General features: G+C 50.6%; 51 protein-coding genes and 2 pseudogenes. 14 read left to right on the top strand and 39 right to left on the bottom strand.

The window, feature by feature from the left end; all coding sequences use genetic code 11:
• Nucleotides 1–150 precede the first annotated feature (150 nt).
• The 6 genes from DES37_RS25830 to DES37_RS02975 all read right to left on the bottom strand — a co-directional run bounded on the left by DES37_RS25830 (nt 151) and on the right by DES37_RS02975 (nt 5,039).
• Entirely contained in the window at nt 151–327 is a 177-nt protein-coding gene (locus tag DES37_RS25830; RefSeq protein ID WP_245929961.1) for a YnfU family zinc-binding protein, read from the bottom strand.
• A 179-nt stretch (nt 328–506) separates the two neighbouring features.
• Nucleotides 507–1,499: an ABC transporter ATP-binding protein gene (locus tag DES37_RS02995; protein WP_110024790.1), complete on the bottom strand. Its 993-nt coding sequence runs from the start codon at nt 1,497–1,499 to the stop codon at nt 507–509.
• Between the two features lie 7 nt (nt 1,500–1,506).
• Nucleotides 1,507–2,286, bottom strand: a complete 780-nt coding sequence (locus tag DES37_RS02990; RefSeq protein ID WP_036114863.1) for an ABC transporter permease — start codon at nt 2,284–2,286, stop codon at nt 1,507–1,509.
• A 17-nt stretch (nt 2,287–2,303) separates the two neighbouring features.
• Nucleotides 2,304–3,143, bottom strand: coding sequence for an ABC transporter permease (locus DES37_RS02985; protein ID WP_036115306.1), 840 nt, complete (start codon nt 3,141–3,143; stop codon nt 2,304–2,306).
• 2 nt (nt 3,144–3,145) lie between these two features.
• Complete coding sequence (locus DES37_RS02980) at nt 3,146–3,964, bottom strand: alkaline phosphatase family protein (protein ID WP_110024789.1); 819 nt, start codon at nt 3,962–3,964, stop codon at nt 3,146–3,148.
• Nucleotides 3,965–3,977: 13 nt separating this feature from the next.
• Nucleotides 3,978–5,039 carry an ABC transporter substrate-binding protein gene (locus DES37_RS02975; RefSeq protein WP_110024788.1) on the bottom strand — a complete coding sequence of 354 codons (1,062 nt, stop codon included), beginning with the start codon at nt 5,037–5,039 and terminating at the stop codon, nt 3,978–3,980.
• Between the two features lie 236 nt (nt 5,040–5,275).
• On the opposite strand from DES37_RS02975, the gene DES37_RS02970 reads away from it, so the two are divergent.
• The gene (locus tag DES37_RS02970) at nt 5,276–6,031 is read left to right on the top strand and encodes a UTRA domain-containing protein (protein ID WP_051691517.1); all 756 of its coding nucleotides are present in this window, start codon (nt 5,276–5,278) and stop codon (nt 6,029–6,031) included.
• Nucleotides 6,032–6,111: 80 nt separating this feature from the next.
• Here the strand turns inward: DES37_RS02970 and DES37_RS02965 are convergent, their stop codons facing one another.
• The 5 genes from DES37_RS02965 to rbsK all read right to left on the bottom strand — a co-directional run bounded on the left by DES37_RS02965 (nt 6,112) and on the right by rbsK (nt 11,582).
• On the bottom strand, nt 6,112–6,372 hold the full coding sequence (locus DES37_RS02965; protein ID WP_036114854.1) for a hypothetical protein: 261 nt from the start codon (nt 6,370–6,372) through the stop codon (nt 6,112–6,114).
• Nucleotides 6,373–6,643: 271 nt separating this feature from the next.
• Nucleotides 6,644–7,576 (bottom strand): omptin family outer membrane protease, encoded by a 933-nt coding sequence (locus tag DES37_RS02960; RefSeq protein ID WP_110024787.1) that lies wholly within the window; start codon nt 7,574–7,576, stop codon nt 6,644–6,646.
• A gap of 434 nt (nt 7,577–8,010) precedes the next feature.
• Nucleotides 8,011–9,324, bottom strand: a complete 1,314-nt coding sequence (locus DES37_RS02955; protein WP_110024786.1) for an MFS transporter — start codon at nt 9,322–9,324, stop codon at nt 8,011–8,013.
• Between the two features lie 65 nt (nt 9,325–9,389).
• Nucleotides 9,390–10,313 carry a dihydrodipicolinate synthase family protein gene (locus DES37_RS02950; RefSeq protein ID WP_110024785.1) on the bottom strand — a complete coding sequence of 308 codons (924 nt, stop codon included), beginning with the start codon at nt 10,311–10,313 and terminating at the stop codon, nt 9,390–9,392.
• Nucleotides 10,314–10,370: 57 nt separating this feature from the next.
• Nucleotides 10,371–11,582 carry a ribokinase gene (gene rbsK / locus DES37_RS02945; RefSeq protein WP_036114841.1) on the bottom strand — a complete coding sequence of 404 codons (1,212 nt, stop codon included), beginning with the start codon at nt 11,580–11,582 and terminating at the stop codon, nt 10,371–10,373.
• A gap of 726 nt (nt 11,583–12,308) precedes the next feature.
• On the opposite strand from rbsK, the gene DES37_RS02940 reads away from it, so the two are divergent.
• Nucleotides 12,309–14,021 (top strand): sensor domain-containing diguanylate cyclase, encoded by a 1,713-nt coding sequence (locus DES37_RS02940; RefSeq protein ID WP_170123718.1) that lies wholly within the window; start codon nt 12,309–12,311, stop codon nt 14,019–14,021.
• A gap of 46 nt (nt 14,022–14,067) precedes the next feature.
• Here the strand turns inward: DES37_RS02940 and DES37_RS02935 are convergent.
• From DES37_RS02935 to apbC, 8 genes and pseudogenes are all read right to left on the bottom strand, one after another.
• A pseudogene (locus DES37_RS02935) lies at nt 14,068–14,547 on the bottom strand (aldo/keto reductase); the annotation flags it as partial.
• Nucleotides 14,498–15,163, bottom strand: a pseudogene (locus DES37_RS02930) (IS1 family transposase); the annotation flags it as partial. The pseudogenes DES37_RS02930 and DES37_RS02935, both read right to left, overlap by 50 nt.
• A 17-nt stretch (nt 15,164–15,180) precedes the next feature.
• Nucleotides 15,181–15,381 (bottom strand): hypothetical protein, encoded by a 201-nt coding sequence (locus DES37_RS02925; protein ID WP_110024783.1) that lies wholly within the window; start codon nt 15,379–15,381, stop codon nt 15,181–15,183.
• A gap of 453 nt (nt 15,382–15,834) precedes the next feature.
• A complete protein-coding gene (locus DES37_RS02920) occupies nt 15,835–17,712 on the bottom strand; it encodes a methyl-accepting chemotaxis protein (protein WP_245929990.1) in 1,878 nt (625 codons plus the stop codon).
• A gap of 880 nt (nt 17,713–18,592) precedes the next feature.
• Nucleotides 18,593–20,395 carry a carbon starvation CstA family protein gene (locus tag DES37_RS02915; RefSeq protein WP_110024782.1) on the bottom strand — a complete coding sequence of 601 codons (1,803 nt, stop codon included), beginning with the start codon at nt 20,393–20,395 and terminating at the stop codon, nt 18,593–18,595.
• Between the two features lie 176 nt (nt 20,396–20,571).
• Complete coding sequence (btsR, locus tag DES37_RS02910; RefSeq protein ID WP_036114826.1) at nt 20,572–21,297, bottom strand: two-component system response regulator BtsR; 726 nt, start codon at nt 21,295–21,297, stop codon at nt 20,572–20,574.
• Nucleotides 21,294–22,979: a sensor histidine kinase gene (locus DES37_RS02905; protein ID WP_110024781.1), complete on the bottom strand. Its 1,686-nt coding sequence runs from the start codon at nt 22,977–22,979 to the stop codon at nt 21,294–21,296. Before DES37_RS02905 ends, btsR begins: the two co-directional genes overlap by 4 nt.
• 185 nt (nt 22,980–23,164) lie before the next feature.
• Nucleotides 23,165–24,274 (bottom strand): iron-sulfur cluster carrier protein ApbC, encoded by a 1,110-nt coding sequence (gene apbC, locus DES37_RS02900; protein WP_036114821.1) that lies wholly within the window; start codon nt 24,272–24,274, stop codon nt 23,165–23,167.
• 275 nt (nt 24,275–24,549) lie between these two features.
• Here apbC and metG point away from each other — a divergent pair, with 275 nt between their 5' ends.
• Nucleotides 24,550–26,577: a methionine--tRNA ligase gene (metG, locus tag DES37_RS02895; protein ID WP_110024780.1), complete on the top strand. Its 2,028-nt coding sequence runs from the start codon at nt 24,550–24,552 to the stop codon at nt 26,575–26,577.
• 193 nt (nt 26,578–26,770) lie between these two features.
• On the top strand, nt 26,771–26,878 hold the full coding sequence (locus DES37_RS02890) for a protein YohO (protein ID WP_036114808.1): 108 nt from the start codon (nt 26,771–26,773) through the stop codon (nt 26,876–26,878).
• On the opposite strand, the gene DES37_RS02885 is transcribed toward DES37_RS02890, so the two are convergent.
• The 5 genes from DES37_RS02885 to bglX form a co-directional block, all read right to left on the bottom strand.
• Nucleotides 26,859–27,593 (bottom strand): ABC transporter permease, encoded by a 735-nt coding sequence (locus DES37_RS02885; protein WP_110024779.1) that lies wholly within the window; start codon nt 27,591–27,593, stop codon nt 26,859–26,861. The genes DES37_RS02890 and DES37_RS02885 overlap by 20 nt on opposite strands.
• Complete coding sequence (locus DES37_RS02880) at nt 27,590–28,531, bottom strand: ABC transporter ATP-binding protein (RefSeq protein ID WP_110024778.1); 942 nt, start codon at nt 28,529–28,531, stop codon at nt 27,590–27,592. Before DES37_RS02880 ends, DES37_RS02885 begins: the two co-directional genes overlap by 4 nt.
• A complete protein-coding gene (locus tag DES37_RS02875; protein ID WP_281271471.1) occupies nt 28,524–29,702 on the bottom strand; it encodes an ABC transporter permease in 1,179 nt (392 codons plus the stop codon). Before DES37_RS02875 ends, DES37_RS02880 begins: the two co-directional genes overlap by 8 nt.
• A complete protein-coding gene (osmF, locus tag DES37_RS02870) occupies nt 29,692–30,612 on the bottom strand; it encodes a glycine betaine ABC transporter substrate-binding protein OsmF (protein WP_110024777.1) in 921 nt (306 codons plus the stop codon). The genes DES37_RS02875 and osmF overlap by 11 nt, the downstream gene beginning before the upstream one ends.
• 154 nt (nt 30,613–30,766) lie before the next feature.
• A complete protein-coding gene (bglX, locus tag DES37_RS02865; protein ID WP_110024776.1) occupies nt 30,767–33,064 on the bottom strand; it encodes a beta-glucosidase BglX in 2,298 nt (765 codons plus the stop codon).
• 196 nt (nt 33,065–33,260) lie between these two features.
• On the opposite strand from bglX, the gene dld reads away from it, so the two are divergent.
• On the top strand, nt 33,261–34,997 hold the full coding sequence (dld, locus tag DES37_RS02860; RefSeq protein WP_110024775.1) for a D-lactate dehydrogenase: 1,737 nt from the start codon (nt 33,261–33,263) through the stop codon (nt 34,995–34,997).
• A gap of 40 nt (nt 34,998–35,037) precedes the next feature.
• Here the strand turns inward: dld and pbpG are convergent, their stop codons facing one another.
• Entirely contained in the window at nt 35,038–36,135 is a 1,098-nt protein-coding gene (gene pbpG, locus DES37_RS02855; RefSeq protein WP_255358368.1) for a D-alanyl-D-alanine endopeptidase, read from the bottom strand.
• A 296-nt stretch (nt 36,136–36,431) separates the two neighbouring features.
• Nucleotides 36,432–37,022: a Yip1 family protein gene (locus tag DES37_RS02845; RefSeq protein WP_036114788.1), complete on the bottom strand. Its 591-nt coding sequence runs from the start codon at nt 37,020–37,022 to the stop codon at nt 36,432–36,434.
• Nucleotides 37,023–37,223: 201 nt separating this feature from the next.
• On the opposite strand from DES37_RS02845, the gene DES37_RS02840 reads away from it, so the two are divergent.
• Entirely contained in the window at nt 37,224–37,802 is a 579-nt protein-coding gene (locus tag DES37_RS02840; RefSeq protein ID WP_036114786.1) for a DedA family protein, read from the top strand.
• 87 nt (nt 37,803–37,889) lie between these two features.
• Complete coding sequence (locus tag DES37_RS02835; protein WP_110024773.1) at nt 37,890–38,828, top strand: LysR family transcriptional regulator; 939 nt, start codon at nt 37,890–37,892, stop codon at nt 38,826–38,828.
• A gap of 13 nt (nt 38,829–38,841) precedes the next feature.
• On the opposite strand, the gene dusC is transcribed toward DES37_RS02835, so the two are convergent.
• A complete protein-coding gene (gene dusC, locus DES37_RS02830) occupies nt 38,842–39,774 on the bottom strand; it encodes a tRNA dihydrouridine(16) synthase DusC (protein ID WP_110024772.1) in 933 nt (310 codons plus the stop codon).
• Between the two features lie 535 nt (nt 39,775–40,309).
• On the opposite strand from dusC, the gene DES37_RS02825 reads away from it, so the two are divergent.
• Nucleotides 40,310–41,200, top strand: a complete 891-nt coding sequence (locus DES37_RS02825; protein ID WP_170123716.1) for a VirK/YbjX family protein — start codon at nt 40,310–40,312, stop codon at nt 41,198–41,200.
• 143 nt (nt 41,201–41,343) lie between these two features.
• Here DES37_RS02825 and DES37_RS02820 read toward each other — a convergent pair whose 3' ends face one another.
• Together DES37_RS02820 and DES37_RS02815 are read right to left on the bottom strand one after the other, a co-directional pair.
• Nucleotides 41,344–41,697 carry a hypothetical protein gene (locus tag DES37_RS02820; RefSeq protein ID WP_110024770.1) on the bottom strand — a complete coding sequence of 118 codons (354 nt, stop codon included), beginning with the start codon at nt 41,695–41,697 and terminating at the stop codon, nt 41,344–41,346.
• A gap of 224 nt (nt 41,698–41,921) precedes the next feature.
• Nucleotides 41,922–42,104, bottom strand: a complete 183-nt coding sequence (locus DES37_RS02815; protein WP_110024769.1) for a hypothetical protein — start codon at nt 42,102–42,104, stop codon at nt 41,922–41,924.
• Between the two features lie 135 nt (nt 42,105–42,239).
• Here DES37_RS02815 and DES37_RS02810 point away from each other — a divergent pair, with 135 nt between their 5' ends.
• The 4 genes from DES37_RS02810 to sanA all read left to right on the top strand — a co-directional run bounded on the left by DES37_RS02810 (nt 42,240) and on the right by sanA (nt 45,208).
• Nucleotides 42,240–42,641 carry a CidA/LrgA family protein gene (locus DES37_RS02810; RefSeq protein WP_036114761.1) on the top strand — a complete coding sequence of 134 codons (402 nt, stop codon included), beginning with the start codon at nt 42,240–42,242 and terminating at the stop codon, nt 42,639–42,641.
• Entirely contained in the window at nt 42,638–43,330 is a 693-nt protein-coding gene (locus DES37_RS02805) for a CidB/LrgB family autolysis modulator (protein ID WP_110024768.1), read from the top strand. Before DES37_RS02810 ends, DES37_RS02805 begins: the two co-directional genes overlap by 4 nt.
• Nucleotides 43,331–43,461: 131 nt before the next feature.
• Nucleotides 43,462–44,346, top strand: a complete 885-nt coding sequence (gene cdd / locus DES37_RS02800; RefSeq protein WP_110024767.1) for a cytidine deaminase — start codon at nt 43,462–43,464, stop codon at nt 44,344–44,346.
• A gap of 115 nt (nt 44,347–44,461) precedes the next feature.
• Nucleotides 44,462–45,208, top strand: a complete 747-nt coding sequence (gene sanA, locus DES37_RS02795; protein ID WP_110025043.1) for an outer membrane permeability protein SanA — start codon at nt 44,462–44,464, stop codon at nt 45,206–45,208.
• A gap of 114 nt (nt 45,209–45,322) precedes the next feature.
• On the opposite strand, the gene mglC is transcribed toward sanA, so the two are convergent.
• The 8 genes from mglC to DES37_RS02755 form a co-directional block, all read right to left on the bottom strand.
• Nucleotides 45,323–46,333, bottom strand: coding sequence for a galactose/methyl galactoside ABC transporter permease MglC (gene mglC / locus DES37_RS02790; protein ID WP_110024766.1), 1,011 nt, complete (start codon nt 46,331–46,333; stop codon nt 45,323–45,325).
• A 15-nt stretch (nt 46,334–46,348) separates the two neighbouring features.
• Nucleotides 46,349–47,869, bottom strand: coding sequence for a galactose/methyl galactoside ABC transporter ATP-binding protein MglA (gene mglA, locus DES37_RS02785; RefSeq protein ID WP_110024765.1), 1,521 nt, complete (start codon nt 47,867–47,869; stop codon nt 46,349–46,351).
• Between the two features lie 205 nt (nt 47,870–48,074).
• A complete protein-coding gene (mglB, locus tag DES37_RS02780) occupies nt 48,075–49,070 on the bottom strand; it encodes a galactose/glucose ABC transporter substrate-binding protein MglB (protein ID WP_036114744.1) in 996 nt (331 codons plus the stop codon).
• Nucleotides 49,071–49,378: 308 nt separating this feature from the next.
• The gene (gene galS, locus DES37_RS02775; protein ID WP_036114741.1) at nt 49,379–50,380 is read right to left on the bottom strand and encodes an HTH-type transcriptional regulator GalS; all 1,002 of its coding nucleotides are present in this window, start codon (nt 50,378–50,380) and stop codon (nt 49,379–49,381) included.
• 155 nt (nt 50,381–50,535) lie between these two features.
• On the bottom strand, nt 50,536–51,693 hold the full coding sequence (yeiB, locus tag DES37_RS02770) for a DUF418 domain-containing protein YeiB (protein ID WP_036114739.1): 1,158 nt from the start codon (nt 51,691–51,693) through the stop codon (nt 50,536–50,538).
• Nucleotides 51,694–51,716: 23 nt separating this feature from the next.
• Nucleotides 51,717–52,385 (bottom strand): GTP cyclohydrolase I FolE, encoded by a 669-nt coding sequence (folE, locus tag DES37_RS02765; RefSeq protein WP_110024764.1) that lies wholly within the window; start codon nt 52,383–52,385, stop codon nt 51,717–51,719.
• A 279-nt stretch (nt 52,386–52,664) separates the two neighbouring features.
• Complete coding sequence (locus DES37_RS02760) at nt 52,665–53,015, bottom strand: hypothetical protein (protein ID WP_110024763.1); 351 nt, start codon at nt 53,013–53,015, stop codon at nt 52,665–52,667.
• Between the two features lie 38 nt (nt 53,016–53,053).
• Nucleotides 53,054–53,458, bottom strand: a complete 405-nt coding sequence (locus tag DES37_RS02755; RefSeq protein WP_110024762.1) for an RcnB family protein — start codon at nt 53,456–53,458, stop codon at nt 53,054–53,056.
• Nucleotides 53,459–53,770: 312 nt separating this feature from the next.
• On the opposite strand from DES37_RS02755, the gene DES37_RS02750 reads away from it, so the two are divergent.
• Together DES37_RS02750 and DES37_RS02745 are read left to right on the top strand one after the other, a co-directional pair.
• Complete coding sequence (locus DES37_RS02750) at nt 53,771–54,646, top strand: glucosaminidase domain-containing protein (RefSeq protein ID WP_110024761.1); 876 nt, start codon at nt 53,771–53,773, stop codon at nt 54,644–54,646.
• Between the two features lie 17 nt (nt 54,647–54,663).
• Nucleotides 54,664–55,038 (top strand): hypothetical protein, encoded by a 375-nt coding sequence (locus DES37_RS02745; RefSeq protein WP_110024760.1) that lies wholly within the window; start codon nt 54,664–54,666, stop codon nt 55,036–55,038.
• A gap of 59 nt (nt 55,039–55,097) precedes the next feature.
• Here the strand turns inward: DES37_RS02745 and DES37_RS02740 are convergent, their stop codons facing one another.
• Both DES37_RS02740 and DES37_RS02735 read right to left on the bottom strand, forming a co-directional pair.
• On the bottom strand, nt 55,098–55,886 hold the full coding sequence (locus DES37_RS02740; protein ID WP_110024759.1) for an ABC transporter ATP-binding protein: 789 nt from the start codon (nt 55,884–55,886) through the stop codon (nt 55,098–55,100).
• Nucleotides 55,883–56,950: a FecCD family ABC transporter permease gene (locus DES37_RS02735; RefSeq protein WP_425451684.1), complete on the bottom strand. Its 1,068-nt coding sequence runs from the start codon at nt 56,948–56,950 to the stop codon at nt 55,883–55,885. Before DES37_RS02735 ends, DES37_RS02740 begins: the two co-directional genes overlap by 4 nt.
• Between the last annotated feature and the right edge of the window lie 721 nt (nt 56,951–57,671).

Raw genomic sequence — 57,671 nt, 5'->3', positions numbered from 1 at the left:
TGCCAGTGTTATCGTCCTTTCTGCTCATTTCTTCACCACTAAATCGTTTCAGGGGCAAAAGGGTGACTCCCTTCTCATTACTGTTTCACTGCTGCTTCACCGGTATTATTTTTTTATGACGGAGCGCAACAACCGGCCGCCCAGGCTTTATCAACCGCCAATTCGTGGGCATTGAGAAGGCAAAAACTCCAGGCCACAATGCGGGCATTTCAACGGGGTATTTTTACGAAGTTTGGCTGCGCGCTGGTTGGCAATATGGGCGCATTTGGGGCATTTTACGGGGACTGGTCGTTCACCAAAATGGCGCAGACCCTGAGTATATGACATATGCGAACACCTCCGGGGTATTGAACGGCTAAGCAATAGCAACCCGTTTGTTCTGCTTATTTTTCCAACAAAGAATAAACCCACAAAAAATGAATGGCAATAACCAGCTAATGGCTGAACGGACTGTTTGCCTGTGCGCAGATGTATGAGACGTATGCGCACAGGCATTTATTACTTAATCATGCCACATCCCGTAATGTGCTGAGATCCAGTGTGATGGCAACTTGCTGCCCGTCTGACAGTAAGTCAGCCACACTGCGGTTCAGTACATCAACGCGTAATTCAACACCCTGCGCCACCACCCGGTAGCGCACCACGTTACCCAGTAAACTGCGGTCAAGAATAGTGGCAGGAATGCCCTGTCCTGGGGCACAAATGGTGATGGATTCCGGGCGTAACGCACACTGCCCGTGGTGTTCAATACCGCTCAAACGCGCCATATCCTGAGCACTGAGTACGTTGTAGTTGCCAATAAAATTCGCGGCGAATAAATCGGCAGGCTCGGTGTACAGGGTTTCGGCACTGCCATTCTGAATAATATTGCCCTGGTTCATCAGGATAATCCGGTCTGACAGTGTCAGCGCTTCTTCCTGGTCGTGGGTGACAAACAGAGTGGTCAGGCGCAACTCCTGCTGGATACGCCGGATTTGTTCACGCAAATGGCGGCGGATGCGCGCGTCCAGCGCCGAAAGCGGTTCATCCAGCAACAATAAACGTGGGCGGGTAACCAGCGAACGGGCCAGGGCTACACGCTGGCACTGCCCACCAGACAACTGGTGTGGGAAGCGGTGGCTGTATGCAGATAACTCAACCAGCTCCAGCACTTCGTTCGTGCGTTGTTCAATTTCACTGGCCGGGATTTTTTGCATTCTCAGGCCAAACGCCACATTCTTTTTCACCGTCATGTTCGGGAACAGCGCATAGCTCTGGAACACCATCCCAATGGCGCGTTTTTGCGGCGGAAGCGGCACAATATTTTGCCCGGCAACTTCCACCGAGCCACTGTCCGGGTCAGTCAGCCCGGCAATACAGCGCAACAATGTGGATTTACCGCAACCACTGGGGCCAAGTAAGGTAACAAACTCACCTTCATCCGCACTGAAATCAATATTTTCAAATACCCGGGTTGGGCCATAGTGTTTATTGAGTTGTGAAACTTTTAAATAAGACATAACGCCCTCACTTACGGTTCAGTGCACTGGCAAGCCAGGTAATCAACAGCACGACACAGAAATAGGAAATCACCAGCGCACTGGTAAAGTGACCGCTGCCGTTACGCATGTTGTAGAGATAGACCTGCAGCGTTTCGTAGCGTGTGCCCACCAGAATGTTGGCAAACACAAACTCACCTATCAGGAAAGAAAACGAGAGCAATACGGCAACCATTGCCCCTTTACGCAGGTTAGGCAGCACCACCAGAAACGCCGCCTGGAATGTGCTGGCACCCAGCAGGTTTGCGGCACTCACCAGTTCTTTGATATTCACCGCCTGCATATTGTTGCTGATAGCCCGCCAGATAAACGGCAGGGTTATCGTGAAATAGCAGGCGACAAGTATCCAGGGTGTACCGGTAAGCACCAGCGGGCCTGATGCATAGAGCTGCAATAACCCCACAGAAGAAACAACCGGTGGGATGGCAAAAGGCAGCAAAATCAGTACGTTCATGATGCTGCCCAGGAACGGGAAGTACCAGGCAATCACAAACATGACGGGCAGCACCAGCACAAAAGAAAACACCAGCGCACCAAAACAGATGAGTAGCGAACGCCCCAGCGCAGCCAGAAAACGTGGGTCATGCCACAACTGCGAAAACCACTCAATAGTCAGGCCATCGGGCAGAATAGTGGCGCCCCATTCAGTTGCCAGCGCGTACAGCAGCGTTGCCAGTAAAGGGACAACAAGAATCAGTAATAACAAACCAATCACTACACGGTGGTAAACATATTCACTTTTCGACATGGGTACCGCTCCTTGATTCAGCGCGCATTAAGGTAACTGCGGCGCTGGATCCACTGCTGGATAACCGTGATCGCCGACATCAGCACAACCAGTAACATCGCCAGTGCACTCCCCATATTGGGATCAAGGGAAATGTCCCCGGACACCAGCGCGGCAATACGCACCGGTACAACGTTGAAGTTGCCAGAAGTCAGTGCGTAGATAGTGGCATAAGCACCCAAAGCGTTTGCCAGCAAGATAACAAACGTGCCAATCAGCGCGGGAGACAGTACAGGCAGCCCAATATGCAGCCAGTAGCGTATCCGGCTGGCACCCAGCAGAGCACTGGCTTCTTCCCAATCTTTTTTCAGGCCGTCGAACGCCGGAAACAGCAGTAATAGCCCAAGTGGAATTTGGAACCAGGTGTACACCAGAATCATGCCGTCAATGGAATAGAGCCGGAAATCGCCCAGCAACCCATATTTGCGTAGCAGCAGTGTGATACAACCGTTCAGGCCCAGTAAAATAATGAAGGCGAACGCCAGAGGCACACCGGCAAAATTACTGGTCATATTGGTGAATGACATAATAATGCGCTGCAACTTGCCATTACCGATTTGGTGCAGGGAGTAGCCACCAATCAGCGCAATAATCAGACCATAACAACTTGATAAAATGGATATTTTCAAGGAGCTGGTAATAGCCTGCTGGTAAAACGGCGAGGTAAGAATGTCCTGGTAATTGCCCAGCCCCCACGCCTCCATGCTGTCGCTCCAGAAACTGTTCACCACAATCCAGATAAGGGGCGCAATCTGGAACGCGAGGTAAAACAGCGTAAATGGCAACAGGCACAGTAACGCAAGCCATTTTCCTCTCATCATTAGTGCCACTCCTGCTTCGGTACCAGCAACGCACGGCAAACCGGTTTATCGTGCTCCACCCCCAGTAATTCACAAACAGTGCCGCACAAAGTGCTTTGGGGAATGGTTAAATCAGGAAGTTTTGAGAACCCGTCACCAAATACAAACAAAGGCACACAGGTTTCTTCTTCCAGAATCCCGCCATGGCTGCGGTCATCATTCATCCCGTGGTCAGCAGTGACCAAAACCTGGTAGCCTTCAGCAAGCCAGACAGGCATCCAGTGGGATAAATAACCGTCTGCAAAACGGGCTTTGTTACGGTATTGCGGCGATGAAAGGCCAAATTTGTGCCCGGCGTCATCAATGTTCATTGGGTGAATCAACAGAAAATCCGGGTCATGGCTCAGGCGCAGGCTCTCTGCATCTTCAAACAAGTGTGAATCTGGGTAGGTGTCATCAGAATAAAAATGGCCATACTGCACAGGGAGTGTTGGGTCCTGCACATGGCGGTCGCGCGCCGGGTCGAAGGGTGTACGGTTGTACAACTCACTGACCCAGTGGTAAGCCGCGGCCGCAGTGGTTAACCCTGCAGCACGCGCGTAATGAAAGATACTCTGTTCACGGCTCAGCCGACTCACCCCATTATGAATGATGCCACTTCTCACCGGCGGAACGCCGGTGAGAATGCACTCATAAAGTGGGCGGGATAACGACGGCAGTTCACAGGTCAGCGAATAAACCTGCCCTTTTCCCTCGGCGCATTCTGCTTGCAGGTAGCCCATCGCATGTGATGCCACCTGGTTGCTCAGGCCATCGAGGATAACCAGAATCGTTTTCATACCGCCCTCAAACTTATTGCTGCATGTTGATCATGACGTTTTCCTGCCACAGACGCGGCAGCATTTTGGCGCTCTTTTCCCAGGCCTGCTGGTCGGCAATCGGGCGGGCATTTTTATATTCGCTGTCTGGCAGCATTTGATCTTTCACGTCTGCCGGGTAAGTCAAATGCTCAGCACGGATCGGGCGGGCAAAACCACGGGCAAGGTTTATCTGCCCCGCGTCAGAGAAGATATATTCGCGGGTCAGTTTGGCTGCATTCGGGTGCTTGCCGTATTTATTGATGATGGTGGTATAACCCGAAGTAACGGAACCATCTGAGGGGATAACCACTTCGAAGCGTTTCGGGTCGATTTGTTTGCGGTAGTTCAGGCCGTTGAAGTCCCACACGACCCCAACCTGGACTTCGCCTTTTTCAATGTTGGCAATGGTTGGATCTGTTACACCCAGGCGCCCTTGTTTTGCCAGCTCAGCAAAAAATGCCAGAGCAGGTTTGAGGTTCTTCTCATCACCACCCAGTGCGTAGTTAGCTGCCAGCACGCCAGACGCGGCCTGAGAAGCAACCCCAACATCACCGATATCCACAACGTACTTACCTTTTTTCAGGTCTGCCCAGCTGTGAGGCGCATCTTTTACTTGTTGTTTATCAATAATAAACGCAATAGTGCCAGTGTATGCCACTGCCCAGTAGCCATCTTTATCTTTCGCCCAGGCCGGTACCTGATCCCAGGTGCTGGGTTTATACGGCAGAGCCAAACCCTGTTTTACCGCGATTGGGCCAAAAGAGATCCCCACATCACCGATATCGGCAGTTGCATTTTCTTTTTCTGCTGCAAACTTGGCTAACTCCTGAGCCGAAGACATGTCCGTATCCATATGCTTCAGGCCATATTTAGACAGCATATCTGCCCAGGTACCTTTCCAGTTTGCCCAACTGTCGGGCATACCCACGCTATTCACTTCGCCTTCACTCTTTGCGGCTTTTTCCAGCGCACTCAAATCTGCCGCATGGACATTGGCTACCTGCAACGCCACGAGCAATGTACTGGCTAACAAAGATACATACATGCGTTTCATAAATGCTATGCTCCAGTGATGTGGTTGTTATTGGACTAGTCCAGCAAAATCGTTGTTGCAAAACACAGGCCAAAGCAGAACAACGAATTAGGAGACTGGAGCTTCTCTCTGATTTATAAACGTTTTATTACAGAAACATGACAGTCTGGCAGCAAGTTGTTTCCAGGCTGGCGTTAATCCGTGGGTCAGGGTATGCACTATTTTGGCTATTTGGCACATTTTTAAGGCTGGGGAAAATGGCGAAGAAAACCGTCGAAGTGATTTGTGAAGCACTGGCAGAACGCATTCAGTGTGGTGAGTTTGACGAAGACCGGCGTTTGCCGTCTGAGCGCACGTTAAGCCAGCAGTTTATGACTACCCGTATCACGCTGCGTGAAGCGCTGCGCCAGTTAGAAGCACAGGGTGTGATTTACCGCGAAGTGCGCCGTGGCTGGTTTATTGCCCCGCCCCGGTTAGTTTACAACCCACTGCACCACTCCCACTTTCGCGAAATGGCTCAGGCACAGGGGCGCCACACCTGTACCGAACTGATTAGTGCGGGCCTGCAACCCGCCAGTAGTGATGTCGCTCACCAGTTAGGTATTGCACCCGGCAGCGAGATAATTTGTATCCGCCGCCTGCGCCATATTGACGGGCGCGCCGTGTTGTATGTCGAAAACTCCCTTAACCCAGGTTATTTTCCGGGGCTATTAGAGAAAGATTTGACCGGCTCATTAACTGATTTATACCAACGTGATTATGGCCTGCACTACGGTGGTGTGCGTTTTACCGTGTTCCCCGGGCCACTTCCGGCTTTTGCGGCGGGGCGACTGCATGTTTCACCGGGCAGCCCGGGCTTGTTTATTGACCGAACTAACCGCGACCAGTACGGGCGCATTATTGACTGTGACCATGAATACTGGCGCTATGATGCATTGTGTATTGATGTGGCTGTCGGGTCTGGTTCCGATACAGACTGGGCACCCTTTCATACCCGCACAACACCAACGTAAGAGTGGCAAAGCTGAATAGTGGGTGGCGTGCAGCCCTCCAGAACGCCCGGTGACGCGCACGCCTGAAGAGCAAAAAAACGCTACAGTTTCCCTTCTTTTATTCGCCGGGCCAGCAGTACCCGCCGTAATTGCAGTTCACGCAATTCGAAAGTGACATCCAGGCTGACCGGTGGATAATCGGCCTCTTCCTGGGGGGCACTGGTTGCGGCTTCTTCCTCGCCACTGGCGTACACGTCTTTTTCAATCAGCCTGAACGCTTCTTTTTTACTGAGCCCCTGTTTTTGCAGGAGCTTCGACAGCATCTTATCAACAGCCGTATATTTTACTTTTCTTCGAAACATACTTTTTCTCTGACACAGGCCTGGTTGCAGATCCTGCCAATCGGTTTAACGCAAATTTTATCGTCTGCGCGCCCGCAAGTTAAGCAGTGATAGCGCTTTGTGACAATCTCTGACAATTAATTAATGGTTGTCATACACCGAATGCTCATTAAAGCAGCGTGATGGTGTTTTTTTGTGCGGGGTTTATTCAGAAACAGCAAGGAAGGCCATAACGGCGAGGGAACCCAGAAAAGAGAAAACACACCGGGCATGGTTACCCGGTGTGCAGGTGTCAGAAGCGGTATTGCAGGCCCACTGTCGCCGTGTAGTTTTTATTTTTCAACCCGGCGGCATCGCCATCAAAATAGTCATGAGTACCGGTATCCCGGTCAATCATTTCTGTACCACCCTTCCCTTCTTCATATTTGTTCCAGGCAAATTCAGCAAATACTTTGGCATTCGGTGTTACGTAGTACCCGACATCCATTGCCACTCCGTAATAATTGCTGTGGCCGCCGTTATCACGGAAAGTCAGGTCACGCATGTAATGCTCGTCGTTATCTTTTGACTTAACCCAGCCACTGAATTTAAACGCGCCATTGACTTCAAAGTTCTGGTAACGGTATTGCCCAACCAGGCCAATATATGGCATGGAGAAACGCTGCTGGTAACCAATTCCTCTTTCACCAGGCGTGAAACTCCCGACATTGGTACCGTTGTCGTAATTATAATCCCCACCAAATGCTGTCCAGCTAAAGCGGGTTTGCTGGTAACCTGCTATCGCCCCTACTTTGTAGGTTTCGCCACGCAGTATCCAGCCTTTAAGGTTCAGGTCAAATTCATTGGCATAATTCAGGTTGGTATTTTCATGGCTGGAATGGTCGGTCCAGCCAGACTGGTTATCATTGAGCCAGTCATAATCGTCCATATGACCAGAGCCAGAGGCCAGTGTGCTCCAGCCACGGGCATTCAGGGTAAGCCAGCTATAAGCATCCCAGGAGATATCGCCTTTGATAATTGCCGCATTTTTTATCTTCCAGTCTAGCTGGCTGACTTTGCGACCACCATCATAAACCAGTTCATGGGACTCACCCCCCAGGTACCCCATGGAAGCCGCCACGGAGACACTTTCCGGTGAGAAGTCTGGCATTCCCGGGTTCATATCCGCCACAGCGACACCAGAGAAAGACACTGCCATTAACGCAACTATTGTTTGTTTTTTCATTTTCATTCCATTTATTGTTATCCCTGAACACTCATAACTGGAGCTATTTTGCGCCAGCAAGAACCATTCAGAATTTTTACGAATAAGCCACTTGCCCGTCGATATTAATCCTGTAGTTTTCAACCAACAACAATCAATATTAGTAGGTGATTTTTATTTTTTACAACTAAGCACAAATTAAATATTAACTGAAGATTTGGCTCTGCAAAATCGGGGTTAAATAACAAGAAAAACCGCATGATTCAGGCTAAAGAATATATTTTCATCACATTGTTAATGCCGCTTTGAGTTTTCCCATATCAATAGTGCAATAAGCCTGTATTTTTTTATGATGTTCATGCAATCACCAGTTTCGTGTACACCAGGCAGGCGTACAAACATAAAAAAGCCCGCCAGTACAAACATACTGGCAGGCAAGGAGGAAAAATGTGGCGTTACTGACCGAGTGGTTTGCGAACAAATACCCCAAAACTGATAGCGCCCAGCATCAGCAAAGCTGCGCCTAACAGAAAGACATTAGTAAATTTACCTGTGGCATCCAGAATAACCCCGGTAACAATCGGAGCCATTGCCGCCCCCAGAAAACCCCCAAAGTTCTGAATAGCACCGAGTGAAGCAACCTGGTCCTTTGGAGCAATATCAGTTGCCAGCGTCCACAGTGCGCCTTGCGGCATCTGGGAACAGAAATACCCCAGCGATAACAAACCAATTGCCAGAGGTGTGCTGCTGACAAACGGAATAGGGCCAACAAAGCAGGCGGCCAGTGCGGCACCTAAAACAATCGGCACTTTACGGGAAGTAATAGGTTTAACCCTGCGGCGTACCAGCCAGTCAGACAGAGTGCCGCCCACCAGCACACCAAGAATACCCGCCAGGAAAGGAATAGAGGCAATCCAGCCGGTTGCTTTCAGGCTGAACCCGAGCGATTTTTCCAGGTAGCCAGGCAACCAGGTCAGGTATACCCAAATGGTAAACATGATTGAAAAGTTACCAATCACCATAAACCAGGTGGTGGGATGACGGAACAGGCTGCCCCAACTGGTGGTTTTCCCGGTATTTTTACTGGCAGTGGTGTGGCCGGCATGAATCAGTGCATCTTCGCGCGCCACCGGGTCACGGTAGAATTTCCACCAGGCAAGCAGTAACGGCAGCCCCATTAATCCAATCCCTACAAACATGCCACGCCAGCCAAAGCTGAGTAACAAAATAGTCAGAATGGGCGGAGCCACTGCGTTGGCGATTTGCGAACCGGTGTTGATAATAGCCGTGGGCAAACCACGCTCTGTTTCGCCAAACCAGCGATGGGTAATTTTAATCCCGGAAGTGAAGAACGGTGATTCAGCCACACCCAGCATCATGCGCAGGCCATAAAAGAAGCTGTAACTATTTACAAATGCCGCCAGCACAGTACAACTGGACCACAGGCACAAGGCCCAGGAAAACATCCGTTTGGGACCAAATTTATCCACCAGCCAGCCAGCTGGTAGATTGGCAAGGGCATAAGGCCAGAGAAACGCGGAGAGCAATAAGCCCATTTCTGTTTGGGAGAAACCAAATTCTGCCGCAATGGTAGTATTGGCAATACTCAGATTCGCCCGGTCAAGGTAGTTCACTATTGCCGCCAGTAACAGCAGCAGGATGATGCCCCAACGCAGCCGGGTTACCACTACCGGCTGGCTGGCTGTGCCCTGGTAACCTTTCACGCCAGGCAGGCTATCCTCAGGCAGGGTCGAGGTAAGTTCTTTCATTGTTATGTCACCTGGTTATCCCTTGTTACAGGGAAGGGTTGTAGGGAAATGCTGCTAAGGTTTGGTTAGCGAGCGGTTTTGGTTTGCCACAGTGCGGTGCCCTGGCGAATCTGGTCGAGAATGACGCCCAGCCCCCAGTATTTTTCCAGCACGTCATCCTTGTTCACCCGGCAGAATTCGCTGGCAAACGTGCCCATTTGCTGGTGATAAATCTTGGCGTTTTTGGGGTAACCCAGGGTTTCTGTCACAGCGGAAAGGGAAAGGAACAAAGAGAGTTCCTGTGCCAGAGCGGGTTGTTCCTTGCCATGTTTCCATAACCAGGCATACAGCTCAGGGTGGAAATTGGTGAAGACACCGCTGAACCCTTTAGAACCCGCCTGAATAGCAGGCCATGCAATGGCAGCATTCGCATTAATGACATGAAGCGGAGTGCCTTGAGCCAGCTTGACACGGCGAATTACAGTGGGCAGGTCGCAACTGACATCTTTGAGCACCACAAAACGGCCACTTTGCGCACAGAAGCTGAACTCTTCATCGCTCAGCAAACGGCGCCAGGGAGCCGGGCATTCATACAAACCCAGCGGTAATTCTTGCGGTAAAGCTTCGAACAGTGCAGCCAGAGTGGCTTTAAAGGTTTCCGTACCTTTGTTTTGCGGATCCAGGTGGTTGGTTACCAGCACCAGTGCATCGATACCGGTTTGCGCCATTGTCTGTAATTCTTCAATTTGCGCACTTAAATCATCGCTGATATGCCCGGAAGCAATTACTGGCACCCTGCCCTGCACTTTTTCCACCACGAAACGGGCAAGCTCCGTGCGCTCTGCCAGCGACAGATATTGCATTTCGCTGGACTGGCATACTGCGAATAACGCATCCACTCCCGACGCGATATACCAGTCAACCAGCCGCTCAAGCCCAGTCCAGTCAATCTGGTTTTCTGCCGTAAACGGGGTCAGCATGACCGGAACAATACCCTCAATGGACTTCATAAATTCTCCTGATCCGCCTGACTGGCGGTGATTGCATTCAAAAAACAACGCGTAATGTCAGCGCAACGCCAGGCGTGATATCACCTGTTGGTACGCGGGCATGTTAGACGCCCCTTCGCGCTCAACAGCCAGGGAGGCAAACGCCGAGGCAAAGGTTGCAGCCTGTGCCAGGGTTTGCCCGTCGGCTATTGCTGCCGCAAGAGCGCCATTAAAAGCATCACCAGCGCCGGTGGTATCCACACTCAGCGCCGGAAAAGCCGGAATATGTTGAAATTGCTGGTTGTCATAAATCAGCGCCCCGCGGCTACCCATGGTGATGATCACCCGCCGGGCTCCACGTGCGACTATTGCCAGAGCAGCGGCACGCGCACTTTCCAGGTCGGTAATTTCCACGCCCGATAACAGCGACGCTTCGGTTTCGTTCGGAGTAATAATGTCGATAAGATCGATGCAGCCCAGAATATCGGGTGAAAATGGCGCCGGATTCATAATCACCTGCACGCCCAATGCTCTGGCAAGCTTCATTGCGTTCAGCGTGGCATCAAAGTTGTTCTCCAGTTGCACCAACAGCACATTACTGCTGGCAAGCTCTGGCGACATGCTGGCAATTTCATCGCTGCTCAGGGTTTTATTGGCACCGGAATAAATGGCAATCATGTTTTCGCCATCATCCTGTGAGACATAGATCAGCGCATTTCCCGTAGGCTCCCGTTCAGACTGGTACAACCGGAAAGAATGGATCCCGGAAGATGCCAGGTGATCAAAGGCAAACTGGCTGAACTGGTCCTTGCCCACTTTGGCGACAAAATGCACCTGAGCGCCCGCCCGGCTTGCTGCCATCGCCTGGTTAGCGCCTTTGCCCCCCGGCCCCAGTGAACTGCGTTGTGCCAGCAAGGATTCACCACCACGCGGAAACCGGTGCACCCACGCCACAATATCCACATTGAACGCGCCCAAAATGCATACTTTCCCCCGCAGTGCGTGGGGGGAAACGTCCGGGTTGCGAACGGGTTCCTGCTCAGAGAGGCGTTTGAGCAACACTTCAAAGTTGTCGCCAGTTTCGCTGATTAACCGTGACTGCAAGTTACGCCGCACAATCATGGCACCGCCATGGCAACGCCGAATTAACCCTTGTTTCACCAGAGCCGCCAAATCACTACGAATGGTTTCTTTAGTGACAGCAAAATGCCCGGACAGCCAGTCCACCGTGACACGTTCATTTTTATCCAAATGCTCAAGAATTTTGTTACGGCGTTCTTCGCGAAACATAATTTTCCTCTCCAGTACACAATTGAGACTAAGAAATACCCTGGCTGTAAAAAGTGATTTTCTTCAAACCTTACAGAGCAAAACGGAAACAAACAAAAATGACCAAAAACCTTGCGTTAAAAAAAACAAAAACACCTGCTATTTTTTCTTAATTCATTTTCTTGCAGTCATTTATTTGACGCCTGTCACACTAAAACCATATAAAAATAATGGATAAAATACATGACCATCTCACAGACAGAGTTCAATTCATTGATTTAAAATCACAAAAAAATTCAGGCTGCTACTTCATTCATAACAGTGCACCGCAGAGGTTGCCAGCCAGCAGTAGCTCGCAATACTGATTACTGGCAACTCACCAGAAAATATTTATTAGTTAACGGCAGGAAAATATAGAAAAACAAAAACAGAAAAAACCAAAGCCAGAAAATATACGCACAACAGCAACCCAATGGTTTTATTTAATACTTAAATCAAATACCAAGGGGAATATACATGTAAAAACCTGAACGAATGCATCTTGCAATGACCATTACAAAACCAACTACTCCCACAGAAGTATTTCCCCGCAAGGAAATATGTCGATAATAAATAGCAATCGCACCCAGAAAAGCCCGGTGTAAAATACAGGTAAGTGGAACAGACCAGCATCAATGGCTGACCTGAGCAGGCATGCTCCCTTGCACCAGAAGGGGAAAACTTTTTTTGCTTCGCCCGGGGGGTCATATGAAGCAGTGGTCCTTTGTGATTTCACAACAACATTCACTCTCCCAAATCTGGGAGGCAAAAGACCTGCAGGCGCTTGCGGCAAGCCAGCACCCCAAACTGGTATTTATCTATACCGGCTCGGGCTTCGACAATTTGTACGCCTTTGTGCAACGCTGGCTGGAAGAGAAACTGGATAACGTTGAAATTATTGGCGTGACCACTGGTGGCCATTTTATGGATAACAGCCCGGGCAGCCAGCAATTAATGGTTAGTATTACGCTGTTTGAACAGAGCTATATTCAGGTTTTACCCGTGAATATGCAGTCTTCCCCCCTGAGCGCGCTCGCCATTAATCAAATTCTGCACCATACACCAAATCTGAGCCTGGTTATGTTGCTGAGCACCCCGGTGGATGACCCGCTACTCGACGTAGTATTAAACCTGCAACTTCCGGAGCAAACTCAACTATTTGGTGGTGTGGCCTCTCCAGTACACCCGACCGGACTATTATGTGGTAGCGACCCGCTACAAAGTGGGTTTGTACTGGTGCTGATTCAGAGCCAGAATTTGCATTGCCGGACATTCAGTTACACCGGCTGGTTACCCATGAGCATGAACCGGCGTATTACTGATGCTCAGGGTTCGTGGATAAAATCTATCGATAACCTGCCCGCGTTCGAGGTGTACCACAACTACACCACAATAGAGAACGACAACCAGTTTGCTCATGACGCACTGGCCTTCCCGGTATTGCTCCCTCGCCCATCGTTGTTGCTTTCACGGGTGCCCGTTGAAGTGAATAACGCCGGGCACATTCGTGTCGCCGGAGATGTGCTTACCGGAGAAGATGTTTCATTTGGTTATGGCGATGCACATCGTAGTCTGGCCTGCATTGATGACTGGTGCACAACACTGGCTGACTTCGCGCCACAAGTGCTGTTTGGTTACTCCTGCACTATTCGCAATATGCTGTTCGCCGATTATGCCTGGCAGGAAACCATGCTGCCGGGCAGCCTGGCACCGATGAGTGGTTTTGTTACCTGGGGGGAGTACAGCTCAGTAAAAGGCAAAGTAACACTGAATAACACATCGCTGTTGATGGTGGCGCTGCGTGAAGGCGATGCCAGCCCAATATATGCCAGGGCCACGCCGGCCCGAATGGCGCGGACACGGCCGTCTTTGATGTCGCGCCTGGTCAATTTTATGCATGTTGCCAGTGAAGAATTCCGGGAGCACAACCAACAACTGAGCACACAGGCCCAGACCGATAAACTCACCGGTTTATATAACCGCTACCGGCTGGACAGTGAATTATTGTCTCTGCTCCACCAGGCGAGCGCTGCACGAAATTTTTCGCTGGTGTTAATGGATATCGACCATTTCAAGCAGGTTAACGATGCTTACGGCCACCAGACAGGGGACAGTATTCTCAGGCAAATAAGTGAGCTGGTATGCAACCAGTTACGCTGGCAGGATATTGCCGGGCGCTGGGGCGGGGAAGAATTTATGTTACTGATTACTGACAGTGATAAAACCCAGCTCACCACGGTGCTGAAACGCCTGCAACAGGCTATTGCTCATGCCAGTATGCCCTTTGGGCTAACCATCACCTGTAGTTTTGGCGCCGCGCAGTGGCAACCAGGCGATGACGAACGAAGCCTGGTCCGGCGGGCTGATATTGCCCTTTATAACGCCAAAGACCAGGGACGTAACAGGTTTGTGATTGACTGATATCAGGCGGATCCCGCGTGGAAAACCTGCGGCACAGGCTGCAAGTTTATCGCGTCCACACCTGTATGGCATCTTTGGTACGTGGCGTATTTTGCGCCATAATCCCCGATAGCGCGTGCGGCTGATAGCACTCTTCCAGGTAGCGCCGGTCCTCACTACTGAGCTGTAAATTCACAGCACTTACAGCCCCATCAATATGGCGTTTTTGAGTTGCCCCCACGACCGGCGAAGTGACATTGCCCAGCGACCATGCAAGTGAAATTTCGGTCATTGATACCTGATACCGCCCGGCAAGTTCAGCCAACGTATTTGCCTTCGCTAACTGCCACGCGTAACAGTTTGAAATACCAATAGCCCGAACTTCTCCTGCGGTGACAGCCAGGTGCAGTGTTTCAAGGACATCTAGAATCGGCGTGTTGTAATCCCAAATGTGGTAGATATAGAGATCCACAGAGTCCATACGGTAATGACTCCAATTAGTAGAACATGTATTTTCCAATGAAGGAGCCGATGACTTTTTCGTGGATCTCGATGGAGCGCGAAAAGCAAATTGTTTTGCGGGCCAGTCGCTTGATGCGGGTACGCAACGTCAGATTATTACGCTCAATACGTTGCGTAAAAATCTTGCCTGTCAGATGCTTCTCCTTCGGGACTTCTCTGGCATAGCTCCCCCAGTCGTCGCTGGTAATCATCCCGATGTTGAAGGGCGTAAACAACGCCAGTAACTCCCTGCATGTCTCATCGTTACGGGGACCGAAGGTATAAGCGAGTCCCCCCCGTTTTGGTATTGTACGCATACCAGAGCCAGTGTTGTACTGCTTTACTGCCAACAAACGCCCACTGCTCATCGAGTTCACAGATAAGCGCTACGTCGGCATAAGCGACCGGATAAGAGGTTATCCGGCGGGGTGAGAGCTTTTTAAAGCACGTATTACGGTGTTGATGCCAATCTTCAGCGTTCTTGCGGTATCGCGGACACCTGAGCCGTTATGTGCCATATCAATGATTTGCTCTTTGACTCCCGGCTTTCTGGCTTCATACTGATAGGTAAGCTGGAATACACGATGACAACACTGGCAACGGAATCACTCACGCCTGGCTGGGCTGAGTCCATGTCGGTAGACGTCATCAGAATCACAGCGATTTCAATGTTAACAAATCATAAATAGCCACCCATCAGACAGAAAACAGCGATGACAAAAACCAGAAATACAGCAAAAAGGAAACAGAAACGGGCGGGCTTATAAGACACAAAATAATTGATTACACACATAAATAAAAAAGAAATGGCAAGAGCGATCCAGCCAATGTACCGTAACAACTCAGCCATACCATCTTGCAATAAAGCGACGCCAGCCATATTTACCTCCTTTGTAAAAAAAGCACCGTATCCGGTGCCCTTACGGTCAGTACCTTAACCTGCGGTGTCTCATCATTCTCTGGGGATTAATGAAATTCTCCCGACGCGGTTTTCACGGAGTGGATGCGTCTTGCAGGCCAGTCGGAACGTATGATTCACTGCCTGCCGGGCCAGGCTATCATCAGACCCTGTTAAAGTCCGTGACAGCCCCGTAGTCTGCGGGGTACCTTTGCATCAAAGCGAGTTTAAAATAGCAGAACTTACTGCCCTGGTGTACCCAAAACCATTATTGCGGTGCAAAACTGTTTATTGTTGACTAATCCTGTGTAATCAGTTTGTTGTTAATTCCCCGGCATACACAGGCAACCAATGCTGGCTGGCAAAGGTGAACACACAGAATCTGTATGTTCACCTGCTAATAACGTGTTGGGTCAACTGACAGGCGGGGTGACACTAACGTGTCAGTTGCTGGAGCGTGGTTAATTGAGCAACGGCTTCCTGCATGGCATCCATCCCTTTCGCCACCACTTTCAGGCGTTCCAGGCTTTGAGCCACATTGTCTTTTTCATGGCTGTTTTGCTCACTCATATGGGCAATCTGGTCTGCCGCGTGAATGCTCTGGTCAGCCATCGTTTGGGTTGCAGCTACCGTTTCCCGGGTGACCAGGCGTATCCGGCCGATAGTTTCCACAGACTCGCCAATACTTTGTGCGGTTGCCGTAGCCTGTTCTTTGGCTTTGTGAGCCAGGCGGCGCACTTCTTCTGCCACTACGGCGAACCCGCGCCCGGCTTCACCCGCGCGTGCGGCTTCTACCGCGGCATTCAGCGCTAACAGATTGGTCTGGTCTGCAATACTGCGGATCCCCCCGGTGATTTTGGTTATTTCCTCAGATATCGATTCCAGTGACTGCAACCCTTCTTCCAGGCGTTTTTGCGCTTGCTGGGTTTCCCCGGCTGAAGTACTCATGGCACGAATACTGTTCTGGGCAACATCCAGTGCATCACTTTGCCGGTGTGTGGCCTCTTCCAGTAAAGGTAACGCCGAAAGTAACGGGCTGAGCTCCTGCTGGTAGTTAATCACCTGGTCGATAACCCGTGATTGCAAGCGGTGCAAAGCTTCCCAGCGCCGTAAGGTACGTTGCGCATAATGGGCAGCATAAGCCGCATACTCCACCGGGAAATGGCGCATCGCATGGTTGTCTTTATCAAAAAACACCAGTGCCGAGAGTGTCTGGTTAATTGGCACCCCAAGAATTTCGCCAAAGCTTGAGAACCCGGCAGCTGGCAGGTTGCCAAAAAAGCGTGCCGCTGGAAGTTGCGCTTTGTTACCCACACGGCGTAACACGCAGTCGTTCAGGATCATGCCGGAAGGTGAGCCATGTTCAGCCACGAATTCCTGCCAGTCACGCTGGGTATGGCTGATAAAATCAGTCGCTTTCAGTAAATAGAGCCGGTCACCGAATTCCAGGTCGCAGAAAAAGTGAATACTCTCCTGGGTTATCTGTGCCACTGAGCGAATAAAAAAGTCATCGCCCACTTTCACACCAAAGGTGTACCCCTCCAGCCCGCTGGCGAGGGAATCCGGCGAACACCCCAGTTGGCTGGCAAGATAAGGCACAATGGGGTGTTCATGCCCGGTGTCGTCAAATACGGAGGTGACAGTACGGGCTACCGGGTCTGCATGGGCAATCAGCCAGCTACTGCGGGTTGGCTCAAAATTCTGGCTCTTAAATGGAGCAAAAGATTTCCCGTCTGCAATGCGGCAAAACACCACTACAGCCTGGCCCTGCAAAACCTGGCCTTTACTGCCAATCCAGGTACCACTGAAATCCAGCTTACCGCCAGCGGAACCGCCAATGGCAAGGCAGGGAAAACGACCGGCTTTATACCAGGCCTGCATTAAGAAGCCTTCAGATGCCGACAGGCCATCGCAATAAACCAGAGCAAAGGTATTTTCTGCAGAAAGCGGAATGTTGACCTGCAACGCACCAAGTTCGCGTGAAATAGCATCAACACGGGTGGCGACTGTATGAGTATCACTGGCATGCAGGTTTACATGGTGTACTTCATGTTCTTTCACCAGCGTTTGTGGCAAAAACAGCCAACTGCCTTCCTGCCCTTCTTCGTCAGCATATAAGCACTGTTTTTGCTGGCACAATGTTCCGGTGGAAGAGAGCACCAGCACACTACGTGCGGGAGTACCAAAACGTTGCCACGCTTCACTCACCTGGCGGAAGTTCGCCTGGGGTGGAACGAACACCATTAATATGCCGCCTTTATCAGGCACACCGGCCTGGCGCAGCGAGGCGGGTAATTTTTGGCAATTGAACACCCCACTTACCGGGTGTGCGCCGGTTAATGCACGGGCAGGAGCTGATACAAAAGAAGATAAAATTCCCATAGCGGCCTCATTGTTTTTAATTGAACCAGGAAACCCGCGTTATCAGGAGGAGAAGTACAATCTGTCACAGGTATTATCGACAAGGCGTAGCCATTATTAAGCAAAATGTTACGCGGATGTTGTCAGTTGTGGTGATGATCGCAGTTTCATGCAACGGCCCGGAGAAAATTTGCCCCAGGGAAAATTAACCCTGCGCAGGTTCGCGTTTTTGGTCCTGGATGCGGGTTTGCCTCGTTTCAGCTATGGGGAGTACCCCGCTATACCCCTGAAGTATAAGCTGTTTTGTAGTGAGATCTGCATCACAACCTTTTATCTCTGGTACGTTATAAATAAAGCCATTCAGGTATGACTTTCTTACCTGCGCATCAGGGGTTTTAAGTGGTTAATTATTTTTAAACGCTGTCTGTCAACTTATTCGTTCGTACAGTGGTTGTAGTGGTCGTCGCTGTTACTACTGTGTTCCATGTGTTGTTGGTTGTAGATGTCGTAGATGTAGATGTAGATGTAGCTAAGGTCGTCGATGTCGTTCTTACTGTCATTGTTCGTTATTCGTTAAGCTGTTGCAGTAAAGCAATAACCGCAGTTGTGAAACAGAAGTACTGAGTTACGTCATGTCATTTCGTTAAAGCTGTCGTTGTACAGATGTAGTGTTATAGATGTCGCGTTAAGCCGTTTCGTTGAAGTTGTATTATCTGTGAAATTGGGTTTTACCCACCTGTAACCAAAAAGGCGCCTGCTTTCGCAGACGCCTTTTTTACACCCCAAATACACCAGGTACGCTTAAATAGTGCGGCTATATAAAGAGTACGGACTAAGCAGCTGTCGCAGACTCCGCATGCTGTGCACCACGCAAACGCCACAACACCACCCAACGTTGTAATGCCGAAACCAGAATTACCGCCCCCAGCACCACCATAATGACAGAGATAACCCCGTTGAACAGGTTGTAGCCTTTTGCTGCCGGGTTGAAATAAACATATTTCACCATCCAGTATGCGGCATAGTTTACTGTGACATACAGATACGCCAGCGGAACCAGGCAGGTAAGGATGTAAATACGTTTTTCAGACAGGCGCAGAATAATCGTCGCACCAATAATCAGGCCAATTGAAGCCATTAACTGGTTAGAAACCCCGAACAACGCCCAGACCGAATTGATATCCCCGGAGTTCAGCAAATACCCCCATAATGCACAGGCAACAATACTGCACCCCACCGCACCGGGTACCCAGGTAGTGCGTTTTAACGGCGGCCAGATATCACCCAGAAAATCCTGTAGCAAATAACGGGCTACGCGGGTTCCGGAATCGACGGCAGTCAGAATAAATACCGCTTCGAACATCACCACAAACTGGAAGAAGTACGATGCCAGGTGGCTGAACCAGGGAACCCGGGTAAAGATATCTGCCATCCCTACCGCCAGTGTCACCGCCCCACCCGTGCGCCCGTACAGATCCAGGCCAATTTCCTGGCTCAGTTTCGGCAGGTTAACTACATCCATACCCAGGCCGGCAAAGGTAGCTGGAGCAGAGTTAATGGCGAAATAATCGGCCGGGTGTAACGCTGTTGCGGCAATCAGTGCCATTACACCGACAACACATTCCGCACACATGGCGCCAAAAGCAACCGGCAAAATATCATTCCATTTATCAATCTGTTTTGGTGTGGTGCCTGAACCAATAAAGGCGTGGAAGCCTGAAATCGCCCCACAGGCAATGGTGATAGAGATAAACGGCCATACCGGGCCTGCCAGCACCGGACCATTACCGCTGATAAACGAGGTTACGGCAGGGAACTGAATTTCCGGGTTAATAAACACTACGCCGATAACCAGCGCACCAAATACACCAATTTTCATAAAACTGGAAAGATAACCGCGCGGTGTCAGTAACATCCACACTGGCAGTGCGGTAGCGAAAAACGCATAGCAGGGTAACACCAGGCTCACCGTCGTTGCTTTCAGGCTCAGCCACTCACCAAATGCGGATTCCTGAATATAAGGCCCGGCCACCACACAGGCAAAAATCACTGCAATCCCAACCCAGGTTGCCGCCCGCATATTACCGGTATAGCGTTCCCATAAGCCAACACCCATCGCCACGGGGATAGTCATAAAGACAGCGAAAGTCCCCCAGGGGTTACGCTCCAGTGCATGAACCACCACCATCGACAAACCCGCCATCGTAATGGTGATGATGAACAACATCGCCAGCCCGGTGCACCAGCCAGCCACCGGCCCCAGTTCAGATTTCGCCACCTCGGATAACGACTTACCCTGGTGTTTCATTGACGCGAATAACACAACTGTATCGTGAACCGCGCCGCCCACAACACAACCTACCAGCAGCCATAAAAAACCGGGGAAATACCCATATTGAGCTGCCAGAACCGGGCCAACCAGTGGGCCAGCGGCAGCGATTGCTGCAAAATGGCTACCAAAGTTCACCCATTTTTTTGTTGGTACGTAATCTTTTCCGTCTTCCAGCAAATGCGACGGTGTGACTTCACTGTTATCCGTATTCAGCACCTTACGGACGAAGAACACGCCGTACAGCCGGTAACAGATAGCGAGAATACACAGCGTGGCAATAACAAAAGTCAATGCATGTGACATAGCCCAACTCCAGAGATAAAGAAGTTCACGGCTATCTTTTCACAAGGAAAGTCTGCAACAGAGGGGTTTACCAGTGAGCGGTTATAAGCGGATTTAAGTGGCGCTATAGCGTACTGAGCGGCGCGGGTGAAGTGTGAATCCGGCATGCCGAACAGCACCACGCCGGGTTCAGAATTTCAGGCCTTCAGGCCAAGCGCCACTTTCAGGTTTTTCAGGTAGCGGCGGCTCACCGGCACGCTTTGCCCGTCGCGCAGCAATAACTCAGCCTGCCCACCTTCATCAAAACGAATCTCTTTCAGGTGCGCCATATTGACCAGGTACTGCCGGTGGCAACGCAACAACGGCGTGCGGGTTTCCAGAGTACGTAACGTCAGTTCCGTAAAGCCTTCATCACCGTGAGCACTGGTCACAAACACGCCACTCAGGCGGCTGCTGACATAACTGACATCTTCAACCGGCAGCAGATAAATACGACTGTGCCCGGTGCAAGGGATATAACGCAGATTCTCACTTACCTGGGGGAGTAACGCCGTATCCTGTTCAGTGCGTTCGTGGCGCAAACGATGCAGGGTTTTTGCCAGGCGGCTGGCTTCAACCGGTTTGAGTAAATAATCAAAAGCATGTTCCTCAAAAGCCTGTACTGCATATTCATCCCAGGCGGTAAGAAACACAATCCACGGGCGTTTTACCGGGTCGAGCATCCCTACCATTTCCAGGCCACTGATGCGTGGCATTTGAATATCCAGAAACACCACATCCGGGTGTTCCCGGTGCACAGCGCCAATTCCTTCCACCGCATTGCTGCATTCACCAATCACCTGGATATCACTTTCCTGCTCCAGCATGGCCCGCAGGTTTTCCCGTGCCAGGGGTTCATCATCCACAATCAGTACGGTAATCATGGCATTTCCTCCAGTGGCAGGCGCAGCGTTACCCGGGTAAAACGTTCTGGCTGGCATTCCACCTGAATGCCACAGGCATCTCCGTATCGCGCCCGCAGGCGTTTATCAACCAACGTCATTCCCAGCCCCTGTGCATCTGGCCCGGGCTGATATAACCCGGCGTTATCTTCAATGGTCAGTACCAGCCATTTGCCCTGAGTGCTGGCGTTAATAACTATCTCCCCGGTTCCCAGTAACTGCGAGGTACCGTGCTTGATGGCGTTTTCGACAATAGGCTGCAACGTAAATGCGGGCAGGTGTTGCATGCTCAGGCTTTCCTGTAAGTTAAGCTGTACATGCAACCGCGACTGAAAACGAGCCTGCTCTATTTGCAGGTAAGCATTCACGTGGTCCATTTCATCAGCCAGGGTAACAACTTCCGCCGGGCGCTTGAGGTTTTTGCGAAAGAACGTAGACAAGTACTGCACCAGCTCGCACGCCTGGTCTTTATCGCGGCGGATCACGGCCACCAGGGTATTGAGCGCATTAAACAAAAAATGGGGGTTAACCTGGGCATGCAGCAGTTTGATTTCAGACTGGGTGAGTAACTGTTTTTGGCGCTCATACTGCCCGGCGAGAATTTGCGCCGAGAACAGACGGGCAATACCTTCACCCAGTGTGCGGTTGATAGAGCTGAATAACCGGTTTTTAACTTCGTAGAGCTTAATGGTGCCCACCACTTTGCCATTCTCGCCGCGCAACGGGATGACCAAAGTGGAGCCCAGTTTACAGTGGGAGTCCAGCGAGCAGCGATAAGGGACCGCATTGCCATCGGCATAAACTACCTCGCCAGTTTCAATGGCACGTAATGTCAGGCCTGAAGAAATGGGCCTGCCCGGCAGGTGATGGTCGTCACCAGTGCCGGTAAACGCCAGCAGTTTCTCGCAATCTGTAATGGCAACCGCACTGATATCCAGTTCCTGGTAGAGCACATGAGCCACCCGCATACTGTTTTCCTGGTTAAAACCGTTGCGCAGAATACCTTCAGTCAGCGCCGCCACTTTCAGCGCGGTAGTGGAAAACGCGGAGGTGTATTTCTCCAGCATGGCGCGTTTATCCAGCAGAATACGCATGAACATGGCGGACCCCACAGTGTTGGTGACTACCATAGGCGCGGCAATGCTCTCTACCAGGTGCAGGGCTTCATTGTACGGGCGGGCAATCAGCAAAATAATCCCCATCTGGAGCACTTCAGCTACGAAGGTGGTTGCGCCCGCCGTTATTGGGTTAAACAACAGGTCTGCACGCCCACGGTTAACCAGGATGCGGTGCATCAGGCCACCCAGCAACCCTTCAACAATGGTGGATATCATGCAACTGAATGCCGTCATACCGCCCATGGCATAACGGTGTAAACCGCCTGTCAGCCCCACCAGGCCACCAACCAGCGGCCCACCCAATAAGCCCCCCATCACCGCACCAATCGCCCGGGTATTGGCAATAGAATCTTCAATATGCAGCCCAAAATAGGTGCCCATAATGCAGAAAAAGGAGAAGGTGACGTAGCAAAGTAATTTGTGCGGTAAGCGGACAGTAACCTGGGTTAACGGAATAAACAGGCGGGTTTTACTCATTAACCAGGCAATAACCAGGTAGACACACATTTGCTGGAGCAACAGCAGAACAAGGTTGAACTCGTACATATACGCCCGCAGGAGTCATCACAGTGATGACGGCTACCTTAGCGCGCAGCAGGTTCGCTTTCTTTGAAGGCTTTCAACTATTTTTGATTTCGCAGAACAAAATGCAGTAAACCATAACAGATACGCATACGGGCCGCTCAAAATGTGGCCCGTATGCAGCGGGTAGCTAACTACCGGTGTGGCAATTACACTGCGCGGAAGGCGATATCCTCAGGAATGACTTCACCCTGCCAGTACATTTGGGCGGCGACACGGCCAGCCAGCTGACGGTAGATAGTGGTGAACTCACTTTCCGGGCGGCTAATGACAGTAGGTGTGCCACGGTCCAGGTCTTCACGCAGGTTAATATGCAACGGCAATTGCCCTAATAATGTGGTGTGGTATTGCTGGGCCAGTTTTTCAGCGCCACCAGTACCGAAGATGGGCTCATGGTGGCCACACTGGCTGCAAATATGCATGCTCATGTTTTCAACCACGCCCAGTACCGGCACTTCCACTTTCTCAAACATCACAATGCCTTTGCGGGCATCAATCAGGGCGATGTCCTGAGGTGTGGTGACCACCACGGCTCCGGTAACCGGAATATTTTGCGCCAGCGTCAACTGGATATCCCCGGTTCCTGGCGGCATATCCAGCACTAAATAGTCGAGATCCGGCCACAAGGTTTCCTGCAGTAACTGCATCAGCGCTTTACTGGCCATTGGGCCGCGCCACACCATGGCGTTGTCATCGGTAACCAGGTAACCAATTGAGTTGGTTGCCAGGCCATGAGCCATGACAGGTGCCATATGGGTGCCATCCGGGGAACTGGGGCGTTCAGCTTCTGCACCCAGCATGGTGGGAACTGACGGCCCATAGATATCGGCATCCAGAATCCCTACTTTTGCCCCTTCTGCCGCCAGTGCCAGCGCCAGGTTCACGGCAGTAGAAGATTTACCCACCCCACCTTTGCCTGAACTGACTGCAATAATGTTTTTAACGCCATTAATACCGGGATGATTTTTCACCCGCTTCATGGTGGCAATATGGTGTGTCAGCTTCCAGTCCACCGCTTTCGCGCCGGTAATACGCAACAGATCTGCGCTACATTGCTCTTTCAGCTCTTCAAATGCACTGGCCCAGGCAAATGGCATCTGCAATTCAATATGCAGCGTGTCATCAAGCCAGGTGACATGGCGCAATGCTTTCAGCGCTGTCAGATTATGTTTAAGCGTTGGGTGCTGAAAATTAGCCAGTGTCCCGGCCACCATAGCTCGCATGGCTTCAGGGGACTTAACCTGGGATTGAGAATTCATCCCGACTCCTTTGCTTTATTCTTGTGATGTGAACCGGCAGGCCGCAAGGCGCTGCACAATGGCTTAAGCATACCAGAACTCCAGCCAGCTCCGGGTAGCGGTGTAAAAATTTCTCATACATTTGCATGCAGCTACGCATTTGTCTGTTCAATCTGTGTTCTGTTGCGATTTTATCCCCGGGCGGTTACGGAAAGTAGCCGTTTCGCCCTTACCAAACGCCTCCCTTTCGGGTAACATCGAAACCCCTTTTTACAACTAAAGATGTAATTGTCACTATGGCTCAAGTCGCTAAAAAAATTCTGGTAACGTGTGCGCTGCCGTACGCCAACGGCTCCATTCACCTGGGTCACATGCTGGAGCATATCCAGGCTGATATCTGGGTTCGTTACCAGCGAATGCGCGGCCACCAGGTCAATTTCATCTGCGCGGACGATGCGCACGGCACGCCTATCATGCTCAAAGCGCAACAGCTGGGTATCAGCCCGGAGCAGATGATTGCCGAAATGAGTCAGGAACATCAGACCGATTTCGCTGGTTTTAATATCAGCTATGACAACTACCACTCCACACACAGTGATGAAAACCGTGAGCTGTCGCAGCTGATTTACACCCGCCTGAAAGAAAACGGTTTTATTAAAAACCGGACCATTTCCCAACTGTATGATCCGGAAAAAGGGATGTTCCTGCCAGACCGTTTTGTGAAAGGCACCTGCCCGAAATGTAAATCACCGGATCAATACGGCGATAACTGCGAAGTGTGCGGCGCAACTTACAGCCCGACTGAGCTTATCGACCCGAAATCGGCAGTTTCTGGTGCCACACCGGTCATGCGCGAGTCTGAACACTTCTTCTTTGACCTGCCTTCTTTCAGTGAAATGCTGAGTGCCTGGACTCGCTCTGGCGCATTGCAGGAACAAGTGGCGAACAAAATGCAGGAGTGGTTTGATGCTGGCCTGCAGCAGTGGGATATCTCCCGGGATGCGCCTTACTTTGGCTTCGAAATTCCCGACGCGCCGGGCAAGTATTTCTACGTGTGGCTGGATGCGCCTATTGGCTACATGGGTTCTTTCAAAAACCTGTGCGACAAACGTGGCGACCTGAACTTTGACGACTGGTGGAAAAAAGACGCCGATTCCGAGCTGTATCACTTTATCGGTAAAGATATTGTTTACTTCCACAGCCTGTTCTGGCCTGCCATGCTGGAAGGCAGCGGTTACCGCAAACCAACCAACTTGTTTGTGCATGGTTATGTCACGGTGAATGGCGCGAAAATGTCCAAATCGCGCGGCACGTTTATTAAAGCGAGCACCTGGCTTAACCATTTCGATGCCGACAGTCTGCGCTATTACTACGCAGCGAAACTCTCTTCCCGTATTGATGACATCGACCTGAACCTGGAAGATTTCGTACAGCGTGTTAACGCCGATATCGTTAACAAAGTGGTTAACCTGGCATCGCGTAACGCTGGTTTTATTGCTAAGCGTTTCGGCGGCAAACTGGCTGAAAACCTTGCTGACCCGGCACTGTTCAAAACCTTCACTGACGCAGCACAAACCATTGGCGACGCATGGGAAAGCCGTGAATATGGCCGTGCCATCCGTGAAATTATGGCGCTGGCCGACCAGGCTAACCGCTATGTCGATGAACAGGCACCCTGGGTGGTGGCAAAACAGGAAGGCCGCGACGCCGACCTGCAGGCCATTTGCTCCATGGGTATTAACCTGTTCCGGGTGCTGATGACCTACCTGAAACCAGTGCTGCCAGTACTGGCTGAGCGTGCAGAAGCATTCCTGAACACCACGCTGAGCTGGGATGACGTGGCAACACCGTTACTGGCCCACCAGGTTAACAACTTCAAAGCGTTGTATAACCGTATTGAGATGAAACAGGTGGAAGCTCTGGTGGACGATTCCAAACAGGAAACTGCGCCAGATAAAGTGGTTACCGGGCCGCTGGCAGATGACCCAATTCAGGACACCATCACGTTCGATGACTTCGCCAAAGTGGATATGCGTATTGCACTTATCCAGAAAGCTGAGTTTGTTGATGGCTCCGATAAACTGCTGCGCCTGACACTGGATCTCGGTGGTGAAACCCGCAATGTGTTCTCCGGTATCCGTTCAGCTTACCCGGACCCGCAGGTACTGACTGGCCGCCTGACCGTTATGGTCGCCAACCTGGCGCCACGCAAAATGCGCTTTGGGGTATCTGAAGGCATGGTGATGGCAGCAGGCCCTGGCGGGAAAGATATTTTCCTGTTAAGCCCGGACAGCGGTGCCCAGCCTGGCCAACAGGTAAAATAAGCAACCCAGTTAATCAGTGCCGGGGCAGGTATCATTCCGCATCTGGCACTCTGCAACGGGTTAGCAAACTGAAAAGGGAGAATACGTTCTCCCTTTTTTATCGCCTGCCTGTTTGCCCATCTCGCACACAAAGCCTTATGTAACGCGCCTGTTTCACTTTATAATCGCCCTGTTAACATTAAGGAGCCCGATAATGAAAGTAACGCGATTTTTTCTGATTGCCGGTATGGTTTTGATGGCACTGGGCGGTATCGGCGGCGTGATGCTCGCTGGCTACACCTTTATTTTACATAGCCAGTAAGCCTGCGTTGCAGGCACTCGAACACCTGGTCCACTATTACTGCGGCCAGCGCCACCAGCACTGCACCCTGAATAACGTAAGCGGTATTAAAACCGCTCAACCCCACAATAACAGGGGTGCCCAGCGTTTTTGCCCCCACCGTTGAGGCGATGGCGGCAGTACCAATATTGATGATGACCGACGTGCGGATACCCGCAATAATCACCGGTGCAGCCAGGGGTAATTCCACTTTCAGTAACACCTGGCCGGGGCGCATCCCCATCCCCTGAGCCACTTCTTTGACTTCTGCCGGTACTGCATTCAACCCGGCCAGTGTGCCCTGTAATACTGGCAATAAACCATACAGAAACAGAGCCAGCATCGCGGGTTCGCTGCCAAACCCCATTACCGGCACAGCCACAGCCAGCACCGCCACCGGGGGGAATGTTTGCCCTGCCGCCGCCAGTGTTTGTACCAGGTGGCGAAAAGGTTCACCCGCCGGGCGGGAGACCAGTATCCCCACACCACCCGCCACGGTAACAGCGCAGGCACTTGAGATTGCCACCAGCACCAAATGTGCCCATGCCAGTGAGATAAAGCTGGACTGTTGCCACACCGGGCGTTCCAGCCCGGGAAACAGGTAGTGAAACAACGGGCCACTGTAAGGCATACCGAACAACAGCCCGAGAAATAACGCTGCCAGCCAGAAAAGAGGTAAACGTAATAGCGTCTTCATGGTGTCACACCCTGGTTAATCACATCCTGCAGGTGCAAGTTCCCCACGACTTCACCAGTGCCATTAACCACAGGCAGAACATGCCGGGCCTGCTGAATAAATGCAGACAACGCTTCGCGCAAAGATAACGCCACTGACACAGGCACCCCGCCACTGGGTGCTTCGCCAAGGCGTACCAGATTTTTCACGCAGTACAGCCCCAACAGGCGAATTCCCCGGTCGCTGTCGCCAAAAAAGCCACGCACAAAATCGTTGGCAGGCTGGCGCAGCAAGGTATCCGGCGCGCCCTGTTGCACCACTTTGCCGTTGTCCATCAGAACCAGGTGGTCAGCAAGTGCCAGGGCTTCGTCGATATCATGAGTGACCAGAATGATGGTGCGCCCCTCTGCGCGCTGCACACGCAAGATCTCTTGTTGCAGGCTGCTGCGGGTAACAGGATCCAGAGCACCGAAAGGCTCATCCATTAGTAACACTTCCGGATCAGCCGCCAGTGCCCGGGCCACCCCAACCCGTTGTTGCTGGCCGCCTGAAAGCTGGTGAGGGTAACGCTGGTAAAATACCGCCGGTTCCAGATTAAGTAATTCCAGTAACTCGATAACCCGGCTGTGTATTTTTTTATCCGGCCATTTCAGCAGGCGTGGCACGGTGGCGATATTCTCCGCCACCGTCCAGTGGGGAAATAAACCAATGGACTGAATGGCATAGCCCATACGCCGGCGCAGAGCTGTAACCGGATGGCGGGTTACAGGCTCACCAGCAAAGCGAATTATGCCGCTGTCAAAATCCACCATGCGGTTAATCATTTTCAGCGTGGTGGATTTACCGGAACCGGATGTACCCACCAGCACACTGAATGCCCCCCGGGCAAAATTCAGCGAGACATCACTGACGGCTGCCTTGCCATGAAAGGCTTTGGTGACATGTTCAAATTCAATCATGGTTGTTATGCTCCAGCCGGTGAATAAGCAGATGGAAAATACGGTCGGCCAGGACTGCCAGCGCCACTACAGGGATAACACCCAGCAGTACCAGTGACTGGGCGCTGGCTGATAACCCCTGGAAAATCAATGCGCCAAACCCACCGGCGCCAATCAGTGCTGCCACCACCGCCATGCCTGTAGTCTGCACAGTAACCACGCGTAAATTACGTAACAACACCGGTAATGCCAGCGGCACTTCCACCTGCACAAAACACTGCCATGGCGTCATACCATTTCCCTGAGCACTCTCTTTAACCGCCTGTGGCACTTGATCCAGCCCGGCGACCACACCGCGCACCAGGGGCAACAGCGCATATAACACCAGAGCGATGATAGCCGGTGCTGCACCAATGCCGCCAATTCCCAGCGTTCCTAACCATGGCAGGGCGTTACCCAGGGCGGAAAGTGGCGCTATCAGTAACCCAAACATGGCAACAGAAGGTACGGTTTGAATCACATTCAACACGCTGAACACAGAAGACTGAGCCTGCGGTTTACGGTGCAGATATAGCCCCAGAGGAATGCCGATAACCAGCGCAGGCAGCAGGGTGCCGAAAGTCAGTGCCAGATGGCGCAGTAACGCATCATCAAACACAGCTTTGCGGTTGGCGTACTCTTTTAGCAAAGACAACCCATCGAAATGGCCGGAATACAACAGGGCCAGCGGAACCAGCCACAATTGCAGGTACATTATGGCGCGTACAGCGGGTTTCATGAGCAGAGAGCGTGCGGCTTCGCTAAACCCAATCAGGCTGATTGCCAGCACCAGCCAGGTGCCGCCTGCCAGTGAAACTCTGGCATAAGGGTGAGAGCTGCCCGCCAGTTGGTTCGCCCAAAAACCACAGGCAAACAGCCAGCCAATAAATAACAGTTCGAATAACAGCACCACCACCAGGCGGTGGCGTGGAGAACTGCATGCCAGCAGCACAACCGCCGCCAGTAACAGTGCGGCTGTTGAATAAGGCACCAGGGCGGAAAGCATTACGGGCTGCCCGCTCAGCAGGCGGTTAGGCGCCATGGTAAGTACAGGCAAATACAGTACGGTAACCACTAACAATGCTACCAGAACCCAGAGCACCGGGTTCTGGCGAAAACTGCCACCAACGTTTTGCCACAACCTAGTCAACAAAATGATTTGCCTTTAGCCAGTTCTGCGCCACACTACCGGCATCGATACCTTCAACTGCAATTTTGGCATTAAGTTGCTGCAACGTTTTTTCATCCAGCGCGCCGAATACTGGTTTTAACCAGGTGGCAATGTCCGGGTGTTCTTTAAGTACTGCTTCACGGATAACCGGCGCGGGTGCGTAAACAGGCTGGGTGCCTTTCGGGTCGCTCAGGGTGCGCAAACCCAGTGCTGCTACCGGGCCATCAGTGCCATAGGCCATTGCAGCATTCACGCCCGAGGTATTTTGGGCTGCGGCTTTGATAGTCACAGCAGTATCCCCACCGGCAAGGGACAATAGCTGGTCCTGTGACAGTGTAAAACCATAAGCTTTTTCGAAAGCAGGCAGGGCATCTGGCCGTTCAATAAATTCGGCAGAAGCCGCCAGTTTGAATGTACCCCCCTCTTTCAGGTAACGGCTCAGGTCATCAAGGGAAATGAGATGGTTTTTCTCTGCCACATCGTCGCGAACCGCAATGGTCCAGGTATTATTAGCCGGAGCGGGTGTCAGCCAGACCAGGTGGTTTTTTGCCGCATCCAGTTGTTTGACTTTTTCATAACCTTGTTGCGGGTTTTTCCAGACCGGGGAACTGGCTTCATTAAAGAAAAATGCGCCGTTCCCGGTATATTCAGGGTAGATATCCAGCGCACCTGAGGTAATTGCGCCGCGCACGACCGGTGTGGTTCCCAGCTGGATTTTATTTTCTGTTTTCACACCATGAGCATTCAGCACCTGCAGAATAATATTGCCCAGTAATGCGCCTTCCGTATCAATTTTCGAACCAACTTTCACCGGGCCTGCTGCCTGTGCAGGTATAGCCAGAACCAGTGCTGCGCCCAGTAAACATGATGACCACAGGGTACTTTTTTTCATTTTCTCTCCGTTTCTCTGTTCGTCAACTGCATGAAAAATAAGGATAGCGGAATATTTCCGGCAAAGGGATGTCGGGCAGAAAAATCTGTGCGTAAAACAAAACGGGCCATCACCTGGCAGGGTGACAGCCCGTCATCAACAGTAACGCCAGGGTTTACAGCAAGTCAAACGAACCCTGCTTCACCCGTGCAGAATCCAGGCCGATAAATACGTTGAATTTGCCTGGCTCCGCGACATATTGCATGCGGGCATTCCAGAACTTCAGCGCATTGATATCAACCGGGAAGCTGACAGTCTGGGTTTCGTGGGGTTTCAGGGTCACTTTTTTGAACCCACGTAACATTTTCACCGGGCGGCTCATGCTGGCAGTGACATCCTGCAAATAGAGTTGCACCACTGTTGCCCCTTCCCGGTCGCCGGTATTGGTAACAGTAACGCTCGCCGTGACCGTGCCATCCCGTTTCATCACCGGTGAAGACATTTTCACATCCGACACCTGGAACGTGGTATAGCTCAGGCCATAACCGAACGGGAACAGCGGGCCGTTTGCTTCATCATAATAGTGCGATGTGTATTTATCCGGTTTTTCCGGGTTATACGGGCGGCCGGTATTCAGGTGGCTGTAGTAAACCGGAATTTGCCCAACTGAACGTGGGAAAGACATGGGTAATTTGCCGGATGGGTTGTAATCGCCAAACAGCACATCTGCGATGGCATTGCCCCCTTCGGTGCCAGCGAACCAGGTTTCCAGCATGGCATCAGCCTGCTGCTGTTCTTTCACCAGCGCCAGCGGGCGGCCATTCATCAGTACCAGCACCAGTGGCTTGCCGGTGGCCTTCAGGGCAGCAATCAGGTCGCACTGGCTTTGCGGAATGGTAATATTGGTGCGGCTGGATGCTTCATGAGCCATGCCCTGCGCTTCACCCACAACTGCCACAACAACGTCGGCGCTTTTCGCCGTGTTGACGGCTTCGTCTATCATGGCCTGTGGTGAACGCGGGTCCTGCTGCACGGCTTTTTCATAGGAGTTCAGAAAATCAATAATGCCCTGGTGGTTAGAAATATTGGCACCACGCGCATAAACAATGTGTGCGCTGTTGCCTGCGGCGTTTTTGATGCCCTGCAACACACTCACAGACTGGCTGGCAACACCGGCCGCAGACCAACTGCCCATCATATCTCGCTGGCTGTCGGCCAGAGGCCCAATAACAGCAATAGTGCCCTGCTTTTTGAGCGGCAGCGTGTGCAGGCGGTTTTTCAGCAACACCAGGCTTTCACGAGCCACTTCGCGGGCTTCTTTGCGGTGCAGGCGGCTTTCTGCGTTGGTGTCCACCGGGTCACTGCTTTTAGGCCCCAGGTGCCCGTATGGGTCGTTAAATAACCCCATATCATATTTAACGTTCAGTACGTGCCGTGTTGCATCATCCAGTTCTGCCATGCTGACAGCACCGCTTTTAATCAGCCCGGGCAAGTATTTGCTGTAATACTCATCGCTCATGCTCATATCAATACCGGCTTTAAGCGCGATACGCACTGCATCCTGTGGGTCACTGGCTACACCGTGGTTGATTAACTCTTTGATGGCACCATGGTCAGAAATGGTAATGCCTTTAAAGCCCCACTCTTTGCGCAGCACATCTTTGAGTAACCAGGAGTCAGACGTTGCCGGGGTGCCATTCAGTGAGTTCAGGGCAATCATCACCCCGCCACTGCCCGCATCCAGCCCGGCTTTGTAAGGCGGCAAATAGTCGTTGAATAACCGCTGCGGGCTCATATCCACCGTGTTGTACTCTTTCCCGCCTTCTACCGCGCCGTATGCGGCGAAGTGTTTCACGCTGGTCATTACCGAGTAGCGGTCTGCCGGGCTTTTCCCCTGCATGGATTCAACCATGGTGCGGCCCATGATGGATGTGAGATAAGTATCTTCACCGAACCCTTCAGACACCCGCCCCCAACGCGGATCCCGGCTCACGTCTACCATAGGTGCCCAGGTCATATTCAGGCCGTCATCGGCGGCTTCCCAGGCTGAAATGCGCCCCACAGTGCGCACCGCATCAAGGTCAAATGTGGAAGCCAGCCCCAGGCTTATCGGGAATACTGTGCGCTGGCCGTGCACCACATCATAGGCAAAAAATAAGGGAATTTTCAGGCGGCTGAGTTGCATCACCTGATCCTGCATTTTACGAATATCCGGGCGAGTCACCGTATTAAAAATAGCGCCGACGTGCCCTTCTTTAATCATTTCACGAATTTTTTCTTTTGGGTTGTCAGGCCCAACGCTAATTAACCTGAGCTGGCCGATTTTTTCATCGACAGTCATTTTTTTCAGCAGGCTGGTGACAAAAGCATCACGCGCCTCGGTGGTCATGGGATGGGGACCAAACAAATCATCGGCCAGTGCAGGTTGCAGCGCAAGACTCACGGCAATCCCCACAGAACAAAGCCATTTCATAAGTTGACTCTCAGGTTAAGGCGGTGCCTGGCTGACGCCGCACAGAAAAATAAAAAGGGCAGTTTGCCACAAGCAGGAATGAGTAAAAAGTAAGATAATCCGGATATATGCACCTGTTTTGCAAAATGACTCTCCACAAATTGATTTTTTCGGCGCTATGCTTAATGCCGAAATTTGTTCATCACAGGAGTGGGACATGTCTTACGTCGTGAAATCGAAACACCTGGCCTTTATAAATGAACTCAAACATCTGGTAGGCCATCATCATGTTCTTACTGACCCGGCACGCACTGCTCGCTACCGTAAAGGTTTCCGGTCTGGTGAAGGAGACGCGCTCGCCGTAGTGTTTCCTGGTTCGCTGCTGTCTTTGTGGCAGGTACTGAAAGCCTGTGTCGCCACCGACAAAATTATTCTGATGCAGGCGGCCAATACAGGTTTAACCGAAGGGTCCACGCCAAGTGGCAACGATTATGACCGAGATATTGTCATTATCAGCACCTTACGGCTGGACAAACTGCACTTACTGGAAAACGGTGAGCAAGTGCTGGCCTGGCCGGGAACCACGTTGTACCAACTGGAAAAAGCATTGAAACCTTTAGGGCGTGAACCCCATTCTGTCATTGGCTCTTCCTGTATAGGCGCGTCTGTTATGGGTGGCGTGTGCAATAACTCTGGCGGTTCCTTAGTGCAACGCGGCCCGGCTTACACCGAAATGGCTCTGTATGCACAAATTGACAGCCAGGGGCAGTTGCATTTGGTTAACCACCTGGGGATTGACCTGGGGGAAACCCCTGAGCAAATACTGTCGCAACTCGACGATGAAAAAATCGCGCCGGAACGGGTGCAGCATGATGAACGGCGGGCATCTGATAACGACTACCAGCACCGGGTACGCCAGGTAGATGCCAATACACCTTCCCGCTACAACGCAGACCCGGACCGGTTGTTCGAGGCTTCCGGCTGCGCCGGGAAACTGGCAGTGTTCGCCGTGCGCCTGGATACCTTTGCCGCCGAGAAACAACAGCAGGTGTTTTATATCGGAACCAACCAAACACAGGTGCTGACCGAGTTACGCCGCCATATGCTGGCTGAATTTACGCACCTGCCGGTTGCCGGGGAATATATGCACCGGGATATCTACGACATTGCCCAAACCTACGGCAAAGACACGTTCCTGATGATAGACAAGCTCGGCACCGACAAGATGCCTGCCTTGTTCAGCCTCAAAGGCCGTACCGATGCCATGCTGGAAAAACACCATCTGTTTAAACCCCATTTCACTGACCGTTTCATGCAGAAAATCAGTGGCTATTTTCCCAACCATTTACCTTCAAGGATGCAGGAATGGCGGCAGAAGTATGAGCACCATTTGTTGCTGAAGATGTCCGGTGACGGCATTGCCGAAGCGCAGACTTTTCTTGAGGGTTATTTTCGCGATGCCGAAGGCGACTTTTTTGTCTGCACTGCGCAAGAAGGGGCGAAAGCCTTTTTACACCGTTTTGCAGCTGCCGGTGCGGCCATTCGTTACCATGCGGTTCATGCCGATGAAGTTGAGGATATTCTGGCGCTGGATATTGCCCTGCGCCGTAACGACACCGACTGGTTTGAACACCTGCCGCCAGAACTGGACAGCCAAATTCTGCACAAGCTCTACTACGGGCACTTTATGTGCTATGTGTTCCACCAGGACTATATTGTGAAAAAAGGCGTGGATGTGCATGCGCTTAAAGAGCAGATGCTGGAACTGTTACGTGAACGTGGCGCGCAATACCCGGCGGAACATAATGTCGGCCATTTATACCCGGCACCACCTGCGCTGCAAAACTTCTACAAAGCAAACGACCCCACCAACAGTATGAACCCGGGGATTGGTAAAACCAGTAAACTGAAAAACTGGCAGGCTCCTCAGGAAACACCTTCAGAGCAGGCTTAAGTTGTTACACCTGGCGGCTAACCGCCAGGTTCCCCACCGCTTATTCCCCGGACTGCACCGGTTCGTTACTTGCCATATCGGTGGTTTTCTCTTGCTTATAAGCCAGCGCTGCGGCAGGTACCGGAGACGCTTTACCGGTTTCCAGCCAGGTACGAATCCGGCTGGCATCGGCGAAGTGGGTATATTTCCCGAACGCATCCAGAACCACCAGCGCCACCGGGCGCTTATTGATTACAGTACGCATCACCAGGCAGTGGCCCGCTTTATCGGTATACCCCGTTTTGGTGAGCTGAATGTCCCAGTTATCTCTGAAGATCAGGTGGTTAGTATTACGAAATGGCAGGCTGTAGTTCGGGTGGCTGAACTGCGCCTCGTCTTCCCGTGTGGTACTGAGTTCGCCAATCAACGGGTACTGGCGGCTTGCCATTACCAGTTTGGACAGGTCACGTGCGGTTGACACGTTGCTCGGCGACAACCCGGTCGGCTCTACATAATGCGTATGAGTCATACCCAATGCCCGCGCTTTGGCATTCATGGCGCGAATAAACGCGTCGTACCCGCCTGGGTAGTGCGCTGCAAGGCTTGCCGCAGCACGGTTTTCTGAAGACATCAACGCCAACAGCAACATATTGCGCCGGCTGATTTCACTGTTGAGTTTGACCCGCGAGAAGACACCACGCATTTCCGGCGTATGGCTGATATCCACGGACAGCATATCGTTCAGTGGCTGATGGGCGTCCAGAACCACCATCGCCGTCATCAGTTTGGTGAGCGAAGCAATAGGCCTTACCCTGTCCGGGTGGCTGGCATAGAGCACTTTGCCATCGGCGAGGTCAACCACCATTGCACTCCCTGAGGCAATTTGTGGCTGGTCGGCCACCACAGCATGGGCGACCGGTTTGGCCCGCGCAATAGCATGATGGGCAGTGGCATGCGCCGTTTTATGTGGTGTGTGGTGTACCGTTTTCTTTACCTCTGCCTTTTTGCTGGCAGTGGCGTGTTTCGTCTGGGCTGTGTGATGAACTGTTTTATGTGTTTTTGTGTGGGTGACCGTGCTGGTTGCCTGCTCAGCAGACACATAAGGCACCGCACTAAAAAGAGCGACACTAAGCAAAGTAAGGCGAATATTTTTATGCATGGCAACAAATTCAACAGGGTTATCTCTGCGCGATACTACGCACACCGCGCTCTGGAATGGCGCTGGCGCCAGAATAATACTCCGCAGTCAGTTGTAACCGCCAGCGAAGATTCGTTATTAAATACTGCAATTTATTCTATAAAAAACAATTTGAGCCAGGGCAACAATGCCAGCACCTGAGCACACCATGCAGGCGGATTACAGGAGACTGCATCCGGGGATAAAAGCAGCACAGCATAATTGACTAACGCGAGGTTGCCGGAGCTCAGTAGCTCCGGCATCTGCAACAACCAGAATTAGCTGAATAACCGGTAACCATAGCCCCACAGCAGAACCGTGATAGCCAGCAACACTTCGAGTACCAGCACACCAATTGCCAGGGTTGAGCTGGAGAAGTTAATCCCTTCAGATTTGCTGATATTTAAGAATGCCGGGATCCCCACATACAGCAAATAGCCGGTGTAAAACAACGCAACCGTGCCAATTAAGGCACATAACCAGACCACAGGCCACAAACCAACAATGCCGCTTAACATCAGGGGTGTCGCCACATAACCGGCAAACACCATACAACGTTTAAGTGCTGGTCTGTCCGGATAATAGCGGGCCATCCACCAGATAATTCGCCCCATTAACGCCACACCCGCCAGGATCAGGGCATAAAATATCACTGCCAGTACCAGAGCGGTTGAAGGCATTAGTTTTACGGCAATATCATTTCCGAAGCGCCAGCCGAACTGAGTTGTACCAATAAATGCGCACAATACGGGTACAGCGGCCATTAATAAGACATGGTGTGTATAATGGTGGGAGACAGTTTCGTTTTCCTGCTTGATCGACTGCATTTCACGTTCGGGATGGGACATCAGCCCCCATACATGGTTCATAAATCCCCCTGATGTACTGGAACGATAAACGCGCTACCCTTATCAGGTAAAACAGCCTCAGGCCACAACGCCAGGCGTTAGCCTGTGAGCTGCATGTATCATTAGTATAATGCATGTTGAAATTTTGTTTATTTTTTGTACATATCTGGTTAATAGTAAAAAACATGGGCCCGGTATGGAAGAACGAGAACCCCTAACACGATGGATATACATAGTCTTATCAGCCAGTACGGTTACGCAGCACTTTTGATTGGCAGCCTGGCAGAGGGGGAAACCATTACCCTGTTAGGTGGCGTGGCAGCCCATCAAGGGTTGTTAAAATTTCCTTTCGTTGTGTTATGCGTTGCCCTGGGCGGCATGCTGGGTGACCAGGTACTTTACCTGGTGGGCCGCCATTACGGTACACGAGTCCTCTACCGTTTTCGTAAGCATCGCAAACATATATCCCGTGCCCGCAAGATAATAATCAACCACCCGTACCTGTTCGTGATTGGCTCACGCTTTATGTACGGGTTTCGCGTTATTGGCCCGGTTCTGATTGGCATCAGCCGTTTGCCCCCGCGTATTTTTTTCCCGCTGAATATTCTTGGTGCCGCTATTTGGGCAACGTTGTTCACCACGCTGGGATACCTGGGGGGCGAAATGGTGATGCCCTTGTTACACCAATTCAATAGCCAGATAAAACACCTGATTTGGCCTGCGATGCTACTGGTGGTTGTGGCGCTGGTTATCTGGCGGTTCTGGTGGCAAAAAAGACGCCACAAGCGTGCCAAAAAATAATCACCTGGGGCTGATGGCTGCAGGGCAGCAAAACGTTGCATCCTGGCGGGCCGCGCGCTAGCATCACCACCACTGATGGGAGGTATCATGACTATCAAAGAAAATGATTTCAGAAAAATTGATTTGAACCTGTTAGTGGCTTTTGCGGTGTTGTACCGGGAACAAAGTGTTTCTCTGGCCGCGGATAAGCTGCACCTGGGCCAGCCTGCCGTGAGTGGTTCGCTGGCAAGGCTTCGGGAAATGTTTGATGACCCGCTGTTTATTCGTAGCGGGCACCGGATGCAACCAACCGCCCGGGCTGATGCGCTGCACTGTGAATTAATGCCCCTGCTGGAGCAATTGCAGTCAACGCTATTCCACCCGTCAGATTTTAACCCGGCAACGGCCAAAGCCACCATCACGCTGGGCATGGCAGACTGGGTTGAAACCTGGCTGATGCCCGTATTATTGCCCCTGATCCGCCAACAGGCTCCCGGGATCCAGTTAAGCGTAATCGCCAGCGATCCGTTTACTGACCAGGCCAACCTGGAAGGTGGGGAAATGGATATGGTGGTGAATATGGCTGAAGGCGGGCCACGCTGGCTGGAAAGCACACCTTTACTGGCAATGCCTTTTGTCGCGCTCTGGCACCCACAGCAAGTGCCGTTGAATGGCCCGTTAACCCAGGACGATTACCTGGCATGGCCACATTTTGCCGTGAGCAACCGCGAGGCAGGTAGTAGCCAGGTTGACACCCGGCTTGCCAAACAGGGCCTGGCACGCCAGATTAGCTATACCACACCGCATTTTGCCGCCCTGCCCGGCCTGCTGTGCAGCCAGCCAGGAATTGCGACTGTACCTGCAGCGCTGGCTCCACTCTGGCAGGCGCACTGGGGACTCAGCACCAGCCCGGTTCCGGTGGCTATTCCCCCGGCACAACTCACCTTGAGCTGGCACCAGCGCCATAATAGCGACCCGGCATTAACGTGGTTGCGGGACCTGGTGAGTAACCATTTGGCGGAATATTCATTGAAGCAGGCGGCCTGAGCGCCTGCTGGTATTACAACTGTTCAATCGCCTGGCGAATGGCTGCGGAAGTGTTCAGTGTGCGCACGGTCGCGAATAATTCACTGGCCTGCGGGTAATTTTTCCGCAAATAGCCCAGCCATTGTTTGATCCGTGCGACATGGTACATCCCGGTATCGCCCTGCTTTTCCAGGCGGCAGTATTTTTTCAGTAACTGAATCACATCCGGCCAGGGCATGGCAGGTTCGCCATATTTAATCATGCGGCTAATATTCGGCACATTCAGTGCCCAGCGCCCCACCATAATGGCGTCGCACCCGGTTTGTGCCATACAGGCCATGGCACTGGCCTGGTCACGGATTTCGCCATTAGCAATAACCGGTATATGCAGGCGTTCACGAATTTTGCCAATGGCGGCCCAGTCTATGCGTTCAGCCCGGTAACCATCTTCTTTGGTTCGCCCGTGCACCACCAGTTCCGTTGCGCCAGCCTGTTGCACGGCATCGGCAATTTCCAGGCTGCGATGGGGTGAATCCCACCCGAGGCGAACCTTCACGGTTACTGGCAGGTGTGCTGGCACAGCTTCCCGCATGGCTTTTGCCCCCTGGTAGATCAGCTCCGGGTCTTTTAGCAATGTTGCTCCACCGCCGCTGCCATTTACCAGTTTAGACGGGCAACCACAATTCAGGTCAACCCCCCAGGAGCCCAGCTCAACGGCACGCGCCGCATTTTCAGCCAGCCATTGCGGGTACTGCCCGAGCAACTGAATACGCACCCGGGTGCCGGAAGGTGTACGGCTCTGGTTTGCCAGTTCCGGGCAAATGCGCTGGAATGATTTCACTGGCAGGCAACTATCCACCACACGTAAAAATTCCGTGATGCATAAATCGTAATCATTCACCTCTGTAAGCAGTTCCCGCACCAGTGCATCAAGAACCCCTTCCATTGGCGCCAGTAAAACGCGCATAGTAGTACCCACCCAACCAAAGAGGCGCTATGTTAGCCTGACACCTGGCAGGTGACAAACCGGAAATGCGCTTTGTTTACAGGTAACGCGGCGGCTCACTCGCAATGTTATGCAAACCGATATTACCGGTGAGTTAAATTAACTTATCCTCTGGTAATTTGAACAATACCCGTTTTATCAATCACCCAAGGGAAATAGAATTACCAACATATTGTTTCAAATAACCACCGGTTATTCCCCATAACTGTAATAATCAAATCACCAGCACAAATAAACCCGAAGAGCTACTCAGGCACCAGATCCACCTGAATTCAGCCAATACAATTCTTCATCAGATAAAGCATTCCTCATAAAAATGCAGTTTGTTTAGGAACTGTTGATACTTCACGTTGGTAACTAAACAATTAAGCAGAAATTGATAAGAAATATACGAACAAATACTTACCATTACCATAAATAAATAATATTCAGGTAAGAAATGAATACCAAAAACATACCTTCTCTTTCTACGGCCTCTTTCTTCAGGCAACTCATTATGAATGAAGTCATTCATGACCGATACTGGGATTCGAAGACAAACAGAGTGAAATACATTCTACGCACCCTGATTACGCCGAAAGCAACCTTCAAGTTACTCAGCTTTCTTGCCGCTACCCCAAATGCCAAAACCCTGATACAACGCCAACCTTCTTTACCTTACAAGGTTCACAGACCGTATCTGAGAGCCAGCATGAACACGAAGGATAAGCTAAAATCAATCTGTGCTGGAAGCTGCCTGATTTTTAATTCCCTCAAGAAAAGTGATTTAGAGAAAATTTACTCTAAGGACGGCCTTTGCATAGATAAAATTGATGGGAAAACAGATAATTACACCATCACTCTAGGAATGGAAAACAAATTTAGCCGGGAAGGTGAACTGGTTGTTCACTTCAAAACCAGCGGTAAAATTATACTTGCTTCTTGTGCTTTTGGTTTCCTTTTCACAGAGAATAATACCAGTTTATTCATTGGCGCTATTCAGGGCGGCGGAAAGCAATGCACTCCTGAGCTGATCAAAGAGGCAACAAAATCATGCTATGGGCTATTCCCAAAAAGAATTTTAATTGAGGTGGTCTGTTTGTTAGCACAGCGGTTCGGCTGTAACGAAATATTAGCCGTCAGCAACAACACTCATGTATTCCAGAATAGTCGTTATAAAAGAAAGAAAAATAACCTGATGATTTCTGATTACGATGGCTTTTGGGAATCATTATCAGGGCACAAAAATGCCAAACAGGATTACATCCTGCCACTGAGCATAAAAAGAAAAGACATTGCCGATGTATCAAGCAAGAAAAGGTCCGAATACAAGAAACGATATGTGTTACTTGATAACTTAACTGCTAACTTTCTGTGCGCTTCGCCAAAACAAACGCCGCTATTATAAACATCCCTTCAATACAGGCTGTGCTTTTCATGGCTCTTTTGAGAGAGGCATACCAGATTCAATGCCACTAATTCAGTGCATAACCGGATTCCATACATCAGCACAGTTAAGCAAGGGAACAGTCGCGCATAAACCAGAAAGACTCAGAGCCGGGGAGACTTATTACAGCAATGAGGCTGGTGTGCCGCGTTGTCTTTAATATTCTGATCGGTAAAGCGGAAGTAACCCATTTTCACCCGGTTCCAGGTGCTGGTGGCAAACCCGGCGCCAAAACTGTTCAGCACCTTTGCTACCGTATCCACACCACATTGCGCCGCATCATAAACGAAAGTTAAGGTTGCAGAGGCTGGTGAGTAGCCCACTATTTCCATACCCGATAATTGCCTGATTTCACTGACCAGTGCATCGGCCTGCCCTTCGCTCACACCAGAGAGCTTCAATTTACGGGTTACCCGGTTAGCACCGGTAACACCAGACTGGTGAGTAATGTTGCTCATCTTTACCTCTTGCGTTATTTAAACCCGCGTTCAGATTGTACAGCACCATGGCATACAAGGGCCTGCACCAAAAAAGCGGTTAACCAACGCCACCAGTATACAAGCCCCGGGGGAATAACCATACACACAGGGTTATGGAAAAGCCAGCACCAGCGCTCTGGCGCAGATTTCTGCTCCGGAAGCCAGACCCAGGGATTGCCAATAAATTCCCGCAGTGCATTTTATCAATTAAGCAGTGTGAGGCGATATCGGCCAGGATTACAGGCCAGCCAGCCTGGTTCAGGTAACCCGGACTGGCGCTCAGCCACCAGGTTCAGCAAGGCGGTCGGTGAGATCAAATCCAGGCTAAGGTCGGGATACGGCTTAGCCTGTTTCCCCATCAACCGCAGTACCACACTGGATTGCATCAATCACCTATGGTATCAACCGGTATCAGCCATACTAAAAAGGCATTATTGCTATAACCAGAATTCATGGTGTGATCCATAGCACAAAAGCTTTTTTAATTGTATGATGAATGCATTCATTCAGGGGTTACTTAAATGCGCCATACATTGCTTATTATCTGGCAATATTGCCGGGCCTTCTTCTTTATTTATGCCTGTCTGTATGCCGGGCAGTTTATTGCCACACTGCTCCCTATTACGATTCCAGGCTCCATCATTGGCATGCTGCTGCTGTTCCTGCTGCTTTCATTACAAATTCTGCCAGCCCAGTGGGTAAAACCTGGCTGCCATCTATTTATTCGTTACATGGCATTGCTGTTCGTGCCCATTGGGGTGGGGGTTATGCAGTATTTCGATTTACTGCGTACCCAGTTCGGCCCCATCGTGGTGTCGTGCACTATCAGTACCATAGTTGTTCTGGTCGTTGTCAGTTGGAGTTCTCACCTGGTCCACGGTGAACGTAAAGTGGTTGGCCAGAAAGAGGTTAAAGAGAAATGAGTGATATTTGGTGGTCGTTGCCACTGACTCTGGTGGTGTTCTTTGCGGCACGCAAGCTTGGCTCTGTGGTTAAAACCCCACTGCTTAACCCGCTGCTGGTTTCCATGGTGGTGATTATTCCCTTTCTGCTGCTCACCGGGATTAAATACCAGCACTATTTCCAGGGCAGCAAGATGCTGAACGACTGGCTGCAACCGGCTGTCGTGGCGCTGGCATTTCCGCTGTATGAACAGCTTCACCAAATTCGCGCCCGCTGGAAATCGATTATCTCTATCTGCTTTATTGGCAGTATGGTGGCAATGATAACCGGCACCAGTATTGCGCTTTTAATGGGTGCCACACCGCAAATCGCAGCGTCTATATTGCCTAAATCCGTTACCACCCCTATTGCGATGGCTGTAGGCGGGAGTATTGGCGGGCTGCCGGCAATCAGCGCGGTGTGTGTTATCTATGTCGGGATTCTGGGTGCAGTTTTTGGCCATACTCTGTTAAATGTCATGCACATCACCACCAAGGCTTCGCGTGGGCTATCTATGGGTACAGCTTCCCATGCGTTAGGCACTGCACGTTGTGCAGAACTGGATTTCCAGGAAGGCGCATTCAGCTCACTGGCACTGGTTATCTGCGGGATTATTACTTCGCTGCTTGCTCCGTTCCTCTTTCCGGTGATTCTGGCGGTTTTAGGGTAAAAGTTGCGCACAATCTCGGAAATACGCAACATATTTCACGAGTTGCATTAATAATTAGATTCTGATCACATATTCAGGTTGATGAGAACCGTACACTACGGTTCCATTAACCTGATACAAGGCATCATGTTATGCATCCCCGTTTTGTTTCAGCCTTCGAAGCCCTGCCTGTAACACTTCGTGCTTCCCTGCAACCTTTACTGGACGATAGCGCTTTTCCGGCCATGTTGACCCCGGAGCAAACACAGCACTTGCAACAACAAACCGGCATGGATAAGCACGCCCTGGCTTTTGCATTGCTGCCTTTAGCCGCAGCCTGCGCATGGACAGGTATTTCGCATTTCAATGTGGGTGCAGTGGTGCAGGGTGCCAGTGGAGCCCTGTGGTTTGGGGCAAATATGGAGTTCCCGGGCAGCAGCATGCAACAAACCATTCATGCTGAACAAAGCGCAATTAGCCATGCCTGGATGGGTGGGGAGCAGGCCCTGAGCGGGATAACCGTCAACTACACACCCTGTGGGCACTGCCGCCAGTTTATGAATGAACTCAACAGTGGGTTGTCGCTGGAAATTCATTTGCCGGAACGGGCACCAGCAACACTGGGCAATTACTTGCCGGATGCCTTCGGGCCGAAAGATCTCGCTATCACCACACTGCTGCTGGATAACGAAAACCACGGGTTCCCGGTTACAGGCACGGAACTGGAACAAGCGGCAATCGCCTCCGCTAACCGCAGCCACTGCCCTTACAGCCAGTCTCCAGGTGGGGTGGCATTGCAAACCCATGACGGCAATATCTTTGCCGGAAGTTATGCTGAGAACGCGGCATTTAACCCTTCATTACCCCCATTACAGGTTGCCCTGAACCTGCTGCGCCTGCGTGGTTACGGGGCTGAAGATATCGCTTGCGCAGCAATAGCAGAGCGTGCCAATGGGCAGATAAGCCACCATGACAGCACGGTTTCACTGCTGAATACTCTCGGTTGCCAGAAGATAACCTGCGTAGTACTCGCCTGATCATGTGAGCATCGCGTGCTCAAAATAGCTGCAACCAGGCGGGGATAGCTTGCTCTTCACGGAGTGGTCAAGTAGCCTTGAAAACACTTTAACCGCAAGCCGAGCGTTACTGATTATGTTTAAGCGTCTGTTATACAGTCTGTTAGTCCTGACCGGGTTAATGCTGATAACGGCGCTTGCCCTGGACCGCTGGATAAGCTGGCAAACAGCGCCCTACGTGTATGATGAAATCCAGGACCTGCCCTACCGCCAGGTGGGAGTGGTGCTGGGTACGGCCAAATATTACCGCACCGGTGTTATTAACCAGTATTACCGCTACCGTATTCAGGGCGCACTCAATGCCTATAACAGTGGCAAAGTAAATTACCTGTTGTTAAGCGGCGATAACGCATTAACCAGCTATAACGAACCCATGACCATGCGCAAAGACTTAATCGCCGCAGGTGTGGATCCGGCTGATATCGTACTGGATTACGCCGGGTTCCGGACACTGGATTCAATAGTGCGTACCCGCAAGGTATTCGATACCAACGATTTTATTATTATCACCCAGCGTTTTCACTGCGAACGCGCGCTGTTTATTGCGCTGCATATGGGGATTCAGGCACAGTGCTATGCAGTTCCTTCCCCGAAAAATATGTGGTCGGTGCGCTTCAGGGAGTTCGGTGCCCGGCTCGGCGCACTGGCCGATTTATTTATTTTTAAACGTGAACCGCGTTTTCTGGGGCCATTAGTGCCTATTCCGGCGGCTCATGTTGTTTCTGATGATAATCAGGGCTACCCCGCTGTAACGCCAGAGCAATTGCTTGAACTGCAGAAGAAAGCCAGCGCCGCAGAAAAGAAAGTGACTGATACGCCATAAAGCGTGTGGGCTTATTTTGCCTGCCCGCAATTTCTCTCGGCTACCTGTGCGCCAGAAACCAGGCAAAAAAAACCGCACCAGGAATAACAGGTGCGGTTCTTCAGTTGGAACAGCTTATTTCTTGCGGGTGTATTTCAGTGAATCCAGCGCCACAGCAAAGATAATAATGCCGCCTTTAATAATGTACTGCCAGTAAGGGTTGATACCGATATAGGTCAGGCCGTAGTTAATCACAGTAAAGATGATTACCCCGGTCACCACACCTATCACCGTGCCCACACCACCACTGAACGAAACACCACCCACCACACAGGCCGCAATGGCGTCCAGTTCGTACATAAAGCCCAGGTTGTTAGTGGCAGAACCAATACGCCCGGCTTCCAGCATCCCACCGAAGGCGTAAAATACACCAGATAAGGCGTAGATCATCAGCAGGTTCAGGCCAACATTCACCCCGGATACTTTTGCCGCTTCAGGGTTACCGCCGATGGCAAAAATGTTTTTACCAAAGCGGGTTTTGTTCCACAGGATCCAGACAAAAACACTGGCTATCGCTGCGTAGAAGGTAATGTACGACAACCGGAATGTGCCCAGTTGCACAAACCCCTGGGTAAAGGTGGAGAATTGCTGTGCAAAACCGGAAATTGGCGATGCACCAACAAAATCGTAATACAGGGAGTTGATCCCGTAGACGATAATCATGGTACCCAGAGTGGTGATAAACGGCGTTACATTAAGGTAAGCAATGATAATGCCGTTAACCAGGCCGATTACCGCGCCAATCACGCAGACAATCAGGATAACCAGTGGAATAGACATGGTTTCCAGGTGCGGAAACACTTTGTTGACGTTATCCATCGCCTGCAGCATGGTCGCCGCAATCACCGCCGCCAGGCCAACCTGGCGCCCGGCAGACAGGTCTGTCCCCTGGGTAACAATCAACCCGGCCACACCCAGTGCGATGATAATACGCACCGATGATTGAGTCAGAATATTACTCAGGTTAAGCAGGCTTAAAAAGGTCGGGTCCTGGAAAATAATAATAGCCAGTAAGACAAACAGTACGACGTAAATACCGCCGTCCTTCAGGTAGGTAAGTAAGCTTTTCTTATTTAACGCACTCATGAGAAGCCCCTGAGATTAAAGGTGCAAAGACGCAAGACGCAAGATTTCGTTTTGCGTGGCGGTTTTGGTGTCAACAATGCCGGAAACGAGCCCATTGCTCATAACCAGAATCCTGTCAGTTATCCCTAATAACTCCGGCATTTCGGAGGAAATAATAATTATCCCCTTCCCTTTTTTCGCCAGCTCAGCCATCAGTTGGTAAATTTCAAACTTAGCCCCGACATCGATTCCACGCGTCGGTTCATCAAGCATCAGTATTTCAGGTTGGGTCAACAACCAACGGCCAATAATAACCTTTTGCTGGTTACCACCAGACAAAGAACCAATTTGGGTTTTATGACCGGGTGTTTTAACCCGCATGGCATCGATTACCCATTGGGTATCGCTTTTCATACGGGAATTATCCAGCAAGCCGACTTTGTTTTTATAACGCTTAATATTGGAAATCAGCGAGTTAAAACCAATATCCAGATATGCATAAATACCGGTTGAACGGCGTTCTTCGGTTACCAGCGCAAAACCATTATTAATGGCTTCATTCGCGGTATGGTTATTAATGGACTTGCCATGTAACTTAATGGTGCCAGCTGATTTTTCGCGGATCCCAAATAACGTTTCGACAATATCGGTACGTTTGGCGCCCACCAACCCCGCTATACCCAGGATCTCTCCCTGGTGAAGGTCGAAGGAGATATCACGAATAGAAGGCTGGCGTAACGAAGTCAGATTACGGACTTCCATAATCACCTCACCTGGCGTATTTTCACGCTCAGGGAAGCGCTGGCTCAGGGAACGCCCCACCATCATGGCGATAATTTTATCCATATCCAGCCCTTCCAGGGGCTGAGTCGCAATCCACTGGCCGTCACGCAGTACAGTAATTTCATCACACAGCTGGAAAATTTCTTCCATCTTATGAGAAATATAAACAATTCCGCATCCACGCTCTTTTAGTTTACGAATAATGGTAAACAGGTGGTTAACTTCTTTTTCTGTCAATGACGAAGTGGGCTCGTCCATAATGACAATTTTGGCATCATAGGAAAATGCCTTAGCGATTTCGATCATTTGCATTTGCGAAACAGATAACGTACCCACGCGTGCTTTTGGGTCAATATCAATATCCAGCTCTTCGAAAATCGCCTTGGTATCCTGGTACATTTTATCCTGGTCGACAAACATACCTTTGGTGGGATAGCGCCCCAGCCACATGTTGTCCATAACTGAACGTTGCAACACCAGGTTCAACTCCTGGTGAACCATGGAAATCCCATTTTCCAGGGCTTCTTTTGCCGAGTGAAATTCGATTTCTTTTCCCTGAAAAAGAATACTCCCACTATCTTTCTTATAAATACCAAACAGGCATTTTAATAATGTTGATTTCCCTGCACCATTCTCTCCCATCAGGGCATGAATAGAGTGCGGGCGAACTTTCAGGTTCACATTATCCAGCGCTTTAACGCCAGGAAATGATTTATTAATGTTAGACATCTCTAACAAAAACTCACCTGACGGCTGTATATTATTGCTGACCATAGTCATCACCTGGCTACATCCCACGAATAAACACGGCATCACGTTTATTAAACCTGGTTTACCATGAATTATTTTGGGTAAAGTATTTATTGCTCATTATTTTGTACTAACAGCTACAGTATTAATCTGCAGCTGTTATTTCCTGTACTATTCAGGCCACCGTTCAGTAACCTGAATAGCAAGGACAAACAATGCCGGAATTAAATTACTTACCTTCGAATTGAGATAAGTTGTCTTTATCTACGCCGACATAAGGTACACGAACAATTTTATCGACAATTTTCCAGCTGGTGCCTTCAGCCGGTGCTTTGCCGTCTGCCAGGTTACGAGCCAGATCGAAAGTCGCTTTTGCCTGGTTGTTGGCATCGTTCAGTACCGTACCAGCCATTGCACCGGATTTAACCAGCGCCAGGGCTTCAGGCAGTGCATCCACACCGAATACCGGAATAGAGGATTTGTTGTGTGCTTTCAGCGCTTCTACTGCACCCATTGCCATGGCATCGTTGTTTGCGATAACCACTTCAATTTTGTTGGCATTCGGGCCAGACAGCCAGGCATCCATTTTATCTTTTGCCTGAGCGGTATCCCACATCGCGGTGTCCAGTGCCAGTTGCTGTGTTTTCAGGCCTTTGTCGTTCAGGGTTTTCACCACATAAGTGGTACGTGCTTCGGCATCCGGGTGCCCCGGCTCACCTTTAAGCAGAACATACTGCACTACGCCATCTTTGTTCAGATCCCATGACGGGTTAGCGGCCCAGTGTTTCGCAATCAGTTCACCCTGAATGATGCCAGACTCTTTAGAATCCGTGCCTACATAATAGGCTTTATCGTAGCTGTCCAGCGCTTTACGGGAAGGTTCTTTGTTGAAGAAAACAATCGGCACGTTCTGTGAACGAGCTTTCATAATCACAGTGCCTGCGGCAGCCGGGTCAACCAGGTTAATTGCCAGCGCTTTTACACCTTTCGCCAACAAGACATCAATCTGGTCGTTCTGTTTTGACTGGTCATTCTGCGAGTCATTCATCAGCAACTGAACATCAGGCGCACTTGCACCATCTTTTTCAATTGCCTTACGCACCACAGACATAAAGTTATCATCATATTTATAGATGGTGACGCCAATACGGGTTGCTGCGTTTGCAGCTGCGCCAAACAACATGCTTGCCATCACAGCTGAAAGAGTAAGCACCTTCTTATTCATGGTATCTCCGGTTTTGCAGGGTAACGATGAAAATCAGTCAGGCGGGATGTTTGTAATCAAAATGTTACATCACGCCGACTTTTCGGGAAAAAAGTTAACGCATCCATGTGATATAACACTCCGTTACTGCTTGTTATGAGCGTTCAGAGGGTTTTTATGCGATAACCACTCATACGCAGTTACATTATGTTTCACCCTCTAAAACACCGCCATAATAGTAACCGGAATGTTAACTTACTGTGAATTTACTCACAGATTGAAACCGGTTACATCAAACTCTTTATGAAAGAAGTGATCTGGTACACAGTTTACTGGCTGGGCGAAACAGAATGACGACGAACCAGTGTTGGCATAAAACAGTGGGTTTCTGACTGGTCAAGTGTGCCTGCAGCACCCCGTAGCGCGAGTTCAGTTGCTGTGCGGGCCATGGAAGCAATCGGGTAACGCACCGTAGTCAGTTGTGGGTCGGTATAGCGTGCAACGGGAATGTCATCAAAACCAATCACAGATACCTGTTGCGGAATATGAAAACCATTGTCTTTGAGGGCAGTCATTGCTCCGGCAGCCATACTGTCGTTATAAGCAAAAATCGCACTCAGTTGTTGGTTACTGCCAAGGAGCTCCACCATTGCCGCTTCGCCACCTTGTAAATCGGGCGTGCCACGGGCAACCCAACTTTCCCGGGCGGAAATCCCCTGCTCTTCCAGCGCCATGGCCCAGCCCTGGCGGCGTTGAATATCGTCGTCAATGCCGTGGCTGGAACTGAGATAACCAATGCGCTCGTGGCCTTGCGCTATCAGCATTCGGGTCGCCATTAATGCGCCAGATACGTTATCCAGACCAACACAACGGTACTCATAACCGGGTAAAATTCGGTTAATCAGCACCATGCCCGGCACCTGTTCCATAAACAGTGCCATTTCCTGGTCAGATAACGCTTTGGCATGGACTATCAGCGCATTACAACGCTGGCGGATCAGTACCTCAATGGCGTGCCGCTCTTTCTCTGCTTCATGGTAACTGTTACCCACCAGCACATATTTATGATTCGCCTGGGCAACACCATCTACAGCTTTAACCAGCGCGCCAAAAAATGGGTCGGAAACATCCATTACCACCACACCAATGGTGTCACTAACCTGAGTCGCCAGTGCCTGTGCGTTGGCATTGGGCCGATAGCCAAGCTGCGTCACTGCTTTCATGACTGCATCACGGGTATCAGGACTCACCAGCGCACTGTTGTTGAGGACGCGTGAAACTGTGGCAACGGAAACACCCGCGTAACGGGCTACATCGCGAATCGTGACCATGCAAATCATCCAGGCAGAGGTATTTGAAATTGTTGTCGCCGCGTTACCTGCGGCGTGGCGGTTATTTTGTCAGCGAGTGAGTTAACACAGCGTGAGGAAAATCACAGGGATGAAAGCGGTTACAGCAGATATGTTAATGATTGTGATCTGGATCGTTATCTGGTTGTAGATGAAACAGGCGTACCAGTAGCCAGTGACGTCAGCTTACGCCACACCCACTCCAGTGGCCCCTGGCGGAAAAAGTGCAACCAGCAAACAGACAGCACAATATTCACCAGCCACACCGCAGGCACAAATGCCAGTAGTTGTAACCGGCTGAAATGCATAAACAGACCCGCTCTTTCAAACAGTGTGGTGCAAATAACCGTTTGCAACAGGTAGTTTGTCAGTGCCATACGGCCAACACAGGCAATAGCAATGGTGATGCGCCAGGAAGCCATTGTGCGCCAGTAACCAAAAATAAGTGATGCATAACCAATGGACTGCAGTGGGGCACTTAATTCCCGCGGCGACTGTAACAAGAAAGCACACCACCGGTATTGCCAGCCTAAATGCCATTGTGCAAACACAGCAGGCGCGTTAATTAATAACCCCAGCCCCACCAGAATCATACCTGTACGCCGGTAATGGGACTGGCTGAAGCGCCCGCGTAACCAGCCACTGCGCATCAGCGCCGCACCCAGCAGCATCATGCCTGCCAGTTGCCAGCCGTATTGTGCGCCAATAGCTAATAAGTTAGAGGACAACAGGCTCAGGCGGTTATCGACAGCTTCCATTCCGCCTTTTAATTTCCAGTAGGCTTCATATTGCAGTGGTGCTGCTTCTGGTACCCATGAACGGCTGGTGTGATCACCAGAAATCAGCCCCAGCACCAGTAATACACCGAGGCCAATTAAATAAAGCACAATACCAGTATTAAACAGCGCCTTAACACCACTGGCATCGCGAATCATTCTCCAGCACACCAGCCCCACCAGCCCGTATGCCAGAAGAATATCGCCATCCCATAAAAATACCGCATGACAAAACCCCAGCATCACCAGCAAAGTCAGGCGGGACTGAATCCAGCGTTTACCACGCGGCAGCAACATTTGCAGCCCTGCGCCGAACAACAAGGCAAATAGCGTAAGGAATTTAACCTGGGCAAAGAGGTCCAGTATGGCCCATGTCCAGGCATCACTTAATGAAACACTGCCTGACCAGGCGGGATTAAGATAAGCAGCCTTGGGTAAACCAAAGGCCACTATATTGAGAAGCAGGATGCCCAGAATGGCAACGCCGCGAATGAAATCGAGCGTAAGGTTTCTTTCCATTGCATCCTGCCTGGCAGTTAAATTTAGTTATGGTGACGCACTGCGCGTAAAAACTCCTGCCGGGTATTCTGGCTCGATTTGAATAACCCGCCCAACGATGTAGTGGTGGTCGCGCTGGTTGCATCACGAATACCGCGTGCTTTTACACAGTAATGCACCGCATCAATTGATACAGCAACATTATTGGTCCCCAACAAAGTTTGCAGTGCCACTAATATTTGCTGAGTCAGACGTTCCTGAACCTGTGGGCGCTGAGCAAAGAACTGCACAATACGGTTAATTTTAGACAAACCAATCACCGCATCTTTTGGAATATAAGCTACGGTAGCTTTGCCATCAATAGTCACGAAATGGTGTTCACAGGTACTGGTGAGCGTAATATCACGTACTGTTACCATTTCATCCACTTTCATTTTATTTTCAATGACAGTGATTTTAGGGAAATTTGCGTAATCCAGACCAGAAAAGATCTCATCGACATACATTTTGGCAATGCGATGAGGTGTTTCCATCAGGCTGTCATCACTCAAATCCAGATTCATGAGTTGCATGATGCCTGTCATATGTTCGGCAATACGTGCTTTGCGAGTTTCGTTATCCAGTTGCTCGGCAGGTTGGCGTAACGGTGTTTCCAGCCCCCTGGCAACCAGAGCATCGTGGACCTGGGCGGCTTCTTTACTGAGTGATGGCATCAAATTTCTCCTGCAGGTGTCTCGTTCCTTACCCTGCGTGGGGTAAAGTTTATGCTCATTTTGCGGCACTGCGCATGTTTAATCCAGTACCATGACGGATTATTGTTGAAATAGGTACAGCCATGCACCAGAAGAAAACACGATGACGTTATTGGCTGGCGGAGCGAAAGAAAAAAGGATATTGCTCTGACTGTATCCAGATTCAAACTTCACAACCAGCGAAATAAAAAAAGCCAGCGCAAGCGCTGGCTCAGGTAATAATCAACGAGCAGCAACCTGTTAACCTGCCGGTTGCTCTACCGGTTTTTCTTTCGCAGCTGGTGCTGGCAGTGAAGGTAGTGGTGGTAATTCACGCACTTCAATGCGCACATCATAGCGTTTGCCTTTCTCCAGCGCAGGTACATCGCCTGTCAGTTTTTTCAGTGCTTCTGCAGGGTCTGACGTTTGCATTGAAGACTGGTAAACCGGTGGCATCATCATTGGGGGCATAAACTGACCATGCCCACCAGGAACCATCATTTTTTGGCCTTCATGATGAGGATGTTTTACGGTTTCCTGTTGCGCCGCAAAAGCAGTCGCTCCCGCAGCCATCAGGCAAACAGCAACCAAAGCCTGGTACGTTTTTTTCATACCCAAAACTCCTTACAGGCGCATGCTGCGCCAATGCATTAGTGATGCAATGCACTATTCAGAATGATGGAAGTAATCACACCGGTTGCCGCAGCAATCAGGACATAGTTACCGTCAATATAAGCCCAGTGTTGCCCTGATGGCGGGTTAGGTAAACCACGGTCACGCCAGTCATTCACACGATAGTCATCGCCTCTGAAGCGATCCGGTGCCGGATGCCCGCGCCGGAAGTCATGCCCATTCCATGCAAAGTGATCGCCCTGATGCATTTTTTTAGGGTCATAATGATTTTTGCCATGATCCTGTGGCTGGCCTTGCTGCCCGTGCCCTTGCTGTTCCTGCCAGGGTTGTTGGCCCTGGTTATCCGGCCCATGGTCATCAGCCCAGGCTAGTGAAGTCATGGAACATGCAGCTACCAGTACTAATGCAGTCAGTTTTTTCATAAGTCACCTCTTCTCCTTATGGATGACTTAGTTTTACAAGCCAACAGTGGAGAAAATGTGAAAAAGCGGTAATGTCGGAGAATTCCTGGAAGAATGGTTTATTACGTAGAATTTTATGCTGGAATGGCCATCTTAATCTTCGTATTTCCTTTTGGTGTTATTCCTCTTTTTTTAAAAAAACATAAACTTTAAGAAGAATCCAATTTCCGTATGTGTTTTCGAAGAATAAAAAGAGTCGCCCGGTACCACTAAAACCGGGTAACTAGCTAAATAATTTATATATTATCCTAACTATTAAGGCAGGGATTTTGTATGCGTTGGATGTTGAGAGCCGGAGTCGGTATCGGGCAGCCCAATCACCATGATGATGTAAAAAAAGTACAAATTTTACTCAACAGGGCAATTCATGAATCAAAAGGCGAAATACTGAAAGAAGATGGCATTTTTGGTCCCAAAACTCAGGCAAGAATCGCACAATTTCAGCAAAACACTCTCCATATGCACCATGTCGATGCCATTGTAAATAAAAACGGACCAACACAGCGGGCATTACGTCCACACACCAGTGTACCAATTGTTCAGACATCCCCTCAGGTGAATAACAATCCGCATCTAAGCCCGTCCCACGATGCTGCAATAATTCCCAATAGTGCATTATTGGAAATGATAAAACGACATGCATCACAGCGCCCCGTAAACCACAAAGTGGCATGGTTTAACCGTGCATTGCCCGCAGCGCTAAATGTGAAAGCACATTGGGGGGTTCCCATAGCGGTTACCCTGGCACAAGGCGCTTTAGAATCAAATTGGGGACGTCATGCACCAGGCAACATATTTTTTGGCGTTAAGGGTAAATCAACTAAAGGTAAAACCATCAGCGTCACCACACATGAAAACTATGGAGGGAAAAATACGGTAATAAAAGATAAGTTCCGCGCTTATGACACATTGGAAGAGTCTGCGGAAGATTATGGTCAATTTTTGGCCTCAAACCGCCGTTATGCTGGAGCCTTTGCCTTTCGCAATGAACCAGAAAAATTCATTCACGTCGTTGCCGTAGCGGGCTATGCATCAGATCCGTACTATGAGAAAAAGATTTTGGCAATTATTCGTTCTAACGGACTAAGCGACTATGATGCACCAGACATTAAAACCACAGTCTCTTTCCAGAATACGGTGAATCATTAATTCATCATGGTGAAAAAATGAAAAAAAATAAAACGAGCATTCTGTTACAGTCTGTATTTGCCACATTCATAATGCTATCTGGTATCCATGTTGCACTGGCTAATACCACCATGACCAATGAAGAAGGAAGCGTTATTAGTCAAGTCAAACATACTGTTGAAACAGAAAAGCTAATAACTAACCCTGAATGTACAGAATACCTGTTTACAGCAAATGCAGAGCCAGGCGTTGATCTTGTTGATGTTATGGAAAAACATGGCGGTAAATGTGGACTGGATCCTCAGGTACAACACCGTTTGTTTAGTGTTTATGTCGATCAGAAAACCCATCAGATGGCAACTGATGATGGAGACCCGGAAGGTAATCTGAAATTACTACCTCCCGCAGAATAACACTTGTTTGCCGAACGGTTTATTCAGGCAGGTCACCCTGCCTGAACAGACTGAAGGGGTTACATTTCCAGTGAAGTCGTCAACCCGTCGATAACCACCTGAGGTGTGCCACGCGAGCAGCGTTCTATACGCCCTTTCACCCCATAGACTTCCGCCAGGCTCTCAGCCGTAATGACTGCTGCAGGTTCACCGCTGGCAACCAGCTTGCCGTTTTTCAGCATCAGCACATGTTCACCATGGCGCAGAGCGATATTGATATCATGCACTACGACTACCGTTATCATATTGCGCTTGCGGGTTTCACGGGCTACCAAATCCATTACGTGGAACTGGTAATTGAGATCTAGCGCACTGAGCGGTTCATCGAGCAACAATAATTCCGGGCGGCGGATCAATGACTGGGCAAGGCCAACCAGCTGTTTTTGCCCGCCAGAGAGTTGGTCCAGGTAGCTCATCGCCAGGTGTGAAATGCCCAGTTGCTCAAGCAGGCTCATTACTTCCTGCTCATGGGATGCATTGGCATGTCCGCCAGACGCACGCTGTGCAACGATTATTGATTCCAGAACGTGCAGATGAACACCCGCTGGTAAACTTTGTGGTAAATAAACCACTTTCTCTGCCCGTTTCGCAAAAGGCAGTGCCATCAGGTCTTCACCGTCCAGCACCAACTGGCCCTGTGCTTTATTCAGCCCGGCCAGCGAACGCATCAGCGTGGATTTACCACAGCCATTGGGGCCAAGTAACACGGTGATTTTCCCACGGGGTAACGGCCCAACATTCAGATCACTGATAATCTGGCGTTTCGGGTAACCGGCATGAAACTCGCGAATAACTAAGCCACTCATTATACGCTCCCCCGGTGGCGCAAAATAATACTCAGGAAGAAAGGCACCCCTACCAAAGATGTCATGATCCCTACCGGGATGATGACGCCAGGAATGATATTCTTAGAAGCAACAGATGCCATCGACAACACCAGTGCACCAATCAGCACACTACCCGGCAAGTAAAAACGGTGGTCTTCACCAAATGTCAGGCGGGCAATATGGGGAGCGACAAGGCCGATAAAACCAATCGGGCCGACAAACGCCACTGATAACGCAGAAAGAATACTGATACGCAGTAAAGTCGCCAGGCGCAGGCGGCGCACGTCAATACCGAAGCTGACTGCACGGTCTTCACCCAGGCGCAGTGCGGTAAGTTTCCACGAACTCATCATTGAAAGTGGCAAAATAACCGCAAAAGCCAGCGCCAGCACACCCAGTTTATCCCAGGAAGCTCTTGCCAGGCTGCCCATGGTCCAGAAAACCAGCCCCTGCAACGTATCTTCGCTGGCAACAAACTGCAACATAGAAACCAGCGCATTAAAGGTAAACACCAGTGCAATACCAAACAGCACCACACCTGATGTCGCGACTTGTGTCCAGCGGGTGATGGCATCAAGCAACAAGGCTGCGATTAACGCGAAAACAAAGGCATTGGCCGAGATAAACCACTGGTCAGGCACGCCGGGTATACCAATACCCAGGACGATAGCCAGCGCTGCACCAAATGCCGCAGCAGAAGAGACACCGAGAGTAAACGGGCTGGCAAGCGGGTTATTGAGAATGGTCTGCATCTCTGCCCCGGCCAGGCCCAGCGCCATCCCCACCATTACCGCCATAAGTGCATAAGGCAGGCGGATATCCCAGACAATCACCCGGGTTCCCGGGTTAGCACTGGATGGGTCAATCAACGTATGCCACAGCGTACTCAGTGATAAACCTGAAGGGCCAAGGGTAAAATCCAGTAGCAGCGACGCCAGAATGGCAAGAATAATTACGCCAAGTAACCAGTAACGGTGGTACAGCACCTTCTGGTAGCGCCCCATCACGTTGTTGGCAGATGATGATTGCGACGTTGACTGTGACATTGATTCGGAGGTTACACTCATTACATCTAAACCTTTACGGCGTCATGCTCATCATTAAACGCCTGCCAGCTCGCGCCACCAGGCTCTCAGGTTAAACACCCGCACAGGCAACAACTATTCATACTGGCTACACGCCAGCTACAACAATACAGAATGTTGAGACCGATACAGGCACTGTCCAGGGTACGTCCGTAAGTGTTTGTATGCTGCCTTGCTGTAAACAAGGGCTCACAGCGAGACTACCAGGCAAAATAAATACGAGCGCAGGCATATATGCCCGCCAACGATAAGACAAATGATAATTCTTATCAATTCTATAGTTATAAAAACCTCATTTTTTACACGCGCAGACGTTATAAATCAACGCATACACGTAAAAACAACACATATTGTGTAAGTTTTCCCTGACTGGGAACAAAATTGCAGCAGTTGCGCTGCCCCCCAGCCCTGTTCACCAGCAGTGAGACCGGATTAAAGCGGCAACTTAGACTTTACGGAACAGTCACCGCAGTAACAGTAATCTGCCAGCACAGAGCCAGTTGCGCGCCGTGTCAGCCACACTGCTTTTACTCACCCACTGCGCCCGGCGCCCGCACGGGGCAATGGCCCCCTGCCCCCCCCTTTTTTGGCCGGCAAAATCGCCGCTACGCGGACATTCGGCTTACCCCGGCGGCCTGTTCGGGTACCGCTCCGAGTCGGCTTCCTGCCTCCCGTCGCTCTG

It is taken from the genome of Mangrovibacter plantisponsor (assembly GCF_003182475.1).
Classification (GTDB): domain Bacteria; phylum Pseudomonadota; class Gammaproteobacteria; order Enterobacterales; family Enterobacteriaceae; genus Mangrovibacter; species Mangrovibacter plantisponsor.
The sequence above is the reverse complement of the archived record's forward strand: the minus strand, read 5'-3'. Positions and strand labels throughout refer to the sequence as shown.

Coding starts and splice junctions, on each gene's coding strand:
- DES37_RS02890 (WP_036114808.1), top strand. CDS start 26,771: ATGAAAGTAACGCGATTTTTTCTGATTGCCGGTATGGTTTTGATGGCA.
- DES37_RS02970 (WP_051691517.1), top strand. CDS start 5,276: ATGGCGAAGAAAACCGTCGAAGTGATTTGTGAAGCACTGGCAGAACGC.
- DES37_RS02755 (WP_110024762.1), bottom strand. CDS start 53,458: ATGAAAAAACTGACTGCATTAGTACTGGTAGCTGCATGTTCCATGACT.
- DES37_RS02810 (WP_036114761.1), top strand. CDS start 42,240: ATGCGCCATACATTGCTTATTATCTGGCAATATTGCCGGGCCTTCTTC.
- DES37_RS02905 (WP_110024781.1), bottom strand. CDS start 22,979: ATGTACGAGTTCAACCTTGTTCTGCTGTTGCTCCAGCAAATGTGTGTC.
- DES37_RS02825 (WP_170123716.1), top strand. CDS start 40,310: ATGAATGAAGTCATTCATGACCGATACTGGGATTCGAAGACAAACAGA.
- DES37_RS02820 (WP_110024770.1), bottom strand. CDS start 41,697: ATGAGCAACATTACTCACCAGTCTGGTGTTACCGGTGCTAACCGGGTA.
- mglB (WP_036114744.1), bottom strand. CDS start 49,070: ATGAATAAGAAGGTGCTTACTCTTTCAGCTGTGATGGCAAGCATGTTG.
- osmF (WP_110024777.1), bottom strand. CDS start 30,612: ATGAAAAAAAGTACCCTGTGGTCATCATGTTTACTGGGCGCAGCACTG.
- DES37_RS02985 (WP_036115306.1), bottom strand. CDS start 3,143: ATGAGAGGAAAATGGCTTGCGTTACTGTGCCTGTTGCCATTTACGCTG.
- DES37_RS02760 (WP_110024763.1), bottom strand. CDS start 53,015: ATGAAAAAAACGTACCAGGCTTTGGTTGCTGTTTGCCTGATGGCTGCG.
- DES37_RS02735 (WP_425451684.1), bottom strand. CDS start 56,950: ATGTCACAGTCAACGTCGCAATCATCATCTGCCAACAACGTGATGGGG.
- DES37_RS02995 (WP_110024790.1), bottom strand. CDS start 1,499: ATGTCTTATTTAAAAGTTTCACAACTCAATAAACACTATGGCCCAACC.
- bglX (WP_110024776.1), bottom strand. CDS start 33,064: ATGAAATGGCTTTGTTCTGTGGGGATTGCCGTGAGTCTTGCGCTGCAA.
- DES37_RS02815 (WP_110024769.1), bottom strand. CDS start 42,104: ATGCAATCCAGTGTGGTACTGCGGTTGATGGGGAAACAGGCTAAGCCG.
- DES37_RS02745 (WP_110024760.1), top strand. CDS start 54,664: ATGAAAAAAAATAAAACGAGCATTCTGTTACAGTCTGTATTTGCCACA.
- mglC (WP_110024766.1), bottom strand. CDS start 46,333: ATGAGTGCGTTAAATAAGAAAAGCTTACTTACCTACCTGAAGGACGGC.
- dusC (WP_110024772.1), bottom strand. CDS start 39,774: ATGCGCGTTTTACTGGCGCCAATGGAAGGGGTTCTTGATGCACTGGTG.
- DES37_RS02940 (WP_170123718.1), top strand. CDS start 12,309: ATGAAGCAGTGGTCCTTTGTGATTTCACAACAACATTCACTCTCCCAA.
- DES37_RS02925 (WP_110024783.1), bottom strand. CDS start 15,381: ATGGCTGGCGTCGCTTTATTGCAAGATGGTATGGCTGAGTTGTTACGG.
- apbC (WP_036114821.1), bottom strand. CDS start 24,274: ATGAATTCTCAATCCCAGGTTAAGTCCCCTGAAGCCATGCGAGCTATG.
- yeiB (WP_036114739.1), bottom strand. CDS start 51,693: ATGGAAAGAAACCTTACGCTCGATTTCATTCGCGGCGTTGCCATTCTG.
- DES37_RS02915 (WP_110024782.1), bottom strand. CDS start 20,395: ATGTCACATGCATTGACTTTTGTTATTGCCACGCTGTGTATTCTCGCT.
- DES37_RS02990 (WP_036114863.1), bottom strand. CDS start 2,286: ATGTCGAAAAGTGAATATGTTTACCACCGTGTAGTGATTGGTTTGTTA.
- metG (WP_110024780.1), top strand. CDS start 24,550: ATGGCTCAAGTCGCTAAAAAAATTCTGGTAACGTGTGCGCTGCCGTAC.
- cdd (WP_110024767.1), top strand. CDS start 43,462: ATGCATCCCCGTTTTGTTTCAGCCTTCGAAGCCCTGCCTGTAACACTT.
- dld (WP_110024775.1), top strand. CDS start 33,261: ATGTCTTACGTCGTGAAATCGAAACACCTGGCCTTTATAAATGAACTC.
- sanA (WP_110025043.1), top strand. CDS start 44,462: ATGTTTAAGCGTCTGTTATACAGTCTGTTAGTCCTGACCGGGTTAATG.
- DES37_RS02835 (WP_110024773.1), top strand. CDS start 37,890: ATGACTATCAAAGAAAATGATTTCAGAAAAATTGATTTGAACCTGTTA.
- DES37_RS02805 (WP_110024768.1), top strand. CDS start 42,638: ATGAGTGATATTTGGTGGTCGTTGCCACTGACTCTGGTGGTGTTCTTT.
- DES37_RS02885 (WP_110024779.1), bottom strand. CDS start 27,593: ATGAAGACGCTATTACGTTTACCTCTTTTCTGGCTGGCAGCGTTATTT.
- galS (WP_036114741.1), bottom strand. CDS start 50,380: ATGGTCACGATTCGCGATGTAGCCCGTTACGCGGGTGTTTCCGTTGCC.
- DES37_RS02880 (WP_110024778.1), bottom strand. CDS start 28,531: ATGATTGAATTTGAACATGTCACCAAAGCCTTTCATGGCAAGGCAGCC.
- DES37_RS02960 (WP_110024787.1), bottom strand. CDS start 7,576: ATGAAAAAACAAACAATAGTTGCGTTAATGGCAGTGTCTTTCTCTGGT.
- folE (WP_110024764.1), bottom strand. CDS start 52,385: ATGCCATCACTCAGTAAAGAAGCCGCCCAGGTCCACGATGCTCTGGTT.
- DES37_RS02950 (WP_110024785.1), bottom strand. CDS start 10,313: ATGAAGTCCATTGAGGGTATTGTTCCGGTCATGCTGACCCCGTTTACG.
- pbpG (WP_255358368.1), bottom strand. CDS start 36,135: ATGCATAAAAATATTCGCCTTACTTTGCTTAGTGTCGCTCTTTTTAGT.
- DES37_RS02975 (WP_110024788.1), bottom strand. CDS start 5,039: ATGAAACGCATGTATGTATCTTTGTTAGCCAGTACATTGCTCGTGGCG.
- DES37_RS02980 (WP_110024789.1), bottom strand. CDS start 3,964: ATGAAAACGATTCTGGTTATCCTCGATGGCCTGAGCAACCAGGTGGCA.
- rbsK (WP_036114841.1), bottom strand. CDS start 11,582: ATGTTTCGCGAAGAACGCCGTAACAAAATTCTTGAGCATTTGGATAAA.
- DES37_RS02845 (WP_036114788.1), bottom strand. CDS start 37,022: ATGAACCATGTATGGGGGCTGATGTCCCATCCCGAACGTGAAATGCAG.
- mglA (WP_110024765.1), bottom strand. CDS start 47,869: ATGGTCAGCAATAATATACAGCCGTCAGGTGAGTTTTTGTTAGAGATG.
- DES37_RS02965 (WP_036114854.1), bottom strand. CDS start 6,372: ATGTTTCGAAGAAAAGTAAAATATACGGCTGTTGATAAGATGCTGTCG.
- DES37_RS02955 (WP_110024786.1), bottom strand. CDS start 9,324: ATGAAAGAACTTACCTCGACCCTGCCTGAGGATAGCCTGCCTGGCGTG.
- btsR (WP_036114826.1), bottom strand. CDS start 21,297: ATGATTACCGTACTGATTGTGGATGATGAACCCCTGGCACGGGAAAAC.
- DES37_RS25830 (WP_245929961.1), bottom strand. CDS start 327: ATGTCATATACTCAGGGTCTGCGCCATTTTGGTGAACGACCAGTCCCC.
- DES37_RS02840 (WP_036114786.1), top strand. CDS start 37,224: ATGGATATACATAGTCTTATCAGCCAGTACGGTTACGCAGCACTTTTG.
- DES37_RS02750 (WP_110024761.1), top strand. CDS start 53,771: ATGCGTTGGATGTTGAGAGCCGGAGTCGGTATCGGGCAGCCCAATCAC.